We start from the raw sequence: 57,671 nt of genomic DNA, 5'->3' as shown, positions 1-57,671 counted from the left end.
CCCTGGCTTGGAAATGGTATTTAAATGGAAGACCCAGATTTTCAACATGTTTGTTGGGCATTCTATATAGCTTATTTGTGAACCATTTATTGCCTATAAAGGCGGGGGATCTGGTCAGAATGAAACTATTGAGCACCCGTGATGACCTAAGTGGAGGGGATGCGGTCCATTCTGTCATCATTCTAAGGCTGCTCGATATGCTTTATTTAATCTCCTTTACATTGATAGGTCTTTTCATCCTTGGTGTAGATTTTCAGATCCCTCTGCCACTTATCATCATCGGAGGTATTATCAGTGGATTTTCTATCATCGTTGTCCTACGCTTTTTTCCTAACTTTCTAAAACGGCAGGCTGAATTATTGAAACAAGGATTAAGAGGAAAAAATGGACTGTTTATCTGTACTGCGGTCGGAGTCAGCTGGATTCTAGAGGCTGCTATCCTATATGGAACCGTGATGGTCTTCCAAGGAAACTTATCGATGATGGAAGCGGTTTTTTCTAATAGTGTTACGGTTTCCGGGCAAATCTTTCAAATTACACCAGGTGGAATTGCAAACTATGAAAGTTTTCTAGTCTTTGCTATACGGTTGTTCGGATTCACCATTCAAGAAGGCTATACGATTGCCATTGTCACCCATGCAATCAAATTCTTTTTTTCTTATGTTGCAGGAGCGATGGCGATCATCCTATATCCCATCCCATTCAAGACCGTGTTAAGTTGGAGCAGAGTAAGAGGAGTGAGGCGAAGATGAAAAGTGCATCGAAATTTGAAAAAGTTGCTGCAAGATGTTGGAATTTATTAAATGAGGGGAAACCTTTTACACCGATCTTTGTCGTCGGAACCATGCTATTATTTCATATGGATGCTTTGACCGATTTACCTTCGGCTTTGGCATTATTTGAATCTTTACTATATGTTATTCCAGTATTGATTCTTTATTATATCTTTGATTTCCCGCTGTTTTTACGAAACTATCTTTGGATCCCTTTTGTTGTTTATTTGATCATTTGGAATGATATCAACATAGGGTTACTGTTTTTCTCCATTGGGCTTTATTTCTTTTTTACCGTGTTTTTTTGGGGAACGCTTTATTACCATTTGCGGATCGGAACGTCATGGTTAAATTTTACTCGTTTTTGGAAACTGGTATTGAAGAATAGTGATTCCACAAGCGGGAACGCTCAAGAGCAACTGCCAAAGTTCTTATTAGTACTATCTCTTTGGAATTTCTTTTTTGAAAAAATAAGCTTTAACACTCCGGTGGAAATACTGCCCGTTCTATTCTTTTATATCTTTGTGCTGGTGTTTGCTTATATTCTGCATAAAAATCTATTTGATTGGAAACCGAGTATGTATAGCGGTTTTACCAGGGATCATTTTCCACAGCCTGAAAAAAGTATGACCGATAAAGCCATTGTCATTGTCATTGATGGAATGAGGAAAGAACGATTTTATGAAGCGGATACACCCTTTCTCGATTACCTGAAGGAAAACGGCACCGAATATATGAACATGGAAACCGTTTATCCTGCCAGAACTGTTGTCTGTTTTTCATCCATGTTTACAGGAACTTACCCGAAGGAACATGGAATTCACTCCAATATGGTTTGGAAGCTGGGGATTAAGGTAGAGAGTATTTTTGATTCGTTGCGGAAGGTCGGCAAAAAAGGGAGGCTGTTCGGATGCGCCCATCTGGTTGATTCGATGGGGAGCGATGTTGAAACCTTTACCGCCGTTATGCATAATGACAAGGTTGATTCTACGATTATGGAACGAGCCAAGAAAATTATGAAGGAACAAGATCCAGATGTGTTTATTGTTCAAATGATTGCTACGGACCAAACCGGCCATAGCAGGGGCGTCCTCTATGATGAATATCTGCAAAAAATTCACGAGGCCGACCGTTTGATTAAAGACTTTGTGGAATGGCTGAAACAAGAAGGGAAAATGGACAATACGGCGTTGTTCATCTGTGCCGATCATGGGCAGGCAGATGGAATTGGCGGTCATGGTCATTTAGATGAAGGGGAACGATTTGTGCCATTTTTTATCCACGGACCAAATATCGCCAAAGGAAAAAAAGTCGAGGAAAGACACAGCCTTGTTTCATTGGCACCTACATTAGCTTACTTAATGGGTGCACCTTTTCCAAGCCACAGCAGAGGCAAGGTCTTATTAGAAGCGATTGAAAAGGGAGACAGGGATAATGGATAAACTGAAAGTGATCGTCTTTTTACCAGCTTACAATGAAGAGGAATCGATTGGCACCGTTATTCAACATATCCCGAGGGACTTTCATGACCAAGTGGAAGTGAAGGTCTTGGTGATTGATGACGGGTCAACGGACCGGACGGTTGAAGTATCAAGGAAAGCAGGAGCAGACTATATCGTTAGTTTGCCAAAAAATCAGGGTCTTGGTGCAGCGGTTCGTTCCGGATTACGAGAATGCTATGCACGAGAGGCCGATATTGGGGTGATGATTGATGCAGATGGTGAATATCCTGCCGACCACATTCCTCATTTATTAAAGCCTATTTTCGAAGGTGAGGCCGATTATACAATGGGTTCCCGCTTTTTAGGCACTATAAAGGGGATGAAGCTTCATCGCCGATTAGGAAACTACTGTTTTACCTTTCTTCAGAGCTTGTTATTGAAGAGATGGATTTATGATGGACAGTCCGGGATGAGAGCTTTCACCCGATCAGCCCTGCAGCATGCTGAAATCATTCATGATTATAATTACGCACAAGTTCTCACGTTAAACCTTGTTCGAAAAGGGTTCCGTGTAAAGGAAGTGCCCATTCCCTACCATGTCCGTTCAACGGGAGAGTCGTTTATTACCTTTAGAGGGTACCTGTCATCTGTCCTTCCTGCGATTTGGAAGGAATGGAATCGGCCGGTTGAAAAAGTGGATATTCAAAAGAATTCGTGTAAATTGGACACACTAGATATGGCAGAAGTATGTCAAACTAGTCAAACAAAAAGCCTGCTTATAGCAAAATCACATTGACACAAAGAATGATAATCATTATCATTAACGATAGGAGGAATTAGAATGAAAAAACAAATGCTTTTATCTTTTATCGCTTTTTTTCTTTTTTCACATGTGTTCTCCATTACCGCAAATGCTTATACCTATGGGGATCCTAATAAGGAAGAATTAGCCGAAGCGTACAAAGAAATGATGGTCGCATTAGATAAAAATCCTCCAGACTTTCAGACAGCAAAGAAACATTATGAAACTGTAAAAGAAGAAGTCGACATGCATATGGGACCAGAACCATCTAACATTATTTTGCAAAATCTCAAGGATCAAGATAAAGAGCAGACCATTGAAAATATGGATGAACTCCTCGTATTAAATATTGCCCGGCGTTTGGAAAATGTCGATAAGAATTTTGAGGAGTTTGATACGAGTAAACGGTTGTTAGCAAAGGGATACGCTACATATGAAGCTCTTTCGCCTAAGATTGCAGCCAAAAACCCGGATCTTGATAAAGAATTGAAGGCAGAATTTGATCAGGCGTTAGAATCATTAGGAAACCCTGGACTTTTTGGTGTGGGTCAGAAAGATGCCGACAAAGAGGCTTTTAAGGCAAGTAAAGAGTCGATTCTATCAAAACTCCAAACGGAATTTAATATAAAAAGTTTAGAGGTTGGTCATTTTTCGGAAAGTGCCACCGAAATAACGAAAAAAGGAAATAAGGATTGGACCGATTTATCCAATATACGAAATTGGATTCCGTTAATCATCATCTTGGCCGTTATTGTGGCGGTTGTTGCAGTCGCAAGACGAAGAAGAGCAGCAAAGAAATAAGGAGACAGAAGGGGAGAGGGGAAGCATAATGGAAATTCAGGCTCTGTTGATCACATTTCGCGAAGTTCTGGAAGCATTGTTAATTGTTGGTATTATCACTACATACTTGAAGCGGACCAATAACAAGAAGTATACAAAGTTTATATGGCTGGGTGCGGGACTTGCGGTTTTGGCCAGCATAGGGGCAGCGATGTTATTCCAGCTCGTATTTACAGGCTTTGCGTCCATGGTCAGCGAGATGTATTTAAAAATAGGCATTATGATCGTTTCCGCTCTCCTTTTAACACAAATGGTATTTTGGATGGCGAGCCATAGCCGGGAATTAAAAGGCCATACAGAAGATAAGATGAATAAGTTCATTTCTACAGGAAATGTTTTCGGAATGGTCATTCACTCTTTCCTCGTTGTCCTTAGAGAGGGTATTGAAACCGTGTTTTTCTTTGCGGCCATTACCGGAGGGAATATTGGTGCCGCGTTGCAGGGATGGGGGGCCATTACAGGCGTTATCATTGCCTTCGCCGTATCATACTTATTCTTTAAAGGAACCATGAAAGTTTCGCTTAAGACGTTTTTTAAAGTCACGGGGGCGTTTATCATTTTAATCGCAGCCGGGCTACTGGTTCAGGCCATCTCCATGATGCAGGATTTAGGAATTATTGGGAGTGTCATCCCGCATTTATACGACTTAACCTGGTTCCTGCCGGAGCATCCGATTGATTATGATCATTATGTACGTGATCATGGAGTCGCACCTTTATTGTCGGGGGATTTTGGCATCTTTTTAAAAGCATTGTTTGGCTACGCATCGATGCCATCTTTAGAAGAGGTGATTGCGTACCTTGGCTATTTCGCTGGCATCTATTTATTGACTTCATCTCGTACTGGTGAAGTCAAAAAAGAGACAAAAGGTATAGAAACGAACGTAAACCAATTCAAGAAAGTCAATTAGGTTTAATCAGAAAGTACAAGGAATTCCCTTGTACTTTTTTACTACTCTAACTTGGTGATGTTATGAAAAGAAAATGGATTGGATTTGGATTTAACAATATTCTTATCTTATTAAGTATTGCAACGATTATCTTATTGCTTTGGTACCAATTAACACATATTAATGCATTTGCTGCTACTTGGGATCAAGTCGATTATTCTCTTGCTCTTGATCGGTTCGATATCATGGCCATGCAGCCGCATTTTCCCGGGTATCCGTACTTTATTCTTGGCGGATTATGGATTCATCAATTTATCGAAGATCGTACGGCTTCCTTAACGGTATTTAATATCCTTTTTTATGGCTGTGCGGTCTTCCCCATCTATTGGCTGGCAAGAGTATATGTTTCAAAGCCATTGAGTATTTTGATAACGGCTATGATTTACTCTTCCCCCTATGTGTTGGTTACGGTCAACCAGCCCATGTCCGAAGGAGCAGGCTTAGCTGCATTATGGTGGTATTTCTGGAGTATAAATCGGGCGGTCCGAAAGAAAGACAGCCTTTCAGATTGGATTCCACTCGTTTTATTTAGCTTATTGCTAGGAATTCGGTTATCTTATTTACCTTTTGGTATCGGTCTCATATATTTGTTTTGGAAAAAGTGGGTGGAAAAGGAGTATAGCCTGAAACAAATTGGTGTACGAATTGCTGCGGCTTTGCTATTTCAACTAATTTGGGTATTTGGCCTAGTGGTTTCAGAAGGAAGTATCCAAGGTTTTTTAAAACTCTCACTTGCCTTCACGAGCGGTCATTTCAATGATTGGGGAAATACGGCCGTTTCCTCCGATCAATCTATATTGGACAGGGTCTTTACCTTGATATTCGATAATCTTTTTTGGCATGGACTTTCGTCGTTGTCCTTTTTTATCGCTGCTATATTGATTGTATTTATGCTCCTTAGTGCTGTTCACTTTCGATGGGGAATCAAATCTCTCACACTGGCCTATATAATGGGGGGGAGTTATTTTATCTGGGCGCTGCTGGCACAAAATGCAGAGAAACCTCGTCATATCGTTCCGGTGGTCTTATTTATTCTGTTTATCATGTTTATTACGACATTAAAAAAATTTTCCCATCCTTTCCTGACGTTCATCAGTTTAGGTTTACTTTTATCGCATTTGCTATTATCTGCCCATATGATCGATGATCAGGCAAATGAGATGCCGGCAAGCTATCAATTGGCCGAATATACCCAAAAAATGGATAAAAACTCTATTCTTTATACGTGGGAAGAAACAAGGGTATTACACTATCTAAATGTTCCCATTCAACATAAAAGGGTGATGACCTACGAGGTTTTCTTACACGACATGGCCTATTATCAAAACAACCGAATTTATTTAACCGATAAAGTAATAGAAGGGTTTTTGAAACAAGGAAAAGATCTTACAGGCAAAATCAAAAAAGTAAAAACCCTTCAGTCCAATCCTGTATATGACCCAGTTTATCATGAGATTACAGTGTATGAGTGGAAATAGGGATATTTATACTCAATAATTTACTGCTGTCAGGCTTTCTCTTTTTATTTATAATTCTTGTTAACCATCCATTAGAAATGTAGTCTTGTGGAAAACTTATTTCAAAGCAAAAACCACTTCCTGTGAAATTTATGGAGTGGTTTTTGCTTTGTTAACATTTGCTTATCCAGAATTTTGGAATGGCAGACCCTAAGAGGTTCTCATTAATATAGTGGTGGTTGTTGAACAAGACAAGGCGGAAATCCGTTTATATCTTGAATCGTATTTAAATCATATTGCATTAAAGCAAACTGTGCTTGATATAGGTATACCAAGGAAAATATTTTGTTGGCCAAACGGAACATATTCGTTTTGGTGAAGGTAAAAATGCCTGGGGAGGTTTAGTTAATCCGTCTAAATCCGATGTCAATTTTTTTGTAAATGCTTTTACCATAACCAATCATTCCAGTCACCCCTTTGAAGCTGAAATTTGGTTTAATCCTGTCCCTCCTGGGAATCCAAAGATTTCAAAAAATGTGACGCCTGCAAACACAGCCATTTCCCCACTTCCAAAACCCGAAGTGAAAATCGCATATGCCGAATTTGTTGAAGGATTTCCAAGAAAAGGAGTAATGGCATTTAGGCGGATTGCCCCCCCTCAAAGTACTTTAGCCAGTGATGAAGATGGGAAATTTATCTTTCCACCGTGTGGGTCATTTATTATTTTTCTAGTTTCACCAAATAACGATATCATTCAGGCGGAAGTTGCTTTTGGCTGGTTTGAAAAAGATAAAAGGGAGTAGGATTATGAAAATTTTATTTTTGGGAAATCATGCGAAAAATTAATTTTATTATCCAAAACCAATCTCTTCATTGAGAAAATAGTGAGAATTAGTCATGTAAATAATTTATATCGATAGCAAGAACCACTTTCTATAAAATTTAGGGAGTGGTTTTTTGTGTTGTTAAAATTTACGATTAAGAGTTTTTGAATGAAAACGATACCATTATGATGGTTTCAATAATTATCGTGTAACCATAAATCAGAAAAATTGATACCATAAGCAAAATTCTATGGCTTATAAACTCCAGCCCAATTTTCTAATATAAAGATATAGGAAAGACAAAAGTAACTAAGGTGGTGAAGAAATGGTAGTCAAAATTCAACAAGGAATCGAACAACAGGGCAGTGGTATCAATATTGAAAAAGACACGAAAAAAGAGAAATACAAAAAAATGATGAGGAAAATTTCTACTCAAAAATATTTGCAGGTGATGGCTCTTCTAGGTGTAGTGTGGATGTTCATTTTCAACTATATCCCAATGTATGGGTTGGTTATCGCTTTCAAGGAATACAGCATCATCAAGACGATTTCAGAAGCACCCTGGGTAGGATTAATGCAGTTTAAGGAATTTTTGCAGGATGAAAATTTTTGGATTGTCCTTAAAAATACTCTTGGAATCAGTTTAATTAAATTATTTATCGGGTTCCCGCTACCAATCATTTTTGCACTTATGCTGAATGAACTTACTTCAATGAAGCTTAAGAAAGCGGTTCAAACAATTTCGTACTTGCCTCATTTTATTTCATGGGTGGTAATGGGAGGTATTTTAACTACTTGGCTTGCGGACGTAGGTGTCATAAATGAGATTTTGCTAGGATTGGGTTTAATCAGTGAACGCACGAATTTCCTTGCAGAACCTGATAATTTCTGGGCGATTGTCATTCTCTCTGATATATGGAAAGAGCTTGGCTGGTCAGCAATCATTTATCTCGCAGCCATTGCTGGAGTATCACCGGAATTATACGAGTCATCGACGATTGACGGAGCAAGTCGTTTCCAGAAGATGTGGCATGTCACATTGCCATCGATTCGCCCGACGATTACTATTTTGTTTATTCTTGCTGTAAGTGGTGTCTTGAACTCAAACTTCGATCAAATCTTGATCTTGCGCAACTCTTTAAATGAAAGCGCTAGTAATGTAATTGATATTTATGTTTACCAGTTGGGCCTGCAGAATGCCCGATACTCATACGCAACAGCGGTAGGCTTGCTGAAAGCTGTCATTGCCTTTATCCTGCTCCTGTCTGCTAATAAGATAACGAAGAAACTGAATGGAACATCTTTATTCTAAGGGGGGTGATGTTGTGTTTAAGCTATTAAAAAGGAACCGGCGGACAACAAGTGAATACATATTTGACAACATTAACATTCTCATCATGCTCTTTATCTGTGCCATAACAATCTACCCGATTTGGTATGTTATAGTGAATTCCCTCAACGATGGGGTCGATGCCATGAAAGGCGGAATCTACTGGTGGCCAAGGGAATTCTCAATAGAAAATTACAAAGCTGTTTTTAGTACTCCCGGAATCGTAACATCCTTCGGGGTGACCATTGCCAAAACAGTTTTCGGAACTATTACCCATGTATTCTTCACCGCAATGGTTGCTTATGCGATTTCAAGAAGAGATCTTTATGGAAGGAACTTCTATATGCTGGTTGGTGTTATCACCATGTTTTTCAGCGGCGGATTGATTCCTTACTTCCTGTTAATCAGGGATCTTGGTTTATTTGATAACTTCATGGTATATATCATTCCAACAATGTTTAACTTCTTCCATCTAATCATCTTTGTTTCATTCTTTAGGGAGCTGCCAAATTCTCTTGAGGAAGCAGCAAAGATAGATGGAGCTAACGACTTTATGATTTTTATTAAGGTAATCATCCCGCTCTCAATGCCGGTTATCGCAACAATTGCCTTGTTCCAGGGAGTTTATCAGTGGAATGACTATTTTGCCGGAGTCATCTTTGTAAACAACCCAGACTTGCAGCCAATCCAAACTTATTTATATAAGGTTGTTGCCGAGTCAAGTTCGAACCAGATGATGACGAATGCAGCTGGATCGATTGCTACGAAGACGGTAACATCTCAGTCTATTAAACTTGCAACGATGGTTGTAACGACTCTTCCGATTATGTTGGTGTACCCATTTCTGCAAAAGTACTTTGTAAAAGGAATGCTAATTGGATCAGTAAAAGGTTGATTTTTTTGAAAATAGATTTAAATTTTTCTTCAATGAAGAAATTTAAATAATACACGGCTTCGTTATTAAGTGAGTACTGCTTTATTCATGAAGGATAAACCCTTTATTTTTGGGAAAGGCTTGCAATTAGCCAAAAAAGTCTTTCCCCAATTTTTAAAGCAGTGTACATTGAATAATATGGCCAAAAAAACAAAAAGAGAGAGGGTCAAATAATGAGGAGGAAATTCTTAACCAAAGGCTTTTCATTACTGCTTGTTCTATCATTAGTATTGGCATTGTTTTCTGGCTGTTCCAGCAAGACGAATGAAAACGCTTCCGATGAAAAGGACACAGATAAACCAAAGGCAACAGCCGATGCTCCTGGCTGGCAGTCTAACAAGGAACCAATTACTTTTGACTGGTATGTGAACTTTTCCTGGTTCGCACATAAATGGGGAGATGATGTTGTTTCAAAATATGTAACGGATAAAACCGGTGTCTCTGTCAATTTTATTTCTCCAGCAGGAAATGAAGCGGAGAAAATGAACACGATGATTGCTTCTGGCAAGCTTCCTGATTTCATTACAATCGGCTGGTGGGAAGATGCTGTTAAGAAGATGATTGAAGGCGAGCTTGTTCTTCCGTTGAATGAACTTGCAGATCAATATGATCCGTATTTCTATAGAGTAGCAGATGGAGCAAAGATTGAATGGTATAAGCAGGATGATGGTAACACTTACGGTTATCCAAATGCCTCATCTTCTCCAAAGGATTTCGACAAATATAAAGACCTAAAGCCATCCAACCAGACATTCCTTGTGAGAAAGGATATGTATGATGCAATCGGCAGTCCGGATATGAGTACTCCTGAAGGGTTCTTAAAGGCTCTTGAAGATGTGAAGAAAAAGTTTCCGGAAGTCAACGGTGCGCCACTGATTCCATTCGGATTGAATGAATTTTCTGATGTAGGAAATACATCCCTTGAAGGCTATTTGCAAAACTTCCTTGCTATTCCAATGGAAAAAGACGGAAAGGTATATGACCGCAGTCAGGATCCTGAATATCTTGCATGGTTAAAAACTTTAAGAGAAGCAAACGAAAGAGGCCTTCTTGCAAAAGATATCTTTATTGATAAGCGTCCACAAATGGAAGAAAAGATTGCACAGGGCAGATACTTCGCAATGCTTTACCAGCGCAGTGACCTTGCAGCACAACAGCACGCATTGTATGCAAAAGATCCAAATTCCGTATACATTGCTGTAGATGGACCTGCTAACTCAAAAGGAGATGCTCCTGCTTTGGCTGGTGACAGCATCTCAGGCTGGACTGTGACTTTGATTTCTAAAGATGTAAAAGATAAGGAAAGAGCAATTCAATTCCTGACTTACCTAATCAGTGAAGAAGGGCAAATGGACCTTTATATGGGTAAAGATGGAGAAACGTATGATATGGTAAATGGCAAGCCTGAATTCAAGCCAGAAGTACTGGATTTACTGAATAAGGACCGTGCAGCATTTGACCAGAAGTTTGGTGCTTCGTTCAAATACTGGATGCTAATGGATACAAATATGAGCCTTGCATGGGCACCACCTGCATCAGAACCATTCAAACAAATGGAAGACTGGACAAAAGGAAAGACAGTCAGCTATGCCGAATTTGATGGTATTAGCCCGACTGGAACTACTGCAGAAGGTGTAGCCGCAAGCAAAATCGCACAGGAATGGGGCAAAACGCTTCCTAAGCTTCTGCTGGCTAAATCTGATAATGAATTTGAAAAAATCTTTGACGAATTCCTGAAGAAACGTGATTCTTTTGGATATGAAAAAGTTGATAAGTACCAGCAAGAAGTATATGAAAAGAACAAAAAGAAACTTGAAGCAGCACAATAAATAAAATAATCGTGGAAAGACTGTTCCTTTTAGAATAAAATTTCTGAAAGGGGCAGTCTATTCATGCTTTTAGACAGTATTAAGTTATTTTTTCAATACGGGTATGAAGAAACTTCAATAAATTGAAACACTTTCCCACAATACTAATATTGTAAATAATTTATAATTTTTTTATGTGGACAAAAGATGGATGTGAGACAGATGGATTTTCAAAAAAAAATTAAACAAACGGCAACTTGGTTAGATCGACTTTCCCTGCAACAAAAGCTTATTGCCTTATATATCCTTATAATCATAATTCCTATTATCATTTTTATCTCTATATATTCCAGCAACGTGTATGATAGGGCGATTAATGAAATTAGCATCAAAAGTGAAAATGCTCTTGAAATCGAAAAAATCCACATAAAAAACAATATTGAAACGATGAGGCGGACGGCTCAAATGGTGGTTTCAGATATTGAATTCATTGACTTCGTTAAAAGCCGAAATGAAGCAAATATTAATCAGTTAATCGATTTTAAGATGAACGAACTTTCGAATGTAACCAGGCTGCAGGCCAATAACCCTGCGATTGAAAATATCCGTCTGTATACAACCAACCCGTATATAACCGAGATGTGGCCGATTCTCTTTAGAGAGGATCGAATCATGCAAAAGCCTTGGAGAGATGAGGTCATCAACAGGAATGGAATGGAGGTTTGGTGGTTCGACCAGCAGACCGAGGATGTCCTTAAAAGACTTCCATCGCAAAACACCGCAAAAATTTCTTTATTACGGGAGCTGGATTACCCAAAGAATGAACATTTGGGCATAATTGAAATAAATATGTTCATGAAAAACTTCTTTCCAAAGATGTTTGGGACGATGCAGGATCCTGATTCAGTCTATGTGGTCATCGATAAGGATAACAACATGATAAGGAACTTCCAACATACCTTTTTAGAAGATGAAGGAATTGACCCTGAAGATTTAAAGCTTAAATTCAGTAAGTCAAAACAAGAGGGGACCGCCAGTTTTCAATTTGAAAACAACGATACTCCTTATTTAGTCATCACTGCCTATATTGATGATATGGAAGCCCACCTGTTGAATGTTATTTCGCTTGAAGGCCTTTATGCCGAAACTGCCAATACAAGAAATGTCATTTTTATCGGGATTATTTTTCTGGTTATTATTCTCTCATTTGTTACCTATGTATTGGTTTTGTTGCTTTTGAAAAAAATGTACAAACTTAAGGATTCAATGAAGCGAGTAGAAGGGGGCGACTTTTCCATTGATGTGGAGGTTAACGGACAGGATGAGATTTCAGAACTGGCATTTCATTTTAAAAGCCTCCTCGGGAAAATGAACGGGTTGATTGCCGACGCCGTCAATAAGCAGGCTGTTGCTAAAGAAACAGAATTAAAGGCTTTGAAAACCCAAATTGATTCTCATTTCCTATACAACACATTGGAAAACATTAAAATGATGGCAGAGATTGAAGGGGAATTCGCAATTTCGGATGCAATTACCTCCCTTGGGGAAATGATGCGCTATAACTTAAAGTGGAAAAATGACTTTGTTGTTCTTGAAAAAGAATTGAATTATATAAGGAACTATGTTGATATAATGAACCTTCGTCTGGATGGGATGCTTACTATGGAGATTGATGTTCCAAATGAACTGCTTGATCAGGAAGTATTAAAAATGTCTCTGCAGCCAATTATTGAAAATGCGATTAAACATGGGATTATTCCTAATCAACAAAAAGGCAAGGGGATGTTGCGGGTAAGTGCACGGTTTGCCCAGAACCATGTCATTATTATTGAAATAACAGATAATGGAACAGGAATGACTGATAAACAGTGTGAACTACTCAATCAATCAATCCAATCCGGGCAGGAAAATCATCGCCCTGTATCAAAAAGTGGAAGCGGGATTGGAATCCACAACGTGAATGAAAGAATTCAGCTTTACTATGGTAAGGAATATGGGGTTTTTATTACAAGTGTGGAAGGCGAATTCACGATGGTGACGATAAAAATGCCTTGCAAAATTATGAAAGGGGGCAGCCAAAGTGTATAAAGTCCTTATAGCTGATGATGAGAAAAACATTCGTCTAGGTGTTCAGGCAATGATCAGACGAAAATACCCAGATTTTGAAACTTTACTTGCTTCAGATGGACAGGATGCTCTTGAAAGAATACTCGAATATAAACCTGATATAGTCATTACTGATATTAAAATGCCCGGGTTAGATGGCATTCAATTAATTAAGGAGCTCCAACAAAAAGAAATACAAACATCGTTGGTGATTCTTAGCGGGTATGATGATTTTACTTATGCCAAGGAAGCAATCAAACATAGGGTAAAGGATTACCTTTTAAAGCCTGTCAACCGAATGGAGTTATACAAAACACTGAATATGATCATAGAAGAACTGGAAAATAGCCAAAAAATGACCTACCAGCACATGGATGAGTACCGTGCCAGCCAACTGAACTACATCTTGCTTAATCCCAACATCCAAAAAGAAGTGGTGGAAGAGCTTTATAAGAAAATGAAAATCGAATCTTATCCTGATGGATATCATGTTGGAATTATTGAGTCGGATGGAGAAGTAGAAGGGATTGATTTTCTTGCCAAGATTAATCAGTTAATCCATTCAAGCAAAGATTGCATTCCATTTCTTGATAAAGATGGCCGAGTGACAATCATTTCAGCAGACATTGTAACTTTTTCTCTATTGAAAGAACAGCTTGGCATGGACAAGCACCTGGTATTCACTATAGGGATAAGTGAAAAGGAACAAGACATTAGGGAATTGAAAAAAGCTTATGAGCAGGCAGTGACTGCCCTAAAGTATCATTTCCTTTATCCACGGAGGCCGATTATTTTATATGAAAAAGTTAAGGGAAAACCGGATGTCTCCTCTCTCCCGGTTGATTTGATCAACAAGATTTCCAATATGCTTGGAACTGAACGGGAAAACGAAATGAAAGTGAACCTGAAGCAGGTTATGGATTTTGATGTGATTACGAATAGTAGTATCAGCTATCTTGAGAATTTAAACAAGGAAATCAATGAAACAATTTTCAAGGGATTTTTTAAACGCCTGGGGGAAGAATCTATAGCTACTTTCGAACTCTTGAATAAAATGGACGATATTTATAACTTTGATAATTTTCATGAGTATTTCCATGCCCTTGAAGACTTGCTGATGAGAATCCATGAATATAATAAACAGTTGAAATCCGTGTATTCTGAGCAAAAGTATATGGACCGGGCAATTGCGTATATAAGGGAAAATTATCATAAGGATTTGAATTTAGCCGTAGTTGCCAACTATATTTCATTGAATTATTCCTATTTCAGCCATATGTTCAAGGAGTATATCGGCAAGAACTTCGTTGATTATTTAAAAATGGTTAGAGTAGAAAGCGCAAAAAAGCTGTTAAAGGAGACTGATTTCAAGATACTTGAAATCAGTGAGATGGTTGGCTACAAGAACCCAAAACAGTTTGCCAGAGTGTTCCGGGAAGTCGAAGGAATTTCACCAAAAGAATATCGGGAAAAGAATGGATGAGGAGAGCCGCTTGAGCTCTCTTTTTTTTATTTTGAGGGAATGTTTGGAAGAGAAAATCAACTAAATAGTAACGTTCTAAAATATTGACACCCTAAACAAAATTATCTGCCTCAAGATGTACTGCTGGCAAAGGTAGAATAGGAATTGAGAAAAGCTATGTCCGATATTTAATGAAGGGAGTAGTGCAGATGAAGCCAACAAATAAGACCGAACTGAACAAAGGATTGATGACGCTTTCAATAGATGTCGCAGCGTATGACAGTTGTAAATATCAAAGTTTACAAGAGGTAAGATTAATTACATCAGAGGTGAACAGTAGATGAACAAATTTTCCAAGGATTTTATATTCGGCACAGCAACATCTTCCTATCAGATTGAAGGAGCATTTAAGGAAGATGGCAGAAGCCTTTCTATATGGGATGTATTTTCCCGCACACCTGGAAAAGTTCTCAATATGGATCATGGCGATATCGCCTGTGACCATTACCATTTATACGAGAAGGATATCGAGATATTAAAGACACTTGGTGTCGACTCATACCGCTTTTCCATTGCCTGGCCAAGAATCTATCCAGAACAGGGACAATATAACGAGGCTGGAATGAATTTTTATAAAAAATTAATCTTCCTTTTGAATGAAAATGGAATCAAGCCTGCTGTTACGCTCTACCATTGGGATCTGCCAATGTGGGCTCATGAACAAGGGGGATGGACAAACAGAGAGTCTGTGGATTGGTTCATGGAGTATGCAGAAAAATGCTTTGAGGAACTTGATGAACATGTAGATATGTGGATTACCCATAATGAACCCTGGTGCGCTGGTTTTCTCGGTTATCATCAAGGAATCCATGCACCCGGACATACGAATATGGAGGAAGCGCTGAAGACAGTCCACCATATTCTGCTGTCCCATGGTGAAGCGGTATCTCTGTTAAAAGAAAAATTCGTGTCTGCAACACCGATTGGGATTACGCTGAATCTATCGCCGATGTACCCAGCAAGCAATTCTGCCAATGATCTGCTGGCTGCCAATAATGCAGACGGCTACTCTAATCGCTGGTTCCTCGATCCAGTGCTCAAGGGTTCTTACCCTGTCGACATGATGAATCTGTTCTCCAAATACGTCCATTCCTATGACTTTATCTATGAAGGGGATTTGGAGAAGATATCGGTCGATTGTGATTTCTTCGGAATCAATTTTTACAGCCGCGGCTATGTTGAGTTCAATAGTGCTTCAGATTTTCTGTTCAAAAATGCGTTTTCCAATTACCCCAAGACAGGCATGGGCTGGGATATTTCACCGGTTGAGTTCAAAGAGCTGATTCGCCGTCTCCGCAAAGAATATACCAATCTGCCAATCTTTATCACTGAAAATGGTGCGGCATTCGACGATCACGTTTCGGAGTCAAACACTGTCCATGATCCAGACAGGCAGGAATACGTTGAACAACATATTCAGGCAGTTGCCGAGCTTAATGAAGAGGGCATGGATATTGCCGGCTATTACTTGTGGTCTTTGTTAGATAATTTTGAATGGGCATTTGGCTACGAAAAACGTTTTGGTATTACGTATGTTGATTTTGAAACACAGGAAAGAATCCTTAAGGACAGCGGTTATCGTTATGCCGAAATTATCAGAAACCGTTCAATTTAAATCCAAATCCAATACCTTCGGAGTGAGAAATGATGAAAAAATACCGATTTGATGATAATCAATATTTTGTAATTGAAGATTTCGATCAGGCAAAAACTTTTTCGAGCTTCCTGCCGGGATTAGCAGGCTTATATGGTATACCAATCTGGGCTTTTTACGTAAACCGAGGCCAGGCGATGGTCAGCTTCGGCGTTCAGGATAAAAATCATGCGATAACAGAGTTTTACCCGGCAAACCAGGCATACCAGCGTGTATCGGCGAATGGCTTCCGCACTTTTATAAAATTGGATGGAAACACAATTATTGAACCGTTCTCTTCTTATGGAAGTAAAAAGGACCGCTCGAGAAACATGTATATAAAAGAAAACGAACTGAAAATTGAGGAGATTAACCATCGATATGGAGTGAAAACGCTGATTACGTATTTCACCCTGCCGAATGAGAACTTTGGTGCATTGGTAAGGAAGGTTGAAATAGAGAATCTATCTAAAGAATCAATTGAACTTGAGGTGCTTGATGGACTTCCAGCCATCATCCCATATGGCGTCGATGATGCGGCTTATAAAGCGGTTGGAAATACGCTGAAAAGCTGGATGGATGTGTTTAATCTTGAAAACGGCATCCCGTACTACAGAGTCCGCTCGTCTACGAATGATTCGGCGGAGGTGCAAGAAGTCTCGAAAGGACATTTTTATTTAAGTTTTGATGATAAAGGTCAATTGATCAAACCGATTGTGGATGCGGATCTAATCTTTGGATCGAACCGTTCATTTTCTTTCCCGGATGAGTTTGAAAGCAGAACAATTCAAGAGTTATCAAATGCTATGCCAGTTACCTCCAATAAAGTCCCTTGTGGATTTTCCGGCCAGGGGAAATCGCTGGGACAAGGAGAAAAAATCACTTTCCATACGCTTGTCGGACATGTGAAGAACATTGAGATAATGAATGAAAAGGCTGCTCAAATCACGGAAAGCGGATATTTGGAAAGAAAATATGAGGAAGCACAGAACCTTGTTACGGATATTACGAAGGACGTACAAACAAAAACGGCTTCACCTCTATTCGACGCATATGTTAACCAGAGCTATCTCGACAATGTGCTTAGGGGGGGTTATCCAATTCCATTGGAAACAGAGGAAACACCTTTTATATATTATGTTTTCTCCCGTAAGCACGGAGATCTGGAAAGGGACTATAATTTTTTCTCGCTCGCACCTGAGTTTTTTTCGCAAGGCAACGGGAACTACCGTGACGTAAACCAAAACCGCAGGAATGATGTGTTTTTCCATCCTGAAACAGGTGACTACAATATCAAATTGTTTATGAGCCTCATCCAAGCGGATGGATATAACCCTCTTGTTGTAAAGGGAGCAAGCTTCGAAATAACGGACCAATCCGACTGGGCATGGATTGAAGAACTGGTGACTGATCAGAAGGATGCTGACATGGTTAAGAAAAAGCTTGAGGGAACTACCTATACACCAGGGGATTTACTCCAGACAATTTCAGACACCGGCATTGAGCTGACACTGTCACTTCCGAATTTCTTGAAAAATGTCCTTACCAGGAGCAAACAAAACATCGAAGCGGAGTTTGGAGAAGGCTACTGGATGGACCATTGGACCTATAATCTGGATCTGATTGAAAATTATTTGAAGGTCTATCCAGAAATGAAAAGGCAGCTTTTATTTGATGATTCTACTTATAAATACTTTTACAGTCCTGTATTTGTGAATCCTCGTTCGGAAAAATATGTCCTGACAGATGGCAAGGTTCGCCAATATGATGCAATCACTGAATTGGGTCATCAAGCAGGCTCCAACTGGGTAATGAAGGCAGATGGAGATTTTTACACATCAAATCTTTACAGCAAGCTCTTTTCGCTGGCTCTTCTTAAATTCTCCACTTTGGATCCATTTGGAATGGGAGTAGAGATGGAAGCGAACAAGCCGGGATGGAATGATTCCATGAATGGAATTCCTGGATTGTTTGGATCAGCTATGAGCGAGACACTTGAGCTAAAGCGCCTCCTTGAATTTGTCATTCGTTCTGATGAAGAAGGGAAGCGTGAGGTGGACCTGCCTGTTGAAGTAGTTGAGTTGGTGAACGTTGTTCATGGAAGTCTGATTCAATTCGAAAATGGCGAGTTAGATGATTATAGCTATTGGGACCAAGTATCGACAGCTCGTGAAAAATATCGTGAATCAGTGAAGAACGGATTCAGTGAAGCAGAAAAGACAATTGAGCTTAATAACCTTACTGCTTTTGCGAATCTCATGCAAAAGAAAACAGAAGCGGGAATTGCTAAAGCAACTTTTATTGGTAATGGTTTGGTGCCAACGTATTTCTATTTTGAGGCTAAAAACTGGGAGAAAATCACAGGTAATGATGGGATGGAAAGGCTAAATAAGAAGGGGCTTCCGCTCGTCAAGATCCATTCATTTAAAGTATTTATGCTTCCGCATTTCCTTGAAGGTCCTGCAAGGGGAATGAAGAGCGCAGAAGTGCAATCAGCCCAGTCCGTTTATCAGCATGTAAGGAATTCTGATATTTACGACACAAAACTGAAAATGTATAAAACGTCTGGGTCATTGGAAAATCAATCCTTTGAAATTGGTCGTGCCAGAGCATTCACGCCTGGATGGCTTGAACGCGAATCCATATTTATGCATATGGAATTCAAATACCTGCTTAGCGTCCTGAAGTCTGGCCTGTACGAGGAGTTTTTTGAAGATATCAACTTTGCGATGCCGCCATTTATGGATCCGGAAGTTTACGGAAGAAGTGTACTTGAAAATTCATCATTCATCGCCAGCAGTGTAAATCCGGACCAGAGCCTGCATGGTCAGGGCTTTGTAGCAAGGCTGAGTGGAACAACAGCAGAATTTCTAAGCATCTGGCAATTGATGATGATGGGCAAACAGCTTTTTGGAGTGAAAAAAGAAGAATTGACATTTAGCCTGCAGCCAATTTTACCGTCATGGCTATTTGATTCAAGTGGTAAGGTGCAGTTTACATTGCTGGGCAAGACAGAAGTAACCTACCACAATCCATCAAGGAGAAATACCTTTGGAAACGATGGTGTAAAGACAGTGAAATATGTTCTCCACATGGACGGTGAAGGGATAGAAATTAATAGCCATCAACTGCAAGAATCCTACTCCAAATCGGTCAGAGATGGAAAAGTAGAAAGAATGGATGTTTATCTAGATTAATAGAACAGAGGTGCTGATACGTGGAATTAAAAGTAATCCAGACAGCGAAAAATACCGGAGAACGCTTTGCGGAGAAGGAGAATGTCTCGCTAACAAATGCAGCAAATGAACAAACTCCAGTGCTGATGCTTGTGCCAGAAAAGAAGTATCAAACATTTATGGGATTTGGCGGAGCATTTACGGAGGCTGCTGCATACACACTTGCGCAAATTTCAGAAGAGGAGCGTCTCAAAGTAATAGATAGCTATTTTAACAAAGAGATAGGTTTAGGGTATAGCCTTGGAAGGACTCACATACACAGCTGTGATTTTGCCTTGGAGAACTATACCTATGTTGATGAAAATGATGTTGAATTAAAAACGTTTTCGATTAAGCGGGAGCAGAAATACGTCTTGCCGCTCATCAAGGATGCTGTGAAAGCAAGGGGAGAGGACCTAACTATCTTGTCCTCTCCCTGGAGCCCTCCTGCTTGGATGAAGACAAATAATGAGATGAACAATGGCGGGAAACTGAAGCCAGATTTCTATGAAACATGGGCTTTGTACTACACCAAATATATTAAAGCCATGGAATCAGAAGGAGTGCCAATTTGGGGGATTACCGTCCAAAATGAACCTGAAGCAACGCAGGTTTGGGATTCGTGCAGATATACAGCGGAAGAAGAACGCAACTTCGTTAAAAATTATTTAGGGCCTGTTATGGAAAAGGAAGGTCTTGTGGAGAAGAAAATCATCATCTGGGACCACAACCGGGATATTGTTTATGAACGGGCAAAGACGATTTTGTCAGACAGCGAGGCTTCAAAATATATCTGGGGCACTGGCCTTCACTGGTACGTATCGGAAGAATTTGAGAACTTGAGCAAAATTCATGAAGACTTCCCCGAGAAGCACCTGATTTTTACTGAAGGATGTATTGAAGGTGGTGTCCAGCTGGGTGCCTGGCATACAGGGGAAAGGTATGCAAGGAACATAATGGGCGATATCAATAATTGGCTCGAAGGCTGGATTGACTGGAATATTGTCCTCAACGAACAGGGCGGACCGAACCATGTAGGCAATTTTTGTGACGCACCAGTGATTGCTGACACTAAAACTGGTGAAGTCCACTACAACAGCTCGTATTACTATATTGGTCATTTCAGCAAATACATCAAGCCTAATGCAGTGAGAATCGGACATGAACTGAATCACGAATTTTTGAAGGCAGTTTCCTTCCGGAATGTAGATGGTTCCATTGTCGCAGTCGTCATGAATGTTGAAGACAAGCAAGAGTCGTTCACGATTTCGGTCGGTGGAAAGAATGCCAGAGCTGAATTGCCAGAACACTCGATTACCACTTTCATTATTAAAAACTAGAAAGTTAAGATTTTCCACCTCCTGGTCATAACAAAAAGAGTTTTACTTTAAGAGTTTTAATGAAAGGGGGTGGTTTTTCCTAAGAAAAATCTGGTTTGATCTCTTGTAAAAATAATGAAGGAGGAAATGGAATGAAGAAGACTCTGACCATTTTATTAAGTGCTATGATAGTCATACCTGGGGCTGGTTTTGCGGCTTCTAAGGGCCAGTCGGCCAATGAACTTGCAGCAGAAAATCTAAAAAACAAGCAGAATAAATCTGAGTGGTCGCTTGTTTGGTCGGATGAGTTCAGTGGTTCCAAAATCGACCGCAGCAAATGGACCTATGATATTGGGAACTGGATTGTGGATGAGGATGGTAATGGAATCACTTCAGGCTGGGGGAACAACGAGAAAGAGTATTATACGGATTCTAATGAAAACGCTTTTATTGACGATGGAAAACTTGTGATAAAAGCGAAAAAAGAACAGGTTACTGATCAGTTCGGATCCTATGAATATACTTCCGCAAAACTGAAGACAAAGGGCCTGTTCAGCAAAAAATACGGCCGCTATGAAATTAAGGCAAAACTGCCTGTTGGAAAGGGGCTTTGGCCAGCAATCTGGATGCTTCCTGAAGAAGATAAATATGGTTCCTGGGCGGCTTCAGGCGAGATCGACATAATGGAGGCATGGGGAAGCAGACCGAATACAGTGGCAGGGACAATCCATTATGGCGAAGGCTGGCCAAATAACAAGCATACCGGCAAAGAGTTTATGCTTCCTGAGAAAAGGGGAATCGACAGCTGGCATACATACGCCCTGGAGTGGGAGCCTGGGGAGCTGCGCTGGTATGTCGATGGAGAACTCTATCAAACTCAGAATAAATGGTATTCAAAAGGAAAGGATAATGCAGCAAACTACACCTATCCGGCCCCTTTTGACCAGGAATTCTATTTGGTCATGAACCTTGCCGTTGGCGGATGGTTTGACGGGAATCCAGATGAAACGACGAAATTCCCAAGTCAAATGGAAATAGATTATGTCAGGGTATACGACCTGAAAAAACGTGACTACCGCGGGGCTGTTGAGCCAGCAGCGGGACCGGTGGTATTGCCTTCTGATGCTAAACAGCCGCTGGAAGACGGAAACCTGATTTATGATCAAAATTATCAAGAGACAATTACTGATGTGGAACAGCCTGGTGAAGAGCTAAATCCTATGTATTGGAACTTTGTCCATTTACCGGAGTTTGGCGGTGGAGGCAGTCTATCTGTGGAAGACATCAATGGCACAAATTTTGCTAGAACAGATATTACCAATCCCGGTTCTCAGCTTTATTCCCTGCAAATGATCCAGAACATTTCTCTTGGTAATGGCGGGAAGTATAAGGTCAGTTTTGATGCTAAAACAACAGCACCAAGGAATATCATGGTCAAGGTTGGTGCCGGAGCTTCACGAGGCTGGGTGAAATATTCGAATGAAGAGATGTTTAACCTGACTGGCGAGCTTCAATCCTATGAATTCACCTTTGATATGTTAAACGACACGGATATTGAGTCAAGGCTCGAATTCAATCTTGGCGGGAACGGGACAACCCCAGTCTGGATCGGCAATGTAAAAGTCGAGGACATCACTGGAGCTCCTGTAGACGAAGGTGCAGCAAAGCAACCGCTCGCAAATGGGAATCATGTTTATAATGGAACGTTTGACCAGGGCGGCCTGGATCGGCTGATGTTTTGGAATTTCTCAGTCAATGATGCAGTTGCCACGGCATCTGTTTCTGAACAGACTCGAGAACTCCATGTGGAGATCGAAGATGGAGGCGCTGAGCCCAAAGACGTCCAGATGAACCAAAAAGGAATCTACCTTGTTAAAGGAAATGACTATAAAGCTACATTTAAAGCAAGAGCCGACGAGGCGAGAACGATTCAGGCGGGCATTTTGAATAAGGATGGTTCAGTGGATTATTCTGGAATGCAAACAGTCGAGATTACCTCTAGCATGGAAGAGAAGACATTCGAATTTACGATGGGAGAAGAAATTTCTGATTCGCAAGCTCAAATTGTCTTTAATCTTGGAGCAGGAACTGGCGATGTTTATTTAGATGATGTAGTCCTTCTTAAAACCTCTGACATTCCGGATTATGGAAACACAGATTTGTACCCTTTAAAAAATGGTGATTTCACTCACGGTTTGTCATCATGGGGAAATTATGTACATTATGATGCCAGTGCCCAAATAATGGCGGAAAATGGCGAAATAAAAGTGGCAATCGGCAATGAAGGCAATGAAACATGGAGTGTCCTTTTGGAACAGGCGAATTTAAGCCTTTCTAAGGGAGTAACCTATGAGCTCTCGTTTGCGGCTCGCTCTACCAAGGAGAGAGAGGCTGAGATTACGATTGAAAACGCTCAGTACACAAGATTTTTCAGTGAGGCGATAGCACTTAGTGATCAAATGCAGCTATACACATATGAGTTTAACATGCCTGTCGATGACATTGCTTCCTTTAAGGTGCTTCTAGGTAAAAATGGTTTGTCGCCAATCGGCAGTCATGATGTATTCATGGATGATGTGGTGTTGAAAGTAAAGGACGCACCAGCCCAGCAGGAGCCCGTTTCCACCCCTGGAATTGACAATGGAACAATTTCAGATGGAACAACCAGTTGGTCCTCATGGTGGGGAGATCAGTGGAGCGGTTATGGTGAAGGAACAGTGACTGCTGAGAATGGAGAATTGAAGGTAGCTATATCTAATATTGGAAATGCTTCTTATTCTCCGCAAATTTATCAGAAGGGATTGCTTTTTGAAAATGGCAGCAGCTATACAGTTGAGTTTGATGCAAGAGCAGACATGCCAAGGAAAATGAATGTCAATATAGGAAAAGAGCTTACAGTTGACCCCTGGTTCGTCAGCTATATGCCAATGAAAACAATTAATTTAACGACAGAAATGACCCGGTACAGCTTTACTTTTGTCATGAACGAAGAAACTTATGATAATGGAAAAATGGTATTTGAGCTTGGTAATATTTTAGAAGGCAATGCAGCAACAAATATTTACCTTGATAATATCAGCATAAAACAAAATTAAGTTTTCAAGGGGGCAGAACAGCTTTTATATTCTGCCTCTTTTTCCATCCATCATTACACTTCAGATGCCTGAAGACCTTGATAAACAGCACTTGACGCACACCATGTTAAAGATATTACACACTCTCATCTTACGGGCGGCATGATGTAATCTGCCCCTCGAATCCTTGATAGATAAGGATTTGTTGGTAAGATGAGAGTAGTTTGCTTTCTAACATTTTGCCAACATTGAAGAAATTAACGGAGGCTACTCATGAGTTCGATGAACTTGTGGGAAGCTTCTTTTTTTCCTTCTACAAGAGTTTTATTCTTTGGTAATTTGCCTAATCCAATCTAATCTCTGAGAATACACTGTTTAGAGAGTGAAATGGACAAGGAGAGTGTTTAAATGGGTCAAAGACATACGAGTTTTGGTGTCAATGAGTTCGATAATGATTTAGAATCAGCAGATCAGAGACATACGAGTTTTGATGGTGTTAATGAGTTCGAAAATGATTTAGAATCGACTGGTCAAAGACAAACGAGTTTTGATGGCGTTAATGCGTTGGATAATGATGTACCAAACATGAAAATGAGTGACCTTGTCAAGAACCATGTATGCAAATGTAACAGACACAAGCGTAATAAGAAGAAAAGATACTGTTGTAATTCAAAAAAAAGATCGATGTAACCTTTTGAAAAATAGACCAAATACAGTAATTATAGTATTAATCTTTTTCATGTTTTAAAAAAATGTACAAGTCTAGTCAAGAGAGGAATACTTCTCATAAATTATAAGGGACATCAACAGGACAAGCATAAGTAGATATTATTATGAAAGAGGTGATAACTTGTCACGGAGAAAACAAAGATTTATGGGTGAACCTTTTAGAGAACCCAACAAGCATAAATATTCCGGTGAACCCATGAAACAAAACTCCTTCGAAGAACCAATACCAATGCCTAAGGAACAAAAAGACGCTAGCCGTTCATTAGACAAGAAACAAAAAGACACTAGAAGTTCATCAGACAAGAAACAAAAAGGGGCTAGCCGTTCATCGGACAAGAAACAAAAAGATACTAGCCGTTCATCAGACAAGAAACAAAAAGAAAAGAAGCGCAAAGACGATGGCCATTCAGTAGACAAAAGCTATGAAGATACCATAAATTCATCAGACGGGAAACAAAAAGACACTAGCCGTTCATTAAACAACGAACAAAATATTGAGGTAAGTATTATTATCCCGTCTTATAATAGGTACCCTCTTAATTTATTTTCGCTCTATGCTCTTGAAAACCAAACTTTCCCTCTCTCAAAAATGGAAGTAATCTTCATTGATGATGCCTCAACAGACGAAACAGAAAAGCAACTAAAAAACTACAAACCTCCCTATCATTTTAAATACATTAGAAATATGCAGAATTTAGGCAGAGCAAAGGTACGGAATTTAGGAATCCAATCCTCCAGAGGAAAAATCCTAATCTTTTTAGACGCGGAAATGATCAGTGAACCTGATTTTGTTAAAAATCATTATGATTTCCACCAGTCAAATCAAAATGCAATTTTATCAGGTGTAATGCACTCTAAAAATATTTTATCCTGTATTTTCCCCGAAACGAGCAAGACTACACTTACAACGTTAAACACGAAAAATAATCCAACAGTTTCAAAGGTATTAAAAAATTATCCACAGTCTATTCATTCACCATACCCACTACTAAATAAAACAGATATATCCAATCAATCTTATAAAGATTTAACCGTTAAGACAAATGGATGGTTTAATGTAATCACTCAAAATTTTGGAGAAGAGTTAAAAGGATTCCAGTTTCCATGGATGGCATTCTTAACAGGAAATGTTTCATTTACTAGAGAGTTAATTAATAATTCCGGGATGTTTGATGAGGATTTTATTAAATATGGATATGAAGATTGGGAGTTAGGATACCGTTTATATAAAAAGGGAGCAAAGTTTTTTGTCAAGGATAATTTGGTCACTTATCACCAAGACCATCCTATTGGAGAAAGTAAATGGAAAGAGGCAATTGAAAATTATAATCTATTTATTACCAAGCATCCTGACGTTGAAGTACTAATACTAGGATTAGAGCTTGCTCGAATGACAGATTTATTAACCATGAACAAAATGGTGCAGGAATATAATCAGCTTGTCAAAAGTGGAACATTTCCATCATTTCAAACAAAATTTATATCAATCCTTGAAGCTATCGCCTTGCTATTGAGAGTTGATATTAGGCATTTCAATGTTTTAGGGGCGTGTGGGTTTGGAAAAACCCAAAAAAAGGAGCTTGAAAAAGACATCAAAGCGCTGGAGAAGCTAAAAAATTACCCTGCTTTAACTACGTTTTTGAACAAAATTATAAACTCATGATGGGGGTGAAAAGAGATGGTTTCAGTCATTACTTGCACGATGAGAGAGAATTTTATGGACAATGTGTTTGAAAATTACTCACGGCAAACCTTGGATAACAAGGAACTAATTATTATTTTAAATAAAGATTCAATGAATATTGATAAATGGGTCGAAAAAGGAAAGACTTACCCTAATGTTAGAGTATATCAACTTCATGAAAAAGCTACACTAGGAGATTGTTTGAATTTTGGTATCATAAAATCTAATTATGATATTATTGCAAAGTTTGATGACGATGATTTTTATGGACCCAACTATTTGGCTGGTGCCACGAGGCCCTTGAAACAGAATTTAGGTTCAATTGTAGGGAAGAGCGCTTATTATATCTACTTTAAACGGAAAAATGCATTGATCTATGTACAAGGACCAGAGAATTGTATTACAGATACTGTTGCAGGGGCAACCTTAGTTTTTAAGAAGGAAATATTTAAAGATGTACAATTCGAAAAATTAAATCGGGCAGAGGACTACTTTTTTATTGATCAAGCTAAACAATGTGGTCATAAAGTTTATGCACTTGATCGTAATGATTTTGTAGTGATTCGCCACGATACAGAAAACCATACTTGGAAGGTTTCTGATGAGGAATTAATGAGCTGGGGCAAATTGGTTACGAATATGGACGACTTCCAATCAATTATTTCAAAGATAAATCTATAAAGAATTGTTTTTATATGCAGCTGAGTTTTCTTCGACAGAAAATTTTTCAAGAAAAAGAGGAAAAGGTTGGTTCAAAAGGATTTACTGCACTTCCAATCAAACGATTAGTTAGTATTAAATTTGTTTCTATTTGTTAAAAAGTGTATTTCGTTAGTTTCTATTGTCAGTTTTTAAGTTGGTTTCTAACAATTACAATTTTTTTACGACAATTAATTCTCATGAAAACAGCCAATATTGCGTTTTTTAAAAGGGCTAAGGCGGTATTTAATAAACGTTTAATTAGTTGATTTGGTTTTAACCAAACGATTGATTAGAATTGCTTTAATTGCTGTCAAACCTGCGTTTCTTCCTCCATGGTAGGAAGAGTATTGTCGAAAAGAGGATCTAGTAAAAATGGTGGGAATCTATTGAATGGAGGGAAGCTATACGGTTGAAAGTAAGTAGCGGTAAACAAAACGTGCTAAAATAGAATTAGTCATTTTAGAGAAAAGGGGATAGGTGAAATGAATCAATATCGTACTGATTCCATGTCAGTTGATGAGTATTTTCAAATCCGTGAAAACTCTGATGTGTTACTAGAATATATTGATGGATTTGTTTATATGTCACCATCACCATCGACAAAACATCAACGTATATCCAGAAAGCTTGAGAACAAATTTGGGGATTTTATTGAAGGTAAACCATGCGAGTTATTTCATGCGCCATATGATATTGAATTAAAAGATGAAAAGGTGAAGGGAACCAAAATTGTCATCCCAGATATCAGCATCATATGTGATAAAAGTGGTTTTACAGATGCTAGATATGTTGGTGTTCCAAGCCTAATCGTTGAAATCTTAAGCCCCTCCAATCAGTCACATGACCTGATTACAAAGTTAAATCTCTATATGAATTATGGTGTTAAAGAGTATTGGATTGTTAATCCAATGTTGAACGCTGTAACGGTATATGCTCTCAATGATGAAAATATGTATGAACAACATGATATGCAAAAAAACAAAGGCGATGCTACATCTAGATTGTTTGAAGGTTTTCGAGTTGATTTAGAGGATGTTTTTAAGAATTAACCGTAGAGTCGCGCGGCAGGCTTCACATGCTCACGGTTTTTTTATACTATAACGGTATTAATATTGAAATGTTATGAGGTTGAGGACAATGAGTACAATTTTAGACATTGCTAAGCTTGCAGGTGTGGCCAAAAGTACGGTTTCACGGTATTTAAATGGCGGCTCGGTTGGGGAAGCGACGAAGAAGAAAATTGAACAGGCAATTACTGAAACGGGATATTCTCCCAATCCATTTGCACAGAGTTTGAAAGCGAAGAAAACGAATATTATAGGCACAATTGTCCCGCGGCTCGATTCCTATGCTGCTTCACAAACGTTAATTGGCATCGATGAACAATTAAAGAAAATGAATTATCAGATGCTTATTTCCAATACAAGTCAGAATCTTGAACGAGAGATTGAAAGCATTTATAGCTTCGCCAATCAAAAGATGGCGGGGATTATTTTACTTGCTACTGAAATCACAGATCAGCATATCGAGGCATTCGAAAGTGTTAAGGTTCCAGTACTGTTAATTGGACAAGAGCATGAGGACTTTCATAGTCTAATTCATGATGATTTTCATGCCGGTTATGCGATGGGGCGGTATGTACTAGAAAAGGGGTATAGGAAGATTGCCTATCTAGGTGTAACGGAGCGGGATATTTCAGTAGGCGTAAAACGTAAGCAGGGGTTTAAAAAGGCGATACAAGAAGTAGACGATTGTGATGTTCGCTTTTATGAGACATTATTCAACATTCCAGCTGCGCAAACTAGTGCAAAAGAAATCATCCATGAATTTCGGCCAGCCATCTTTGTTTGTGCAACCGATAATATTGCACTTGGGGTCTTGAAGGCATCATATTCAGAGGGAATTACCATACCGCAGGACCTAGCCGTTACAGGTTTTGGAGGCTATGATGTGACAGGAATTATTCATCCAGGCATAACGACAGCAAAGTTTTTTTACAAAGAAGCGGGGGAAAGTGCTGCAAGACATATTATAGAGCTAGTCAATGAACGCTCTGTGGAAAAAGTTACCGTTTCTAAATTTGAAATTATTGAGCGAGAAAGCGTTGACAATCTCTTGAACCGTCCTCTATAATAAAGACAACGAAACCGGTTCCAATTAAGAGAACCTATCCACTTGGTAACAAATGGATTTGGCTTCTCTTAAATATTTTTTTAGTAAACATTGGAACCGGTTCCTTTTATGGGGTGTTTTTATTTTTTTGATCTCAAATGGAACCGGTTCCGAAAATTAAATGAAAAGAGAGGGATTAGGATGGATCATCAAAAAATTGCTCGGGAAGTATTGGATGCCATTGGCGGTAAGGAAAACCTTTCGGCTGCAGCACACTGTGCCACACGCCTACGTCTTGTTTTACAGGATGAATCAGCCGTTAACCAAGCAGCGTTGGACAACATGGATGTCGTGAAAGGAACCTTTTCAACAGGAGGTCAGTTTCAAATTATCTTAGGATCTGGAACAGTGAACGAGGTCTATAGGTACTTGGCGGAGATGTCAGGTCAAACAGAAATGTCAACAAGTGATGTAAAAGACGTAGCGACGAAGAAACTAAATCCGATTCAGCAATTTGTCAAAATGCTGTCAGACATTTTCGTTCCGATTATTCCAGCGATTGTTGCTGGCGGTTTATTAATGGGGATAAACAATGTCTTAACTGCTCCAGACTTATTTATTGAAGGAAAATCCTTAGTGGATGCCAATCCAGAAATGGCAGATTTAGCGGCACTTATTAATACTTTTGCAAATGCTGCCTTTGTCTTTTTACCTATACTAATTGGTTTTTCAGCAACGAAACGGTTTGGTGGAAATCCTTTCCTTGGGGCTACGCTTGGAATGTTAATGGTTCATCCTGACCTATTAAATGGGTACGGTTACGGTGCAGCAGTACTGAATAATGAAGTCCCATTTTGGAATCTTTTTGGTCTAGAAATAGAAAAGGTAGGTTATCAAGGAACCGTACTCCCTGTACTTGCCGCGTCTTTTATTCTTGCAAAAATCGAAACATCCTTACGTAAGGTTGTTCCATCTGCCTTAGACAATCTATTAACACCGTTATTGTCTATCTTTATTACCGGAATTTTAACGTTTACTTTGGTAGGGCCGCTGACACGCTCAGCTGGTAATCTTTTAACAGATGGAATCGTCTGGCTATATGACTCAACAGGTGTGATTGGCGGTATTATTTTCGGATTATTGTATGCACCAATTGTTATTACAGGAATGCACCATAGCTTTATTGCGGTGGAAACACAATTGCTTGCCGATGTTGTGAAAACAGGTGGATCATTTATCTTCGTCATTGCGGCAATGTCAAACATTGCACAAGGAGGAGCGACTCTTGCGGTGCTAAAAACAACGAAAAATGCCAAGATCAAAGGAACGGCTTCCGCGGCGGGGATTTCAGCCTTACTAGGGATTACAGAACCAGCGATGTTTGGGGTTAATTTGAAATTACGCTATCCATTTATCGGTGCCATTATTGGCTCTGCCGTTGGATCTGGCTTTGTTACGTTGTTCAAGGTAAAAGCGACTGCACTAGGGGCTGCAGGTATACCAGGAATTATCTCGATTCGCCCAGATACCATTATTTCTTATATTATCGGTATGGCCATCGCATTTGCCGTAGCATTTATCGTTACGATTGTTTTAGCGAAAAGAGACGAAAAAAAAGCAGTGAAACAAACTACTGATCAAGCAGCTGCATAACAAAAAATGAAAAGGAGAATCCCGTGATTCTCCTTTAGTGTATTAGGAGTGAACAGCATGGAATGGACAAAAGAGCAGCGATACAGAACCATGGATGAGGTATCTGAAGAGGAAATTCAAGCGTTGGCCAAACGAGTCAATCAGTGCCCGTGGCGCCAGTCTTTTCATATTCAGCCCGTGACAGGATTGTTAAACGACCCGAATGGTTTTAGTTATTTTAATGGAGAATATCATTTATTCTATCAATGGTTTCCGATCGGGCCGGTTCATGGGTTAAAGCATTGGTATCATACGAAGTCCAAGGACCTGGTTCACTGGGAAGATGTTGGAATGGGCATTGAGCCTTCGAACGAGTTTGATTGTCATGGGGCGTATTCCGGAAGCGGGATTGAGCACGATGGGAAATTATACTTCATGTACACAGGCAATACCCGTGATGCAGATTGGAATCGTCACCCCTACCAATGTTTGGCAGTGATGAGTCCTGATGGCAGTATTGTCAAAATGGATGAGCCGGTGATTGCAGATGTTCCAAGCGGTTATACTGACCATTTTCGCGATCCAAAGGTCTGGAAAAATGGGGACATCTTCTATGCAGTGATTGGTGCCCAAAGGGAAAATGAGACTGGAAGTGTAGTTTTATTTCAATCTAAGGATTTAGTAGATTGGAAGTTTATGGGCGAAGTGAAGACAGGGCTAGGTGAAGAGTTCGGTTATATGTGGGAATGTCCTGATTATTTTGAGCTGTATGGGCAAGGCGTACTTCTTTTTTCCCCACAAGGGTTAAAAGCAGAAGGCGACCACTATCAAAATATTTATCAATCAGGGTATGTAGTTGGAAGTGCAATAGATTTAGAGAACATCGAATTAAAGCATGGTGTCTTTCATGAACTGGATCGGGGCTTTGATTTTTATGCACCACAAACAACGGTGGATCATCAGGGGAGGCGGATTTTAGTCGGCTGGATGGGATTACCGGAACTTGACTATCCTACAGATAAAAATGGCTGGGCACACTGTTTAACACTTCCTCGAGAGTTAACGGTAAAAGAAGGAAAACTCATTCAACAGCCAGTCGATGAGTTGAAATTGCTGCGTGGGGAAAAAGTAGAAACAAACCTTATGGTTGAGAGTGAAACAATTTGTTTGGATAACTTTAAGGGAGACGTGTATGAGCTGCTTGCGGAATTCTCTGATAGTACCGCTGAGGAGTTTGGTTTGGAACTCCGGGTTGGCGAATATGAGAAAACCATCATTAAATATGATCGTGTTGCGAAAAAGTTGGTGTTTGATCGGACTGATTCGGGCGAATCTTTCGCCAAGGAGTTTGGTACCGTTCGAAAATGCACGGTGGAAGCTGAAGAGTTTTCATTCCGTATCTTTGTTGATGTTTCCTCTATTGAAGTGTTCGTAAATGATGGAGAGGAAGTATTTACCGGGAGGATTTTTCCTGGTGAAAATAGTAATGGAATCCGTATATTTTCCCGCGGTGGCGAAACGAATGTTCAGGTTGTTAAATGGGATATCAAGTAATCTATTTGATGTAAGAGAGGTGAGGAAATGGGAAAGCTTTTTTCGATTGGTGAAGTGTTAATTGATTTTATTCCTCTTCAAAAGGGAGCAGCCTTAAAGGATGTTGTCTCTTTTGAGAGAGCTCCTGGGGGTGCGCCGGCAAATGTGGCAGCTGCTGTAGCCAAATATGGACAGAAAGCAGCGCTGATTTCTAAATTAGGAAAAGACGCATTTGGTGACTTTTTAGTTGAAAAGCTCGTCGAGGCGGGTGTTGAGACGGACAAGGTATACCGGACTGGAGAGGCGAATACAGGCTTGGCTTTTGTTTCGTTAAAAGAGAACGGGGAACGTGACTTCTCATTTTACCGTAATCCTTCCGCTGATTTGCTATTAAGCGAGGGGGAGATTGATTCAACATGGTTCCAAGCTGGGGATATCCTCCACTTTTGCTCAGTTGACCTGGTGGAAAGCCCGATGAAACAGGCTCATAGAAAAGTAATTGCCGCAGTTTCAGCTGCGGATGGCTTGGTCAGCTTTGACCCAAATGTGCGACTTCCGCTTTGGGAAGATCCAGAGGACTGTCGTAGGGCAATTCTTGAATTTTTACCGACTGCAGATATCGTAAAGGTTTCGGATGAAGAGCTTGAATTTATTACGGGTATAAAGGATGAGTCGGAGGCGCTACAATCGTTGTTCGTTGGAAACGTGAAGGCAGTTGTCTACACAAAGGGAGCTGCTGGGGCTGATTTGATTTTAAAAGAGCAAAAGTTTGTATCAAGCGGATACTCTGTTGAACCAATCGATACAACTGGAGCAGGTGATGCGTTCATTGGCGGATTTTTATTTCAACTACTAGAATTGCATGCCAATCCGGAAAACATTGAGGAAGTGCTGCGAGATCACCAGGCATCTATTCTCCAATTTGCCAATGCTAGCGGGGCTCTCACTACAACAGGAAAAGGAGCTATCTCTGCTCTGCCAAATAAGAGAGAAGTTGAGAAGCTTATAGGAAAGTAATACGTATTTAGTGTGTGATTTCGCATCGATTTTGTTTTTTTTCTATTTTGTATAAAAATGTATGGGCGGCATGATGTAATTTAACCTCTCTTTTATGAGAACTGTTTAAGTGCATGAGACTACCAAATTGAAGTGTCAAAAAATAATTACTTGGAGATAAGAAATGTTAGAGGATGAATTGAAAGAATCGTTATTCAACGACCTTTTGAATCATCCTCAATAATTTAATATATTTGAAAAGGTCTTTCATCAGCTTGCGGAACTGGTGGGAGGCCTTTTTCTCAATTTCGTTACATAAGATGAATTACTTCGTCATTCTAATATTCGCGAAAAACGCATTACACAAAGTATAAGTAGTTTTTTTTGTAGCATTTTCTGCCATTTAACGAACGTTTAATGTAATTATTAAATTAATATTCGTCTTTTTTATTGCCAAAATGATAGTTTTTAATTATAATCTAAAAGTGTAAGAGATAGATAAAACCGGATCCTTGTATGGTGTTAATCACCATTCAATAATACTTTTTTGAATTGGAAAGTGAGGCCAGATATGACGCAGCGAAGAGTACCTTATCTCATCTTGGCTCCAGGATTGATTCTCTTGATTTTATTTTTGGTGTTACCTCTTATTTCTACCATTTTCCCAACATTCTTTAATGGAGGGTTTACCTTTTCAAATTACACCTCATTCTTCTTGGATGAGTATAATTTTGGGATTTTTTGGCGGACGATAAAGATTTCACTGATAGCAACTCTGATTTGTGTAGTGTTAGGAGTTCCGACGGCCTACTACATTTCACAAAGTCCGAAAAAATGGCGCGGTCTATTAATGTCGGTCACATTGTTTCCGTTGTTAACGAATTCGGTTGTGCGGAGTTTTGCATGGATTACAATTTTGGGACAAGACGGTATGTTAAATAATGCTTTGATGAATATTGGTTTACTTTCTAAGCCGCTTACGATGCTTTATACAGAATTCGCCATTGTCATTGGCTCTGTGTATCTCTTCTTGCCATTAATGGTTATTACGTTAGTAGGAATTTTAGAGAACATTGATTCTGAAATTATGGAAGCAGCAGAAACGTTAGGCGCCAATCGCTTGATCGCTTTTGTGAAGGTTATACTGCCATTAAGTGTGCCGGGGATTATTGTTGGCAGCATTTTAGTTTTCACAGGTAGCTTGACGGCTTATACAACCCCACAATTATTAGGTGGAAATCGAAACATCATGTTAGCTACCTTCTTATATCAAAATGCAACTGCACTAGGAAACTGGCAAGGTGCAAGTGTCATTGCTTTGATTATGATTGTGGCGACTTTAATCGTGATGAAGTTATTCAGCTGGATTGCGGGACGCATGGATAAAAGAGGTGAGGCGAGTGCGTAAAAATATAGGTTTAAAAATCTTTGCCGGTCTAGTTTTTGCATTTCTGTTAGTTCCTTTGCTCATTATCATAGTGACTTCTTTTGGAACAAACACAACTATTCAATTTCCAATTAAAGGTTTTACCCTTGAGTGGTACAGTAAGGTATTTAACAATGAAGCATTTATGGACAGCTTCTTTCTAAGTCTGCAAGTAGCATTTATAGCGACTCTCTTGGCATTAATTATTGGTGTTCCAGCTGCTTATTCTTTGGCACGCCACAGGGTGTTCGGGCGAAATTGGATTAAGAGTTTTTTCCTTTCTCCAACGATTGTACCTGGCTTGGTAGTTGGATATGCTATGTATCAATTTATAGTCATTAAGTTTCAATTTCCTATCATCCAAGGATTGTTTTTAGGCCATTTCTTGATTTGCCTGCCTTACGTTATTCGGGTGGTTGGTTCAACAATTGAGCAGCTAGATTTTTCAATTGAAGAAGTTTCGTGGACGTTAGGGTGCACAAAATTACAAGCATTTATAAAAGTGGTATTACCCAACATTACTTCTGGAATTTTTGCTTCCTTCATGTTGGCATTCATTAATTCTTTCAACAATATACCGGTATCTCAGTTTTTATCAGGACCAGGTGTAACCATGCTGCCGACAAGCTTAATGAATTATATAGAATATAACTATGATCCATCAGTATCTGCTTTATCAGTCATTTTAATGTTAGGTACGATTGTTCTGATGTATGTTATTGAGAAGACGTTAGGGTTAGCAAGTATTTCATAGGAACAACCAGGATTTTAACAGCGAAGGGGGTAAAACAGCATTATGTCCTATGTTGAATTAAAAGATATTCGTGTGAGTTATGACAACAAAGCCAATATTTTAAAAGATTTAAATTTATCAATTGAAAAGGGCGAATTGGTTTCCTTGTTAGGCCCATCAGGCTGCGGGAAAACAACCACTTTACGCGTCATTGCCGGATTAATTGAGCCGAATGATGGCGAGTTTCTTGTTGACACTCAAAACTTAACGAAGGTGCCCGTTCATAAACGTGAATTTGGAATGGTATTTCAAAGCTATGCATTGTTTCCCCATCTAACGATAAAGGAAAATGTTGCGTTCGGCTTGAAATTACGTAAGGAAAAAAAGAATTCTATCGACAAAAAAGTAAAAGATATTTTAGCGATTACAGGATTAGAAGAGCTGGGCGACCGCTATCCTAAACAACTTTCAGGCGGGCAGAGACAACGAGTAGCGTTAGCGCGCGCCTTAGTCATCGAACCAAAATTATTATTATTAGATGAACCATTAAGCAACTTAGATGCTAAATTACGCTTGGCAATGCGTATCGAAATTAAACGGATTCAAAGGCAATTAGGCATTACATCTGTATTTGTAACGCATGATCAAGAGGAATGTTTCTCCATTTCAGACAGAGTTGCTGTTATGAATAAAGGGGTAATTGAACAGTTTGACACACCTGAAGAAATTTATAATAATCCAAAAACAGAGTTCGTGGCCCGTTTTATTGGGTTTGAGAACTTTTTTGAATTAACACCAACAGAAGAATGGAACTATAAAGCAGTTGATGGAACAGTTTTCCATAGTACTCGCGATTGGGAGCCAGGAAAGCATACGGGAACCATCCGTCCGGATGATATCGAGATTACAAGAAATAATAAACAAAATGAAAATAATATGGTGTCAGGGATTATAAAAGTTCGAACGTTCCTTGGCAAGTCCTACCAATATGAAGTCGAAACACCTATTGGCAAATTACTCGCAAATAAAACAGATGATGTGGTCTATCAAGTTGGAGACGAAGTCACATTATCCATGCCATCTCACAAACTAATCATAGTTTAAAACATCCAAGAAAAGGGGAGAAGAAAATGAAAAAGAAATTAGGTTTAGTAAGTTTAACTTTAGTAACAGCTAGTATACTGGCTGCATGCGGCGGCGGGGACAAAGATGCGAGTGAGGAAAAGCAAACATTGATCATCTCAACTTTTGGTTTGGAAGAAGATAAAATGCAAGAAGATGTCTTTAAACCATTTGAAGAAAAATACAATGTAGACATCGTCTTAGAAACGGGTACAAGCTCTGAGCGTTTAACAAAATTGAAAAGTAACCCAAATTCAACGGTTGATGTGATCGAATTGTCGCAATCAAATGCAGCTGATGGTGTATCGGCAGATTTATTTGAAAAAATCGACAGCTCAAAAGCTCCAAATATGGACAACTTAATTGATAGTGCAAAAGAATTAGCTGCTGATGGTTCTGGCCCAGCCTACACGTTGAACAGTATCGGGATTGTCTATAACAAAAAGACAACAGAAATTAAGGAATGGGATGATCTATGGGATTCTTCTTTAAAAGGGAAAATCTCAATTCCTGATATTACTACCACATTTGGTCCAGCAATGGTTTATTTAGCAAGTAGTCACAAGGATGTTGAACTTACAACTGACAATGGAAAAGCAGCTTTTGAAGGAATCACTGATTTAGCTCCAAACGTTGTAAAAACATACAGTAAATCATCAGATTTAGCTAACATGTTCCAATCAGGTGAAATTACAGCTGCTGTTGTCGGCGACTTTGCTGTTCCGCTTATTACGGAATCTAATCCAGATGTCGCCTATGTTGTCCCAGAATCTGGCACATACGCAAACTTTAATACAATCAATATCAACAAAAACTCAAAAAATAAAGACTTGGCTTATAAATATATTGACTGGAGATTAAGCCAAGAAGTTCAAGAAAAAACAGCAGGGTCATTAAATGAAGCTCCAACTAATAAAAATGTAGTACTAGACGAAGAAACAGCTAAAAATAAAACCTACGGTGATGTTGCACAACGTACGAACAAAGTAGATTCAATTTTCGTAAATAAAAACCTAGAATCTTGGATTAATCAATGGAATCGGATTTTGAATAAATAAAAGATGAAGTTGGGGAGAAGGGCTAAGGATAATTCTTGGCCCTTTTCTTGTTAATAATAAACTTGAAAAGGCGGGAGCATAAAAATGAAAGTCGATTTGGCAATTACGAATGGACAGGTTTTTAACACTTTTACCAAAAAGTTTGAAAAGAAAAATGTGTTCATTGTTGATGATAAATTTTACTATATGAGTGCTGATGAAAGAGAGAATTGGCAGGCTAGTGAAGTAGTCGATGCAAAAAATAAGTTTTTGGTTCCCGGCTTAATGGATATTCACATGCATATTGAGAGCTCAATGACTTCGCCTGCAATTTTTTCAGAGGCGGTGTTAACCCATGGAGTAACAACAGTTGTTGCTGATGCTCATGAGATTGCCAATGTATTCGGGATGGAAGGGCTGGAGGCGTTCTTTTCACAGCCGAGCGTCATGGATATTTTCTATGCAATTCCATCCTCTGTCCCTTCGACGACGCCAGACCTGGAAACGACGGGCGGTTTTATTGGTGTTGATGAAGTAAAGCAGCTCTTGCGGCATCCTAAGGTGATTGCTTTAGGCGAAGCTATGAACTTCAATGGCATTGTCAATGAACCTGACTCTTTGATTAGACAGATTTTACACGCAGTTCAATCGGAGAGGCCATTTATGCCTTTAGAAGGTCATGTTCCGCGTGTTTCGGGATTAGAATTATCTAAATTCTTGTACGCAGGTATAACTGCTGATCATACCCATCAATCGCCTGAATCCATTTATGAAAAAATCGTCAATGGAATGTTTTTAGAATTTCAAAAGAAATCAATTACTCCAGAAAATATACGTGTCATTGTTAAAAATGATTTCTATGAATATATAGCAATCATTACGGATGATGTGATGGCGGACGACTTGTTGGAAGGACATTTGGATGCAAACGTACGTCTAGCTATTTCATGTGGAATGCCTGCCGAACAGGCCATATATTGCACTACTTATACGCCTGCTAGAAGAATGGGATTCCAGGATCGAGGTGCGATTGTCCCAGGCTTTAAAGCCGATTTTCTATTGCTGAATGATGTTGGAAGCTTTGAAATTGGGTCGGTATATAAAGATGGAAAATTGGTATATAAACAGGGGAATGACATCAATTATCCAGCTGTGAAACCTGAATTTCCTGAACATTTCTATCAATCCTTACATTGCCGGGCATTAACATCAGAGGATTTACGTTTCAAGGTGAATGCCTCTGAAAAGGCCTTAGTCAACGTTATTCAAATTTCGGATGTGGGGACATTTACCGAGCATGTACAGCGGGAAGTTACGATCGCAGATGGATTTTTAGATTGGGAGAATAGCGGGTTAGCCTTAATCGTTGTGATGGAGCGATATGGAAAAACAGGTAACATCGCCTACGGATTTGTTGATAAAGCTTTATATGAAAAAGGAGCTGTCGCCACTACTTGGGCACATGATCATCACAATTTGATGGTGATGGGAACCAGCTCTGAAGATATAATAGCTGCGCAAAAACAATTATTGGAAATAAAAGGTGGTTATGTCGTGACACAAGTTGGGAAGGTGCATGCAATTTGCCCATTACCTGTTGGTGGTATTATCAGTGATGCACCGATCCAAGAACTAGGTGCGCAATTGAAGGAAGTTCGTCAAGCGATGAGGAGGTTAGGCTACCGCAATAGTAATGAAATTATGTCCTTCTCGACTTTATCTTTGCCGGTTTCACCTGCTATCAAAATTACAGATAAAGGGATGATGAATGTGCGTTCTCAAATGATGATCCCACTAATTGAGGGTGAACAATTTTGAAAATAGTGATTAAAAATGCTTGGGTTTTAACAATGAATGAGCAGATGGAGCAGTTCCAAAATGGCTATATAATAACAGCTGATGACAAAATTTTAGATGTTGGTTCGATGGAGTTATTGCCACAGGACCTCGCCTATGACAAGTGCCTCGACGCCAAAGGGGCTATTTTGCTGCCTGGCATGGTTAATACACATACTCATATAGGTATGATTCCGTTTCGTTCATTAGGGGATGACTATCCAGACCGGTTACGACGTTTCTTATTTCCGTTAGAAAATGAATGTATGAATGAACAGCTAGCTTACACGAGCGCAAAATATGCCATTGCTGAAATGCAGCTCGCCGGTATTACGACCTTCTTTGATATGTATTATTTTGAACAACAATTGGCAGAAGCGGCAGAAGAAATGAATAGCCGCGGTATTTTGGCAGAAACCGTCATTGATTCAGTAACGGTTGATGTACTAGAGCCAATGGGCGGCTTACTGTATGCTCAAAGTTTTCTGCCGAAATGGCAAGGAAATGGGAGAATTCAAGCATCAGTAGCACCTCATGCCCCCTACTCTAATACCATTGAAGTGCTCCAGGAAGCGGCTGTTTTGTCTCAAAAATACAATGTACCTTGGATGATGCATGTCAGTGAAATGGAATTTGAAATGGATAAATTTCGTGAAGAACACAATCAAACTCCGATTGAATTTTTAGAAGAGATTGGCGTATTGAGTCCAAGATTTGTCGCTGCACACTGTATTCATTTGTCCGATCATGATATTGAATTATTGAAAAAGTACGATGTAAAAGTGGCTCATTGTATCGGTGCTAATACTAAATCTGCTAAAGGGGTAGCCCGCGTTCGGGATTTATTATCTGCTGGTATAGCGGTTGGACTGGGAACAGATGGCCCAAGCAGCGGGAATACCTTGGATTTATTTAGCCAAATGCGATTGTTTGCTAATTTTCATAAAACATACTTAAAGGACCGCAGTGCCTTTCCAGCTGTAGAGATTGTAAAGTTAGCGACCATAGGAGGAGCGAAAGTGTTAGGCATGGAGGAGCAAATTGGCACTATCGAGGCAGGGAAACAAGCCGATTTCATCCTAGTGGAAACCGATTCAGTCAATATGTTTCCTATTTTTGACCCGTATTCTGCTTTGGTGTACGCGGCTAATGCTGGCAATGTACGAGACGTCTTTATCGCTGGGAAGCAAGTGGTTACAGGAAAAAAGTTAGTGGATTTTGATGAAGAGCAATTAAGAGCAGAGCTTTCTGAAGCCATGGAGCAATGCGGATTTAAAACAAAAGCATTAAAAGCAATGGCGGGAAAATAAAGGGGATGTGTGCATGATTCGACCAAACTGAGAACCGGTCACGTATAATGGCACTTTTCAATGTAGTAAAGCTAAGTCTTATTTTATAGCGGCTGTGGACGAGTATAAAAAATTTTAACCAATCCTCGACAAAAAATTTTCCCGAAATGATGGCAGAGTTCTTTTGTCATAAGGGTTTGCGATGATTTTAATCAAATGATTGATTAGTTCCGATTTGTGCTAATCAATCGTATGATTAAAAACGTGTTTTTTCCTGTGATGCAGGGCTTAAATGGGTTTTGAGGAGTAAAAAATTTGTCGAGAAATTAGGAATGAATTTGTTTGGCCTCTTAACCGGAAATGGTGAGAGGCCTTTTCTTGTTACTATATATTTCTCGAATATATTCTGTTCCTGCCGTATCATTCTCCGTAATTCGCTACTAAATAATTCACCACATTTTCCATCCTGGTTTTGCGGGACCCCTTCACCAAGATAGTAGTTCCTTGGGATAGAGTTTCAAGAGCTTGAAATAAGTATTTTTTATGTTCAAAATGAATGACATTTTCTGGAGGCATTCCATGTTCCAGTGCTGCTTGCGAAATCATTCTTGCATCCTTACCGATGGTATAAAGTACATCTACTTTTTTCATGGCCGCATATTTCCCTATCTCCATATGTGCTTCCTTCGTGATGACTCCTAATCCCTTCATGTTTCCGAGAATAGCGATTTTTGGTCCATCCTTCCCTATGTTCGTCAGGACGTCAATTGCCGCCTTCATCGCATTTACATTCGCACTGTAGGAATCATCTATTACGGTAATATTGTTCTTTAATTTAGTAGTAACCAACCGCATAATGGGTTTTTTATATAGGCGCAAACCTTTTGAAATTTCTCTAGAAGAAAAGCCAAGAAGATCACCAATGGCAATTGCAAAAAGTGCGTTATAGACATTGTGCACACCAAAAGTCGGAATGAAAAAGGGAACGTTTCTGCCCCGGAGTCTAACTTCGAAACTCATGCCTTTATTGGTATATTCCACTTTCGCTGCTTGATAATTTGCTTTATTGTTTATTCCAACCTTTATCACCGTTCCTGGAAAGGAATCGATTAGCAAATGCTTAGAGTTTTCGTCATCTGCATTAAATAAGAAAATACCAGATTGTTCCATATGTTGAATAAGTTCTGATTTGGCTGCTGCTAACTTTGTAACGTCACCGCCAAAGGTTCCTATATGAGCGGTGCCAATGTTAGTAATCACACCAATATTAGGTTTGATAAAACTACAATGCTTGGTAATGTATCCATAGTTAAGGATGCCAAATTCGACCACCACTGCTTTATGAATATCTCTAAGCCTCATAGCGTTTTTTTTCGTACTCATAATCAAATTTTTCACATTTCTAGATTCAAAAATCGTCCATCTTTGTCGTAAAACTGAAGCTATCATAGATTTGGTTGTTGTTTTTCCGGCACTGCCCGTAACCGCTATCGTTGGTCGTTGATTATTAAGGGACATATTGATTAACCCCTAACTGTTTTGATATTAGTACTCTGCGATAATAGTTTAGTTTATTCACAGTAAGATGATCCAGTGTGGGTAAAAGTTCTAGGAAGAGTATTCATTTTTTGAAACATTTACGATACTTATTCGTCTAATGCTTGTTGGAATTTTTTGTATTGTGTGACTTTTTACAGGAATTTTACAGTAAAAAATAGAATATACAGATATAATGTCTTTAATCGGCATTTCCATGAGGAGGATGTAAAGTGGCCCGTGAACAAATGAATCCAACGATAGAGAAAATTCTTATAAACATTGAAAAGGTTATGATTGGAAAAAGAAATGTAGCTGAGCTTAGCCTTATTGCTTTATTAGCGGAAGGCCATGTGCTGCTAGAAGATGTACCAGGTGTAGGAAAGACAATGATGGTTCGTGCACTTGCGAAGTCGGTCAATGCTAACTTCCGGAGGATCCAATTTACTCCTGACTTATTGCCCTCTGATGTGACCGGAATTTCCATTTACAATCCGAAAGAAATGGAATTCGAATTTCGACCAGGACCGTTGATGGGGAATATAATCCTAGCAGATGAGATCAATCGAACCTCACCCAAAACCCAGTCTGCCTTACTTGAAGGAATGGAGGAGGCGAGTGTAACCATTGATGGTGTTACCCATCGACTACACAAGCCATTCTTTGTTATGGCTACACAAAATCCAATCGAATATGAAGGTACGTATCCATTGCCAGAAGCACAGCTGGACCGCTTTTTGTTGAAGATGAAAATGGGCTATCCAGAAGTAGAGGAAGAGATAGAAGTACTAAACAGGGCACAAAGGGTCCCGCCAATTGAAGACCTATATCCGGTCATTGACCTTGAGGGTTTAATTGCATTGCAAAAAGAAATAAAAGAAGTCTACGTAGACGATACAATAAAACGCTATATAGTAGATATTGTTAACCAGACGAGACGGTTTGCTGGGGTCTATCTTGGCGCTAGTCCAAGGGGATCAATTGCTTTGATGAAAGCGGCACAAGCCTATGCCTTCATGTATGGACGTGATTATGTCCTACCGGATGATATCCAGTATTTAGCACCATTTGTTTTGTCCCATCGCATTATTTTGAAATCAGAAGCAAAGTTTGAAGGAATTACAGCAGAAGAAATTGTCAACCGAGTGATTATGAGAATTCCGGTTCCTGTACAAAGGCTTGTGAAGTAATGATGAAGAAATTGTGGATTCCATTCAAAAAGGTATGGAAGTTTGTTGTCTTACTATTTTTGATTGTGCTTACGTTTTCCTATGCGATGTTTCAGGGGGGATTTGTTAGCTGGTTTTTATTTTATAGTTTCATACCGTTTGCTGTCTATTGTGTTGGCCTATCATTCTATTCTCTAAGTGAGCTTGACATTACTCGTAAAATACCCCAAACAGACTATAATGCAGGTGAGCCTTTAAAAGTGACTGTAAATGTGAAGAGAAACTCTATCTTCCCTATATTCTATTTGCTTATTGAAGATAAATTAACAGATACACTTACACGTACTCATCAGAAAAAAAAATCAAAGGTCCTAGTATTACCAGGTTTTAAGAAGGAATTTACCTATGAATATATGATTGAGAATCTGCCGCGCGGTGAGCATAAATTTGACAGTTTTATCGTTCGGACCGGTGACCCTTTAGGCTTAGTTGAAAAAGAAAAAGTCCATTCTATGGTAAGTAAAGTTATTGCCTATCCAGCTTATACTGAGTTGGTTTACCGCCCGTTTGAGACACATTTTGATCAAGGGATGACTGCCTCAAGAGAGCGGGTTCAGCGTGATACCACACTAGCAATTGGTGTAAGGGATTACCAGCCTGGGGACCGCTTTTCTTGGATAAACTGGAAGGCCTCTGCAAAACGGAACGAAATCATGACGAAGGAATTTGAACAACGCCAATCCCATGATGTGTTTGTTGTAATGGACTGTTATCCGGATAAGCGCTTTGAGGGGGTTGTTTCCTTTACCGCCTCTCTACTGCGAGCAGTTCTAAAAAAGGGCGCACAAACGGGGCTCTTAACGATTAGCACTGAGAGAGCATCCTTTCCTATTAGGGGCGGGGAAGACCAACTTCATCAGCTCTTTTATCATCTTGCAAGGATAGAAGCAAAAAGTTCATCCTCATTTGAGAAGGTAGTAGAAACGGAGGGAATGTTTGTCCAGCAAACGGTGTCCTTCTTACTCGTAACCGCTCAATTAACAAAGCCTTTAATCGAAAAGGCAGGCTTTCTAGGACAAAGAAAAGGAAAGATTACTCTTTTTCTCATAAAAGGTGAAAAAGAAGTTCCTACAGAAAGTGAAAGGTCCCTTATTGCTTTAGCCAATGCACGAAATGTACGGGTTTTAATGGTTCATGAAGGGGAATTTGCTTCCGCCTTTTTGGAGGTGAATTTGCGATGAAAAGAAATCTTCAAACCTTTCTTGTATATTTATTGGGGTTTTTGCTTTTGTGGGAATGGTTACGTCCGGTAGAGCAATTAACTCAAACAGACCATATTGAAATGTTTGTTATTTTTATTCTCCTTTCTTTTGCAGTAGCCTTCTTAAAGCTAAAGCGGATTTGGCAAATAATTGTAAAGATATGGTTTATCCTCTTTTCTGTTCATATGTTTCATTATGATACAGGATTCTTTCAATTAGGCTGGCTGACCTCCTTTTTAAGTGATTTAACTACGAATATAAGTGTCATTTTCGCTTTTAATTGGATGGGGATAACAAATGAACTTCGTACACTTTTGTTTTTTACTTTACTTTGGTTAATGGTTTACTTAGTCAACTATTGGCTCTTAAACCGAAAAAGGATTTTTATTTTCTTCTTTATGACACTTATTTACATAACGGTTTTGGATACGTTTACACTTTATAATGCGAGTACAGCGATTGTTCGAACCGTTGTTGTGGGTTTTGCTGTCATGGGGATGTTAACCTATTACAGAATCCTGGATAAGGAAGAGGTAAGTGCAGATTCTATTCTTACTCATAAATGGATGAGACCACTGGTTTTAATGATTGCTTTTAGCGTGATTGTTGGGATAATGGCACCTAAGTTCGAACCAATATGGCCAGACCCTGTTCCATATCTTAAGGCTGCTGGCAATAAAGGCGGAGAAGATGCAAATGGAAAAGGTGTTTCGAAAGTTGGTTATGGTTCAGACGATACTCAATTAGGCGGCCCTTTTATTGGGGATGACAGTACTGTATTTAAGACCGAAGCCAAGCAGAAGAATTATTGGAAGGTAGAAACAAAGGATCATTACACGGGGAAAGGCTGGATTCCATCTACTTCAACTACTGTCACAGTAGACGGGGATGATGTAATACCTGTACTCTCTATTCCATCAACGGTACAAACCAGGGAAGAATCAGCAAGATTATTCTTATTTATGGATTATGAGCACCTCATTTATCCTGCAGGAATACAAAGGGTGCAATTTGAACGCAGTTATACCTTAGAAATCGATTCTCCGAAGGAAAAGATTTCAATTTTCGGTTTTAATTCTAAGCCGATTGCTCCCGACGCTTATACTGTTGAGTATAAAATTCCAAGATATGAGGCAAGTGATTTAAGGGAGACGAGTGTTGTCGACCCAGGACAGATAGATCCAGGATTCCTAGCCCAATATACGCAGCTGCCGGAGAATCTTCCTGAAAGAATAAAGGAATTAGCAGTCAGTATTACAGAAAGAGAAACAAACTGGTTCGATAAGGCAAAAGCAATTGAGCGCTATTTTAGTGGTTCTGAATTTCGTTATGATCAAAAGGATGTCGCTGTTCCTGGAGAAAATGATGATTATGTCGATCAATTTTTATTTGATACAAAAGTAGGATATTGTGATAATTTTTCTACATCAATGTCAGTTCTGCTTCGAACATTAGGAATTCCTACTCGCTGGGTTAAAGGCTATACCGGTGGGGAGTTTCAGGAGTTTAGCGAAGGTGATACTTCGAAATCAATCTATGAAATCACCAATAATAATGCACATTCATGGGTGGAGGTTTATTTTCCTAATCAGGGATGGGTTCCTTTTGAACCAACGAAGGGTTTTACAAATGACGTTTCGATTAGTTTTACGAATCCAGATGGCACACCTGCTGCGGTGGAAACAACTGCTCAGCCAGCTCCAAAACCACAGCAGAATCAGGAGAAAGTTAGCACAAGTCCAACGGCTGAGAATCAATCTTTTTCTTTCAATGGTATCTGGTTGGAGATAAAAATATTTTTTAATAATAACTGGAAAATGATTTTATTCGTATCCGCAATTGTTGTTGGGGCAGCGGGCCTTCTGTATCGATCCCGAGGAAGGTGGATTCCGAATTTGTATTTACTTCAGTTCCGATTAAGAAAAAAGGATGAAAACATCGGTAAGGCTTATCTTATTCTTCTAGAGCAATTGGAGCGTTATGGTCTTAAACGAAATGAAAATCAAACACTTAGAAGTTATGCCAGATACATTGATACCTTTTTTGAATCTAGAGAGATGTCCAAGCTGACTGATAGATATGAGGAATATCTATACCATCAGAAACTCCCAGAGGGAAGCTGGAAGGATTCACATGAATTGTGGGAAAATTTAATTAAAAAGACAATTGCTTGACCGGTAAATCAACCTATTGTTACAATAAGGCGTAAATTTATACGGTTTTCCTTCATATATCCTCGAAGATCGGTTCGAGAGTCTCTACCGGGTCACCGTAATGACCTGACTATGAAGGCAGAAATTTCTGTCATAGCAATTGCGAGAAAGCTAGAATTCTGCCTTCTGTGTTTTATACGGAGGGGGAATTCTAGTTTTTTTTTGTGATTTAAGTAAATACTAACCTTATTATTTTGGAAGAGGTGGCCGTGTTGACAAATACAGATTTGATTGTTGTTTTAGACTTTGGAAGCCAGTATAACCAGTTGATTACACGCAGGATTCGTGAGTTTGGTGTTTACAGTGAACTTCATCCACATACCATTACCGCAGAGGAAATCAGAAAGTTGAATCCAAAGGGGATCATTTTTTCAGGTGGACCGAATAGTGTATATGATGAGAACTCATTCCGCTGCGATGAGGAAATTTTTGAAATGGGTCTGCCTATCTTAGGGATTTGCTATGGTATGCAATTAATGACAGTGCACTTTGAAGGGAAAGTTGAAAAAGCAAAGAACCGTGAATATGGAAAGGCAGTATTGAATCTTCAAAATCAAACTAAGCTATTCCATGATATGCCTGAGGAGCAAGTGGTTTGGATGAGTCATGGAGATTTGGTTGTTGAAGCACCTGCGGGCTTTACAATTGACGGAACAAACCCTTCCTGCCCGATTTCAGCAATGAGTAATGAGTACAGAAAGTTATACGCGGTTCAATTCCACCCAGAAGTTCGCCACTCTGTATATGGAAATGAGCTGCTTAAGAATTTCGTCTTTAATGTATGTGAGTGTAAAGGCGATTGGTCGATGGGGAACTTCATTGAAGTGGAAATGGCAAAGATTCGCGAGCAGGTTGGAGATAAGAAAGTACTTTGTGCACTAAGCGGTGGAGTAGACTCTTCTGTTGTTGCTGTTCTTATTCATAAAGCGATTGGCGATCAACTAACCTGTATTTTTGTTGACCATGGGCTTCTTCGTAAAAATGAAGCTGAAAGTGTCATGAAGACCTTTGCAGATGGCTTCCATATGAATGTCATTAAAGTGGATGCGAAAGAACGTTTCTTATCGAAGCTAGAAGGTGTCTCAGATCCTGAGAAAAAGCGGAAAATTATTGGCAATGAATTCATTTATGTATTCGATGACGAAGCAACAAAGCTTGAAGGGATTGACTTTTTAGCTCAAGGAACGCTGTACACTGATATCATCGAAAGTGGAACCGCCACTGCACAAACGATTAAGTCTCATCATAATGTCGGCGGATTGCCAGAAGACATGCAGTTTAAATTAATCGAACCATTGAATACCTTGTTTAAGGATGAAGTTCGTGCTTTAGGAACAGAGCTTGGAATTCCGGATGATATTGTTTGGAGACAGCCTTTCCCTGGACCAGGTCTTGGAATCCGTGTCCTAGGAGCAATTTCAGAAGATAAGCTTGAGATTGTACGCGAGTCTGATTGGATCTTGCGTGAAGAAATTAAGAAAGCAGGACTTGATCGTGAAATATGGCAATACTTCACGGTGCTTCCTGACATTCGCAGTGTTGGTGTTATGGGTGATGCCAGAACATATGATTATACAATCGGTATTCGCGCCGTTACGTCCATTGATGGAATGACCTCTGATTGGGCACGTATCCCATGGGATGTACTTGAAGTGATTTCAACACGGATTGTTAATGAAGTAGCTCACGTTAACCGAGTGGTCTATGACATTACGAGTAAACCACCTGCAACGATTGAATGGGAATAAATATTGGATAATAGTTCTAAAAGCGAACGTTTTTAAATATAATTTTAAAAACGTTCGCTTTTTATGTTTACAAAGAGAAAGTTCCTTGGTATTATAAATGGGAAGTAAATAATTTGTCGATTTAACTCGTATAATATTGGGAATAGGGCCCAAAAGTTTCTACCGAGCCACCGTAAATGGCTTGACTACGAGGCAGTGTTAAAAACGGAGGGTAGTCCTCTATTTATTTACACTTGCCCCAAGTCAAGCGTTCCGGTAGATATCGGAACGTTTTTTGTTTTTATAAAAGATAGATCTATAGGGGGAATAGTAAATGCAGAAGTATTTTATGTTTAAAGAATTAGGGACGAATTATCGCCGTGAGATTATTGGCGGCATGACTACCTTCTTGGCGATGGCCTATATATTAGTTGTTAACCCGCTTACGTTAACCCTTGCTAGTGTAGAGGATTTTCCTGACGCACTTCGAATGGATTATGGAGCAGTTTTTGTAGCAACAGCCTTGGCTGCTGCAATTGGTTCCATTATTATGGGATTACTCGGAAAGTACCCGCTTGCTTTAGCGCCAGGTATGGGATTAAATGCATTCTTCGCTTATACCGTAGTGTTAGGAAGCGGAGTTCCATGGCAGCATGCGCTAGGGGCAGTATTCATTTCCGGTGTATTTTTCTTCTTATTAACACTTACAGGATTACGTGAGAAATTAATTAATGCGATCCCGATCGAGTTAAAGCATGCGGTTGGAGCCGGAATTGGTTTATATATTACCTTTATTGGATTACAAAGTGCTGGTATTGTAGTAAACAACGATGCAACTCTAGTTGGATTAGGTGATTTAACAGCTGGACCGACTTTACTAGCTATTTTTGGGATTATTGTTACGGTTATTTTGATGACTAGAGGGTTTAATGGAGCAGTATTTGTCGGAATGATTATCACGGTTATCGTAGGGATGCTCTTTAACTTAATTGACACACCAGATAAAATTGTCGATACCGTTCCAAGTATAGCACCTACATTTGGAGCTGCATTTTCTTCATTCACCGATAGTTCTTTTTACTCAATGGCCATGCTTGGAATTATCTTGACCCTATTGTTCGTTGATTTCTTTGATAATGCTGGAACACTTGTAGCAGTAGCGAATCAAGCAGGAATGATCAAAGACAATAAATTACCACGTGCCGGAAGAGCGTTAATTGCTGACTCAGTAGCAACAACGGTTGGTGCAGTCCTTGGTACGTCAACAACAACATCTTATATTGAATCATCTGCCGGGGTAGCAGCGGGTGCAAGAACAGGTTTTGCTTCACTTGTTACCGCAGCATTGTTTATTCTATCATTGTTCTTCTTCCCATTATTATCAGTCGTTACCGCAGCGGTTACAGCACCAGCCTTGATCATTGTTGGGGCATTGATGGTAGGTTCGTTAGGGAAAATTGAATGGACGAAATTTGAAGTGGCGGTACCAGCTTTCCTTACTATGATTGCTATGCCTTTGACATATAGCATTGCAACAGGGATTGCTGTAGGATTTATCTTTTACCCAATTACAATGATTGTTAAAGGTAAAATGAAAGATGTTCATCCTATAATGTATTTCTTCTTTGTCATTTTCATTCTATACTTCATTTTCTTACAATAGTGTCGAAAGAGTCTGTGCTGATCACAGGCTCTTTTTTGTGCTGTGAATTATTTCACAAAATATTTTCACTTTTCGTAAAAATAGATAAAATTTTCCAATTTTCTGCTGTATGATAGAGGTATGAGAAAGAGAATGGAAAGGGAGTGTTGAAAGTGAACATACTGAACGTTCAGGAGTTGGGGAAAAGCTTTGGGAAGTTTGAGGCAGTGAAGGGTGTGTCCTTTTCGGTGGAGAAAGGCGAATCCTTTAGTTTGCTTGGTCCAAATGGTGCGGGGAAATCCACTACCATCAACATGATAACCGGTTTATACCCACCGACCTCAGGAAGCATTCAAATAACGGGGGTTGATGTTATCAAAAATCCAAAACAAGCCCAAAAGTCGATTGGTGTTGTCCCTCAGGAAATTGCGCTCTATGAAACATTGTCAGCAAGAGAGAATCTAAAATTTTGGGGAAGGATGTATGATTTATCTGGAAACGCCCTTGAAAAAGTTGTGGATGAAGTCCTTGAAATCATTGGGCTGACAGACAGAGCGAAAGATAAAGTCAGTACTTTTTCGGGCGGAATGAAGCGGCGGGTAAATATTGGTGCTGCCATTTTACATAAACCAGAAGTATTAATCATGGATGAACCTACAGTCGGAATCGATCCACAGTCAAGAAATCATATTTTAGAAACGGTTAAACGATTAAATAATGAAGGAATGACCATTATTTATACCAGTCACTATATGGAGGAAGTGGAATACCTCTGCGAGCGGATAGGGATAATAGACCACGGGGAGTTAATTGCCTGCGGCACCCTTCGTGAGTTGAGGGAGTCCATCGGTGACCGGTCAAGAATCATCATCTCTTTGGATAATGAAGGGTCGCATCATTTAGAGATTAGTAGTTTGCTAGAAGGTTTGGCAGTGGAAAAAGATATCCTGATAAAAGACAAATTGCTTACCGTTTTTCATAAAGAGCCGCAAGCAATTCTAAGTGAATTAATCCAGTTGGTAACAAAAGACGGGACGAAGATTACCTCTGTGGAAATTGTTGAACCCAACCTAGAAAGTGTCTTTTTGCATTTGACTGGAAGAAGCTTAAGGAATTAGGGGTGAATGATAATGACTTCCTGGTGGCTGGCGTGGAAAGATTTACTGATTATTATTCGTGATAAGAAAGCTTTATTAACGTTAATTGCGATGCCTCTTTTGTTAATTGCCATTTTAGGATCAGCATTTGGCGACATGATGGATGGTGAGGAAGATGTTACGATAAAAAAATTTACATTGGGAATTGTTAATTTAGACCAAGGGCAGTTAGGAGGAGTATTATCGGAAGAGGTTTTTGAGAAGGATCTATCTGATCAAATGAAGGTTAAATATTATCAAGAAGAAGAAATGGTTGAAAAAATTAAGGACCATAAACTTGATGTAGGAATTGTTATTAATGAGGATTTTACAGCATCCTTGATGGCGGGAGAGCAAGCGCACGCGAAGCTAATCTCAGTTCCTGATCCCGGTATTAAAGCAACCATCGTTTCAAGTGTAATCGAGCAATTTGCTCAAACGGTACCGATTGAAGCAATGTTAGCAAATAAGGCACTCCCTGTTCAAGGTAATGCCTCCTCAGAAGAACGCAGTCAAAACCTCCTCAATGAAACGTCTATTGATGCCAACAGCAATCCAGTTAGTTCTTTCCAGTACTATGCTGCTGCCATGGGTGTCATGTTCCTGTTAATGACCGTCGTTCAAGGTGTTTCGGCGATGATTCTTGAAAAAGAGCAGGTAGTCTTCAAACGTTTGCTCATTTCAAATTTAACCTACATAAACTACTTAACTGGAAAAATGGTTGGTTTAATACTTATATCTTTACTACAGGCTTTTGTCATTATCATTGGTACAAAGCTTATATTTGGAGTGGACTGGGGGGATTCAATCTCAGGTGTTGTCATCATGACAGCTGCATTTGTTATAAGTGCTTGTGGGTTGGGTGTAATGGCAGGCTCTATTATCAAAACAGAGAAAGCCTTTAATGCGGCAGGAATGTTAGGAACCCAGATCTTCGCTGCCTTAGGCGGGAGCATGGTCCCGTTATATATATTCCCAGATTGGTTTGTTTCTGTTTCAAAATTATTACCGAACGGCCTCGCGCTCCAAACCTATTTAGATTTAATGTCAGGGGCATCGTTTTTTGAAATTATCCCTGCTGTATTAGGTTCGGTTGGTTTAGGGCTATTATTTTTTGCGATTGGCTTATTTCGCCTTTCAATCGAAAGGAGAGGGAAGTATGCGTAGGATATTGGCAATAGCCTGGCTTCATTTAAAAGAGCTTTTTAAATCACCGGGAACTTTGGTTATGATGTTTATTTTGCCGGGGTTATTTGGCTGGATTTTTGGTGGAATTTCCATAGAGTCGGGACAAACAAAACCAGTGATAGATGTTGTCATGAATGAAGAAGAACATAGCACGGAAATCTTCAATCTTCTGAAGCAAAATGAACACTACCAGTGGAATAAAGCAACATTGAAGGAAGCAAAAGAACATGTGGAGGAACAGGATACAGTAGCTGCGGTAGTTATTCCAACCGACATTCAACAAAAAGTAGTCGAAAATCAACCATTGCTCGATGTGATTCTCCGCAGTAAGACAGAAGATTACCTTGCTTTAGAGCCGCATTTGCAAGGAACAGCAAATTTAATTATTCGCATCCACCATACTGTGGAGGAAAGCAATTCAACTACTCTGCCGGATATGCTCGAGGCAGCCGCAACAAGTAAAGGAGTTGCCATCGAAAAACAAACGATTCAAAAGGATGGTAACAACCCTGTGGAAATGAATTTAATGTTTGTTGGTTTTGCTATCATGTTTATGATGTTTGGTCTTTCTGGCGCTGCTTCCACAATTCTAGATGAACGTATAGGTGGTACTTGGGGTCGACTGATGGTTACTCCAGCTAGTAAGCTCCAGATTAGTTTAGGGTATTTAATTGCTTATTTTCTAATGGGCTGGATTCAGTTTTCTGTATTAATGATTGCTATGAATCTTTTGTTTGAGACCACTTGGGGGAACTTAACCTATATGATTCCTTTTGCTTCGTTAGTTATATTATGTGTGGTTGGTTTTGGTCTAATGATTGCTGGAATGGTAAAAACGAAGCAGCAAGCGGGCGCTATTGGTGCGGTGTTAATTGTTAGTACGTGTATGCTCGGTGGTGTGTATTGGTCTATTGACCTGGTTCCTGAATTTATGCAAAAAATTTCATTAGCTGTACCCCAAAGCTGGGCTATGTCAGGGTTTAAAGAAATCATCAGCGGCAGCCTTCATCCCGCTACGCTCATAAAGGATACACTTGCATTGCTTGGATTTACGGCGGGTTTCTTTTTAATAGCAATTAGAGGGATTACGTTTAAATAATACCTGTCGAATATTGTCGTTGACTTCTTGTTTTGTCTCTTATAACATGGGATTACAAAGATAATCACAGATGAAGTGGGGGAAGGGTTATGGTTAAGCTGTTAATTGATAAGGTGTTAAATAACAATGTTTTAATAGCTGAACACCCTTCCTACGAAGAAGTTGTTTTGATTGGAAAAGGAATTGGTTTCAATCGGAAACATGGTGATTTTATTGAAACGGATTCAGTTGAGAAACTATTTGTGCTTAAAAATGAAAAGGAACAGCAAAATTATATTAAAATGCTGCCTTTTATTGATAATGATTTATTAGAAATTATTATATCTGCAATAGGTCTAATAAAACAAAGAACAAACACGCTTTTAGATGAGCATATTCATGTTGCGTTAACAGACCATTTAATGTTTGCGATTTCAAGAGCAAGAAAAGGAATGGAAATCAGTAATCCATTCTTGGTTGAAACAAAAACACTTTATCGGCATGAATATGAAATCGCCACAGAGGTTGTCAATCTAATCAATGAAAAGACGGGAGCTAATCTACCTATTGGTGAAATTGGTTTTATTGCTCTCCATATTCATAGTGCCATGACCAAAAAAAGCTTATCTGAAGTAAACCAACATTCCCAACTAGTCAGCAGGCTGGTAAAGATGGTTGAAGAGCAGTTTGATATTGATATTGATAAAGAGAGCATTGATTATATGAGGCTTGTGCGTCACCTTCGATTCACCATTGAGAGAGTCATTAAAGGGGAAAAAGTAGAAGAACCAGAAAAAATAAATTCCCTATTGAAACAAGAATATCCTGTATGCTATAATCTCTCTTGGAAGCTCATTAAAGTGATGCAACAAACATTAAAATTGAAGGTATTTGATGCAGAAGCTGTGTATCTAACCATGCATTTGCAAAGAATACAGAAAAAATTTAAATAGCGATAATTTTTTACGTGTTACTGATTCGATCAGGCATGAGTGAAAAGTATTAATTGAAACCAAGGTTTATGGGTAATCTATACCCATACCCTTATTCAATTGAACTTTTACTCATGCCTTTTTTTGTGTTTTTAAGGTAAATGAAAACGCTTAATGAGCTATAAAATAATTGGAGGTTATATTATGTTTAAAAAAGCTTTTGGCGTCTTGCAAAAAGTAGGTAAAGCATTAATGTTGCCGGTCGCCTTATTGCCTGCTGCAGGTATCTTACTTGCTCTAGGAGCGGCACTTAGAAACCCAGCACTACTAGAAATAGCTCCATTCTTAGATAACAGTACAGTTGATTTGATTGCAGCTGTTATGCAAAAAGCAGGAGATATCATTTTTGGAAACCTTCCGCTCTTGTTTGCGGTTGGGGTTGCGGTTGGTTTATCTGGAGGAGAAGGTACAGCTGGATTAGCGGCAATTATTGGTTACTTAATAATGAATGTAACGATGGGTACGGTCCTTGGGATTACACCAGAAGATGTAAATGGACTAAACTATGCAAGCATTTTAGGAATTCCAACACTTCAAACAGGTGTGTTTGGAGGAATAATTGTTGGTATCCTTGCTTCGGCAATGTATAACAAGTTTTTTGAAATTGAATTACCATCTTATTTAGGATTCTTCGCTGGAAAACGTTTTGTACCAATTATCACAGCAGCATCTGCTCTCGTTTTAGGGATATTAATGATTTTTATTTGGCCGCCAATTCAAAATGGTCTAAATGCATTCTCTCAAAACATGGTACATGCAAACTTAACGATATCTGCTTTTATTTTCGGAGTAATTGAACGCTCATTAATTCCGTTTGGATTACACCATATTTTCTATTCACCATTCTGGTATGAATTTGGAGAATACGCAACAAAAGCAGGAGAAGTGGTTCGTGGCGATCAACGGATTTTTATGGCACAAATCACAGATAATGTTCAAAATTTAACGGCTGGAACATTTATGACAGGTAAATTCCCGTTCATGATGTTTGGACTTCCAGCAGCAGCATTAGCAATTTATCATGAAGCAAAGCCTGAAAAGAAAGTTCTTGTTGGAGGATTAATGGCTTCGGCAGCTCTTACATCTTTCCTAACAGGTATTACAGAACCGATTGAATTCTCATTTTTATTCGTAGCACCAATATTATTCGGTATCCACGCAATTTTTGCAGGATTCTCGTTTATGATTATGCACTTGCTAGATGTAAAAATCGGTATGACTTTCTCTGGTGGTTTGATTGACTATATCCTATTTGGTTTGATTAACCCACAAACAAATGCTTGGATTGTTATTCCGGTAGGTCTTGTATTTGCGGTTGTATACTACTTTGGTTTCCGTTTTGCGATTCGAAAGTTTAATTTAAAAACTCCGGGACGTGAACTAGAAGAAGAAGAAAACCAAGCCCCAACTGGTAAAGCGGGATCAGGCGATTTGGCTTCTAATATATTGGATGCGATGGGCGGCAAAGGGAATATTGCTCATTTAGATGCATGTATTACCCGCCTGCGTGTTTCTGTTAATGATATTAAAGATGTTGATAAAGCCCAACTCAAAAGGTTAGGCGCAGCGGGTGTGCTTGAAGTAGGCAACAACATCCAAGCAATCTTTGGACCTCGTTCTGAAACCATTAAGGGACAAATGAAAGACATTATGGATGGTAAAAAACCTCGTACTACAGTGAAAGCGCCAGAAAAAGGTGTGGAACAGCAAATTGAGGAAATTAATCCAGAAGCACTTCAAAATGCTCGCAGCACGGAAGATGAAGGATTTATGGCACCGCTGAAAGGTGAATTAAAACCAATTACAGAAGTTCCAGACCAAGTGTTTGCTGGTAGAATGATGGGCGATGGTTTTGCGATTGTCCCAGTAGAGGGTACAATTGTATCCCCTGTTAACGGGAAAATCGTTAACCTGTTTCCGACTAAGCACGCCATTGGAATTCTCTCAGATACAGGACGAGAAATTCTAATCCATGTGGGTATAGACACCGTAAACCTAAAAGGTCAAGGTTTTGAAACCTTAGTTGCTGAGAATGACATTGTAGAACAAGGTCAGCCATTACTAAAAGTTGATTTAGATTATATTAAAGAACATGCAACATCAACTATTACACCGATTGTCTTCACGAACTTAGCAGAAGGTGAAAAGGTCGTGATTGAAAAACCAGGTCAAGTTGATTTGAAACAAACAGGAATTATTAAAATCACGAAGTAAACAAAGAAGCCGGCTCTCTATTTTGAGAGTCGGCTTTTTTGGAAGTGACTTTTGTCTTTGAGCAATGAGAACCAGTAATCTTATAAAAAGGGTTGGAGTGGGAACCAGAGGAGATGTCTGATACCTCGAGGAAGGAAAAAGAGAAGGAGTGGTCGCTAAGAAAAATGCGTAAATACTTAGAAGTACTGCTGATGAACGGGGAATTATTGATTAAATCGTTTTATTTTGTGGTAGAGAGACGGTTTTCTTCTATAATAAACAAGTTAAATAAGCGAGATGAAATTTATTTTAATATATTGTTGACGTTAGTTGGTAATGGTGTTATTATATTTTAGCGGTCGTTAATAACGAGTTAACAACACGCAGGCGTTTAAAACTTTTTAAAAAAAGTGTTGACGCGAAGTTAACGAAATGATATATTAATAGAGTTGCTTCTGAGCGAAGCTGTTCACGAAGTAAACGAAGAAATAATTGCTCTTTGAAAACTAAACAAACAAGAACGTCAACAAACAATTTTTTAGTTTTTTATAAAAGCTAAGCCAACGTAACAAATGAGCTATATCAACTTTCTTGGAGAGTTTGATCCTGGCTCAGGACGAACGCTGGCGGCGTGCCTAATACATGCAAGTCGAGCGAATCTTGAGGTGCTTGCACC

The 57,671-nt window shown here is 39.3% G+C and carries 42 protein-coding genes, 1 rRNA gene and 2 riboswitches (1 of these 45 running past the window's edge); of the genes, 42 read left to right on the top strand and 1 reads right to left on the bottom strand.

The features are described 5' to 3' along the window. The 30 genes from M3189_RS24060 to M3189_RS23915 all read left to right on the top strand — a co-directional run. Positions 1–752, top strand: the 3' portion of a protein-coding gene (locus M3189_RS24060; RefSeq protein WP_251638899.1) for a lysylphosphatidylglycerol synthase transmembrane domain-containing protein. Its footprint begins 184 nt before the window's first position; the window shows 752 of its 936 coding nt (coding positions 185–936); the start codon falls outside the window, past its left edge; its stop codon occupies positions 750–752. Beyond that, a complete protein-coding gene (locus tag M3189_RS24055; RefSeq protein WP_251638897.1) occupies positions 749–2,215 on the top strand; it encodes an alkaline phosphatase family protein in 1,467 nt (488 codons plus the stop codon). The genes M3189_RS24060 and M3189_RS24055 overlap by 4 nt, the downstream gene beginning before the upstream one ends. Continuing rightward, entirely contained in the window at positions 2,208–3,011 is an 804-nt protein-coding gene (locus M3189_RS24050; protein WP_251638895.1) for a glycosyltransferase family 2 protein, read from the top strand. The genes M3189_RS24055 and M3189_RS24050 overlap by 8 nt, the downstream gene beginning before the upstream one ends. Positions 3,012–3,056: 45 nt before the next feature. Beyond that, positions 3,057–3,818, top strand: coding sequence for a hypothetical protein (locus M3189_RS24045; protein ID WP_251638893.1), 762 nt, complete (start codon positions 3,057–3,059; stop codon positions 3,816–3,818). 28 nt (positions 3,819–3,846) lie between these two features. Then, positions 3,847–4,767, top strand: a complete 921-nt coding sequence (locus M3189_RS24040) for an FTR1 family iron permease (RefSeq protein WP_251638891.1) — start codon at positions 3,847–3,849, stop codon at positions 4,765–4,767. Positions 4,768–4,829: 62 nt separating this feature from the next. Beyond that, a complete protein-coding gene (locus M3189_RS24035; RefSeq protein ID WP_251638890.1) occupies positions 4,830–6,284 on the top strand; it encodes a hypothetical protein in 1,455 nt (484 codons plus the stop codon). Positions 6,285–6,628: 344 nt separating this feature from the next. After that, the gene (locus M3189_RS24030; RefSeq protein WP_251638941.1) at positions 6,629–7,066 is read left to right on the top strand and encodes a DUF6143 family protein; all 438 of its coding nucleotides are present in this window, start codon (positions 6,629–6,631) and stop codon (positions 7,064–7,066) included. 433 nt (positions 7,067–7,499) lie between these two features. Further along, entirely contained in the window at positions 7,500–8,399 is a 900-nt protein-coding gene (locus M3189_RS24025) for an ABC transporter permease (protein WP_251638939.1), read from the top strand. Between the two features lie 13 nt (positions 8,400–8,412). Further along, on the top strand, positions 8,413–9,312 hold the full coding sequence (locus M3189_RS24020; protein ID WP_251638888.1) for a carbohydrate ABC transporter permease: 900 nt from the start codon (positions 8,413–8,415) through the stop codon (positions 9,310–9,312). A 212-nt stretch (positions 9,313–9,524) separates the two neighbouring features. Next, complete coding sequence (locus M3189_RS24015) at positions 9,525–11,180, top strand: extracellular solute-binding protein (RefSeq protein WP_251638886.1); 1,656 nt, start codon at positions 9,525–9,527, stop codon at positions 11,178–11,180. A gap of 201 nt (positions 11,181–11,381) precedes the next feature. Next, on the top strand, positions 11,382–13,247 hold the full coding sequence (locus M3189_RS24010) for a sensor histidine kinase (RefSeq protein ID WP_251638884.1): 1,866 nt from the start codon (positions 11,382–11,384) through the stop codon (positions 13,245–13,247). Then, on the top strand, positions 13,240–14,748 hold the full coding sequence (locus M3189_RS27240; RefSeq protein WP_251638882.1) for a response regulator: 1,509 nt from the start codon (positions 13,240–13,242) through the stop codon (positions 14,746–14,748). The genes M3189_RS24010 and M3189_RS27240 overlap by 8 nt, the downstream gene beginning before the upstream one ends. Before the next feature lie 319 nt (positions 14,749–15,067). Then, on the top strand, positions 15,068–16,402 hold the full coding sequence (locus tag M3189_RS24000; RefSeq protein WP_251638880.1) for a GH1 family beta-glucosidase: 1,335 nt from the start codon (positions 15,068–15,070) through the stop codon (positions 16,400–16,402). 32 nt (positions 16,403–16,434) lie between these two features. Then, positions 16,435–19,617, top strand: coding sequence for a cellobiose phosphorylase (locus M3189_RS23995; protein WP_251638878.1), 3,183 nt, complete (start codon positions 16,435–16,437; stop codon positions 19,615–19,617). Positions 19,618–19,637: 20 nt separating this feature from the next. Next, the gene (locus M3189_RS23990) at positions 19,638–20,975 is read left to right on the top strand and encodes a glycoside hydrolase family 30 protein (protein ID WP_251638876.1); all 1,338 of its coding nucleotides are present in this window, start codon (positions 19,638–19,640) and stop codon (positions 20,973–20,975) included. A gap of 131 nt (positions 20,976–21,106) precedes the next feature. After that, positions 21,107–24,049, top strand: coding sequence for a carbohydrate binding domain-containing protein (locus M3189_RS23985; protein ID WP_251638874.1), 2,943 nt, complete (start codon positions 21,107–21,109; stop codon positions 24,047–24,049). A 387-nt stretch (positions 24,050–24,436) separates the two neighbouring features. Continuing rightward, entirely contained in the window at positions 24,437–24,718 is a 282-nt protein-coding gene (locus tag M3189_RS23980) for a hypothetical protein (RefSeq protein WP_251638872.1), read from the top strand. Between the two features lie 160 nt (positions 24,719–24,878). Beyond that, complete coding sequence (locus M3189_RS23975) at positions 24,879–26,420, top strand: glycosyltransferase (protein WP_251638870.1); 1,542 nt, start codon at positions 24,879–24,881, stop codon at positions 26,418–26,420. Between the two features lie 15 nt (positions 26,421–26,435). Beyond that, entirely contained in the window at positions 26,436–27,122 is a 687-nt protein-coding gene (locus M3189_RS23970; protein WP_251638868.1) for a glycosyltransferase, read from the top strand. Positions 27,123–27,625: 503 nt separating this feature from the next. After that, complete coding sequence (locus M3189_RS23965) at positions 27,626–28,192, top strand: Uma2 family endonuclease (RefSeq protein WP_251638866.1); 567 nt, start codon at positions 27,626–27,628, stop codon at positions 28,190–28,192. 88 nt (positions 28,193–28,280) lie between these two features. Next, positions 28,281–29,276: a LacI family DNA-binding transcriptional regulator gene (locus M3189_RS23960; protein WP_251638864.1), complete on the top strand. Its 996-nt coding sequence runs from the start codon at positions 28,281–28,283 to the stop codon at positions 29,274–29,276. Between the two features lie 180 nt (positions 29,277–29,456). Beyond that, positions 29,457–30,908 carry a sucrose-specific PTS transporter subunit IIBC gene (locus M3189_RS23955; RefSeq protein WP_251638862.1) on the top strand — a complete coding sequence of 484 codons (1,452 nt, stop codon included), beginning with the start codon at positions 29,457–29,459 and terminating at the stop codon, positions 30,906–30,908. Between the two features lie 57 nt (positions 30,909–30,965). Next, on the top strand, positions 30,966–32,441 hold the full coding sequence (locus M3189_RS23950) for a sucrose-6-phosphate hydrolase (protein WP_251638861.1): 1,476 nt from the start codon (positions 30,966–30,968) through the stop codon (positions 32,439–32,441). Between the two features lie 27 nt (positions 32,442–32,468). After that, positions 32,469–33,437 (top strand): carbohydrate kinase family protein, encoded by a 969-nt coding sequence (locus M3189_RS23945; protein ID WP_251638860.1) that lies wholly within the window; start codon positions 32,469–32,471, stop codon positions 33,435–33,437. A 550-nt stretch (positions 33,438–33,987) separates the two neighbouring features. Next, complete coding sequence (locus M3189_RS23940) at positions 33,988–34,824, top strand: ABC transporter permease (protein ID WP_251638859.1); 837 nt, start codon at positions 33,988–33,990, stop codon at positions 34,822–34,824. After that, complete coding sequence (locus M3189_RS23935) at positions 34,817–35,596, top strand: ABC transporter permease (protein WP_251638857.1); 780 nt, start codon at positions 34,817–34,819, stop codon at positions 35,594–35,596. The genes M3189_RS23940 and M3189_RS23935 overlap by 8 nt, the downstream gene beginning before the upstream one ends. A 42-nt stretch (positions 35,597–35,638) precedes the next feature. Then, positions 35,639–36,679, top strand: a complete 1,041-nt coding sequence (locus tag M3189_RS23930) for an ABC transporter ATP-binding protein (RefSeq protein ID WP_251638855.1) — start codon at positions 35,639–35,641, stop codon at positions 36,677–36,679. Between the two features lie 26 nt (positions 36,680–36,705). Then, complete coding sequence (locus tag M3189_RS23925) at positions 36,706–37,755, top strand: ABC transporter substrate-binding protein (RefSeq protein ID WP_251638853.1); 1,050 nt, start codon at positions 36,706–36,708, stop codon at positions 37,753–37,755. Between the two features lie 84 nt (positions 37,756–37,839). After that, complete coding sequence (locus tag M3189_RS23920; RefSeq protein ID WP_251638850.1) at positions 37,840–39,552, top strand: adenine deaminase C-terminal domain-containing protein; 1,713 nt, start codon at positions 37,840–37,842, stop codon at positions 39,550–39,552. Positions 39,553–39,557: 5 nt separating this feature from the next. Then, a complete protein-coding gene (locus M3189_RS23915) occupies positions 39,558–40,880 on the top strand; it encodes an amidohydrolase (RefSeq protein ID WP_251638937.1) in 1,323 nt (440 codons plus the stop codon). A gap of 399 nt (positions 40,881–41,279) precedes the next feature. Here M3189_RS23915 and M3189_RS23910 read toward each other — a convergent pair whose 3' ends face one another. Next, complete coding sequence (locus tag M3189_RS23910) at positions 41,280–42,377, bottom strand: UDP-N-acetylmuramoyl-tripeptide--D-alanyl-D-alanine ligase (RefSeq protein ID WP_251638848.1); 1,098 nt, start codon at positions 42,375–42,377, stop codon at positions 41,280–41,282. Positions 42,378–42,643: 266 nt separating this feature from the next. Here M3189_RS23910 and M3189_RS23905 point away from each other — a divergent pair, with 266 nt between their 5' ends. The 12 genes from M3189_RS23905 to M3189_RS23850 form a co-directional block, all read left to right on the top strand. Further along, a complete protein-coding gene (locus M3189_RS23905) occupies positions 42,644–43,585 on the top strand; it encodes an AAA family ATPase (RefSeq protein WP_285889801.1) in 942 nt (313 codons plus the stop codon). A gap of 2 nt (positions 43,586–43,587) precedes the next feature. Further along, complete coding sequence (locus M3189_RS23900; protein ID WP_251638843.1) at positions 43,588–44,805, top strand: DUF58 domain-containing protein; 1,218 nt, start codon at positions 43,588–43,590, stop codon at positions 44,803–44,805. Beyond that, positions 44,802–47,000: a DUF4129 domain-containing transglutaminase family protein gene (locus M3189_RS23895; protein ID WP_251638842.1), complete on the top strand. Its 2,199-nt coding sequence runs from the start codon at positions 44,802–44,804 to the stop codon at positions 46,998–47,000. The genes M3189_RS23900 and M3189_RS23895 overlap by 4 nt, the downstream gene beginning before the upstream one ends. Before the next feature lie 32 nt (positions 47,001–47,032). Next, positions 47,033–47,132: riboswitch (purine riboswitch) on the top strand. Positions 47,133–47,251: 119 nt separating this feature from the next. Further along, the gene (gene guaA, locus M3189_RS23890; protein ID WP_251638832.1) at positions 47,252–48,787 is read left to right on the top strand and encodes a glutamine-hydrolyzing GMP synthase; all 1,536 of its coding nucleotides are present in this window, start codon (positions 47,252–47,254) and stop codon (positions 48,785–48,787) included. Positions 48,788–48,893: 106 nt separating this feature from the next. Beyond that, positions 48,894–48,995: riboswitch (purine riboswitch) on the top strand. 105 nt (positions 48,996–49,100) lie between these two features. Continuing rightward, positions 49,101–50,429, top strand: coding sequence for an NCS2 family permease (locus M3189_RS23885; protein ID WP_251638824.1), 1,329 nt, complete (start codon positions 49,101–49,103; stop codon positions 50,427–50,429). A 158-nt stretch (positions 50,430–50,587) separates the two neighbouring features. After that, positions 50,588–51,526: an ABC transporter ATP-binding protein gene (locus tag M3189_RS23880; RefSeq protein WP_251638935.1), complete on the top strand. Its 939-nt coding sequence runs from the start codon at positions 50,588–50,590 to the stop codon at positions 51,524–51,526. 12 nt (positions 51,527–51,538) lie between these two features. Beyond that, entirely contained in the window at positions 51,539–52,711 is a 1,173-nt protein-coding gene (locus M3189_RS23875) for an ABC transporter permease (protein WP_251638822.1), read from the top strand. Next, positions 52,704–53,831 carry an ABC transporter permease gene (locus M3189_RS23870; RefSeq protein ID WP_251638814.1) on the top strand — a complete coding sequence of 376 codons (1,128 nt, stop codon included), beginning with the start codon at positions 52,704–52,706 and terminating at the stop codon, positions 53,829–53,831. Before M3189_RS23875 ends, M3189_RS23870 begins: the two co-directional genes overlap by 8 nt. A gap of 89 nt (positions 53,832–53,920) precedes the next feature. Next, complete coding sequence (glcT, locus tag M3189_RS23865; RefSeq protein ID WP_251638812.1) at positions 53,921–54,763, top strand: glucose PTS transporter transcription antiterminator GlcT; 843 nt, start codon at positions 53,921–53,923, stop codon at positions 54,761–54,763. Between the two features lie 183 nt (positions 54,764–54,946). Further along, positions 54,947–57,016 carry a glucose-specific PTS transporter subunit IIBC gene (ptsG, locus tag M3189_RS23860; protein ID WP_251638810.1) on the top strand — a complete coding sequence of 690 codons (2,070 nt, stop codon included), beginning with the start codon at positions 54,947–54,949 and terminating at the stop codon, positions 57,014–57,016. 113 nt (positions 57,017–57,129) lie between these two features. After that, a complete protein-coding gene (locus tag M3189_RS23855; RefSeq protein ID WP_251638808.1) occupies positions 57,130–57,351 on the top strand; it encodes a hypothetical protein in 222 nt (73 codons plus the stop codon). Between the two features lie 232 nt (positions 57,352–57,583). Next, a 16S ribosomal RNA gene (locus tag M3189_RS23850) occupies positions 57,584–57,671 on the top strand; the annotation flags it as partial.

It is taken from the genome of Neobacillus niacini (assembly GCF_023715415.1).
Taxonomy (GTDB): domain Bacteria; phylum Bacillota; class Bacilli; order Bacillales; family Cytobacillaceae; genus Neobacillus; species Neobacillus niacini_C.
Note: the sequence above shows the minus strand (reverse complement) of the source record. Positions and strands in the feature narration are given on the sequence as shown.

Bases quoted from the DNA above. Each gene is read 5' to 3' on its own strand.
- M3189_RS23875 (WP_251638822.1), top strand. From the start codon at position 51,539: ATGACTTCCTGGTGGCTGGCGTGGAAAGATTTACTGATTATTATTCGT.
- M3189_RS23995 (WP_251638878.1), top strand. From the start codon at position 16,435: ATGAAAAAATACCGATTTGATGATAATCAATATTTTGTAATTGAAGAT.
- M3189_RS23960 (WP_251638864.1), top strand. From the start codon at position 28,281: ATGAGTACAATTTTAGACATTGCTAAGCTTGCAGGTGTGGCCAAAAGT.
- M3189_RS23900 (WP_251638843.1), top strand. From the start codon at position 43,588: ATGAAGAAATTGTGGATTCCATTCAAAAAGGTATGGAAGTTTGTTGTC.
- M3189_RS23905 (WP_285889801.1), top strand. From the start codon at position 42,644: ATGAATCCAACGATAGAGAAAATTCTTATAAACATTGAAAAGGTTATG.
- M3189_RS24055 (WP_251638897.1), top strand. From the start codon at position 749: ATGAAAAGTGCATCGAAATTTGAAAAAGTTGCTGCAAGATGTTGGAAT.
- M3189_RS23910 (WP_251638848.1), bottom strand. From the start codon at position 42,377: ATGTCCCTTAATAATCAACGACCAACGATAGCGGTTACGGGCAGTGCC.
- M3189_RS24010 (WP_251638884.1), top strand. From the start codon at position 11,382: ATGGATTTTCAAAAAAAAATTAAACAAACGGCAACTTGGTTAGATCGA.
- M3189_RS23895 (WP_251638842.1), top strand. From the start codon at position 44,802: ATGAAAAGAAATCTTCAAACCTTTCTTGTATATTTATTGGGGTTTTTG.
- M3189_RS24040 (WP_251638891.1), top strand. From the start codon at position 3,847: ATGGAAATTCAGGCTCTGTTGATCACATTTCGCGAAGTTCTGGAAGCA.
- M3189_RS23855 (WP_251638808.1), top strand. From the start codon at position 57,130: ATGTCTGATACCTCGAGGAAGGAAAAAGAGAAGGAGTGGTCGCTAAGA.
- M3189_RS23950 (WP_251638861.1), top strand. From the start codon at position 30,966: ATGGAATGGACAAAAGAGCAGCGATACAGAACCATGGATGAGGTATCT.
- M3189_RS23940 (WP_251638859.1), top strand. From the start codon at position 33,988: ATGACGCAGCGAAGAGTACCTTATCTCATCTTGGCTCCAGGATTGATT.
- glcT (WP_251638812.1), top strand. From the start codon at position 53,921: ATGGTTAAGCTGTTAATTGATAAGGTGTTAAATAACAATGTTTTAATA.
- M3189_RS24025 (WP_251638939.1), top strand. From the start codon at position 7,500: ATGATGAGGAAAATTTCTACTCAAAAATATTTGCAGGTGATGGCTCTT.
- M3189_RS23945 (WP_251638860.1), top strand. From the start codon at position 32,469: ATGGGAAAGCTTTTTTCGATTGGTGAAGTGTTAATTGATTTTATTCCT.
- M3189_RS23955 (WP_251638862.1), top strand. From the start codon at position 29,457: ATGGATCATCAAAAAATTGCTCGGGAAGTATTGGATGCCATTGGCGGT.
- M3189_RS23980 (WP_251638872.1), top strand. From the start codon at position 24,437: ATGGGTCAAAGACATACGAGTTTTGGTGTCAATGAGTTCGATAATGAT.
- M3189_RS23930 (WP_251638855.1), top strand. From the start codon at position 35,639: ATGTCCTATGTTGAATTAAAAGATATTCGTGTGAGTTATGACAACAAA.
- M3189_RS23965 (WP_251638866.1), top strand. From the start codon at position 27,626: ATGAATCAATATCGTACTGATTCCATGTCAGTTGATGAGTATTTTCAA.
- M3189_RS23925 (WP_251638853.1), top strand. From the start codon at position 36,706: ATGAAAAAGAAATTAGGTTTAGTAAGTTTAACTTTAGTAACAGCTAGT.
- M3189_RS24050 (WP_251638895.1), top strand. From the start codon at position 2,208: ATGGATAAACTGAAAGTGATCGTCTTTTTACCAGCTTACAATGAAGAG.
- M3189_RS23920 (WP_251638850.1), top strand. From the start codon at position 37,840: ATGAAAGTCGATTTGGCAATTACGAATGGACAGGTTTTTAACACTTTT.
- M3189_RS24015 (WP_251638886.1), top strand. From the start codon at position 9,525: ATGAGGAGGAAATTCTTAACCAAAGGCTTTTCATTACTGCTTGTTCTA.
- M3189_RS23985 (WP_251638874.1), top strand. From the start codon at position 21,107: ATGAAGAAGACTCTGACCATTTTATTAAGTGCTATGATAGTCATACCT.
- ptsG (WP_251638810.1), top strand. From the start codon at position 54,947: ATGTTTAAAAAAGCTTTTGGCGTCTTGCAAAAAGTAGGTAAAGCATTA.
- M3189_RS24000 (WP_251638880.1), top strand. From the start codon at position 15,068: ATGAACAAATTTTCCAAGGATTTTATATTCGGCACAGCAACATCTTCC.
- M3189_RS23885 (WP_251638824.1), top strand. From the start codon at position 49,101: ATGCAGAAGTATTTTATGTTTAAAGAATTAGGGACGAATTATCGCCGT.
- M3189_RS24045 (WP_251638893.1), top strand. From the start codon at position 3,057: ATGAAAAAACAAATGCTTTTATCTTTTATCGCTTTTTTTCTTTTTTCA.
- M3189_RS23970 (WP_251638868.1), top strand. From the start codon at position 26,436: ATGGTTTCAGTCATTACTTGCACGATGAGAGAGAATTTTATGGACAAT.
- M3189_RS23870 (WP_251638814.1), top strand. From the start codon at position 52,704: ATGCGTAGGATATTGGCAATAGCCTGGCTTCATTTAAAAGAGCTTTTT.
- M3189_RS24035 (WP_251638890.1), top strand. From the start codon at position 4,830: ATGAAAAGAAAATGGATTGGATTTGGATTTAACAATATTCTTATCTTA.